Annotated in this window: 54 protein-coding genes and 2 pseudogenes (2 of these 56 running past the window's edge); all 56 read left to right on the forward strand. The window is 38.2% G+C overall.

The window, feature by feature from the left end; genetic code table 11:
• A protein-coding gene (purD, locus tag ACW0TQ_RS09875; protein ID WP_042533031.1) for a phosphoribosylamine--glycine ligase crosses the window boundary here: on the forward strand, positions 1-904 show its 3' portion. The gene continues 341 nt to the left of window position 1, outside the view; the window shows 904 of its 1,245 coding nt (coding positions 342-1,245); its start codon lies beyond the left edge, outside the window; the stop codon is at positions 902-904.
• A 172-nt stretch (positions 905-1,076) separates the two neighbouring features.
• The gene (locus ACW0TQ_RS09880; RefSeq protein ID WP_193063870.1) at positions 1,077-2,168 is read left to right on the forward strand and encodes a glycerol dehydrogenase; all 1,092 of its coding nucleotides are present in this window, start codon (positions 1,077-1,079) and stop codon (positions 2,166-2,168) included.
• Positions 2,169-2,343: 175 nt separating this feature from the next.
• Positions 2,344-3,021 (forward strand): GntR family transcriptional regulator, encoded by a 678-nt coding sequence (locus ACW0TQ_RS09885; RefSeq protein WP_256705992.1) that lies wholly within the window; start codon positions 2,344-2,346, stop codon positions 3,019-3,021.
• Entirely contained in the window at positions 3,018-4,220 is a 1,203-nt protein-coding gene (locus ACW0TQ_RS09890; RefSeq protein WP_332094163.1) for a CaiB/BaiF CoA transferase family protein, read from the forward strand. Before ACW0TQ_RS09885 ends, ACW0TQ_RS09890 begins: the two co-directional genes overlap by 4 nt.
• Positions 4,220-5,131 (forward strand): hydroxymethylglutaryl-CoA lyase, encoded by a 912-nt coding sequence (locus ACW0TQ_RS09895; RefSeq protein WP_332094162.1) that lies wholly within the window; start codon positions 4,220-4,222, stop codon positions 5,129-5,131. The genes ACW0TQ_RS09890 and ACW0TQ_RS09895 overlap by 1 nt, the downstream gene beginning before the upstream one ends.
• On the forward strand, positions 5,128-6,159 hold the full coding sequence (locus ACW0TQ_RS09900) for a TRAP transporter substrate-binding protein (protein WP_193063867.1): 1,032 nt from the start codon (positions 5,128-5,130) through the stop codon (positions 6,157-6,159). Before ACW0TQ_RS09895 ends, ACW0TQ_RS09900 begins: the two co-directional genes overlap by 4 nt.
• Positions 6,160-6,190: 31 nt before the next feature.
• Entirely contained in the window at positions 6,191-6,688 is a 498-nt protein-coding gene (locus ACW0TQ_RS09905) for a TRAP transporter small permease (protein WP_042533041.1), read from the forward strand.
• Positions 6,685-7,959 carry a TRAP transporter large permease gene (locus ACW0TQ_RS09910; protein ID WP_256705993.1) on the forward strand — a complete coding sequence of 425 codons (1,275 nt, stop codon included), beginning with the start codon at positions 6,685-6,687 and terminating at the stop codon, positions 7,957-7,959. Before ACW0TQ_RS09905 ends, ACW0TQ_RS09910 begins: the two co-directional genes overlap by 4 nt.
• 888 nt (positions 7,960-8,847) lie before the next feature.
• A complete protein-coding gene (locus tag ACW0TQ_RS09915; protein ID WP_341172829.1) occupies positions 8,848-10,575 on the forward strand; it encodes an adenine deaminase C-terminal domain-containing protein in 1,728 nt (575 codons plus the stop codon).
• A gap of 138 nt (positions 10,576-10,713) precedes the next feature.
• A complete protein-coding gene (locus ACW0TQ_RS09920) occupies positions 10,714-11,037 on the forward strand; it encodes a YerC/YecD family TrpR-related protein (protein WP_042533048.1) in 324 nt (107 codons plus the stop codon).
• Positions 11,038-11,317: 280 nt separating this feature from the next.
• Positions 11,318-12,010, forward strand: a complete 693-nt coding sequence (gene pcrB / locus ACW0TQ_RS09925; RefSeq protein ID WP_289584866.1) for a heptaprenylglyceryl phosphate synthase — start codon at positions 11,318-11,320, stop codon at positions 12,008-12,010.
• A gap of 32 nt (positions 12,011-12,042) precedes the next feature.
• Positions 12,043-14,289: a DNA helicase PcrA gene (gene pcrA, locus ACW0TQ_RS09930; protein WP_341172830.1), complete on the forward strand. Its 2,247-nt coding sequence runs from the start codon at positions 12,043-12,045 to the stop codon at positions 14,287-14,289.
• A 6-nt stretch (positions 14,290-14,295) separates the two neighbouring features.
• Positions 14,296-16,305: an NAD-dependent DNA ligase LigA gene (ligA, locus tag ACW0TQ_RS09935; protein ID WP_289584847.1), complete on the forward strand. Its 2,010-nt coding sequence runs from the start codon at positions 14,296-14,298 to the stop codon at positions 16,303-16,305.
• Positions 16,306-16,311: 6 nt separating this feature from the next.
• The gene (locus ACW0TQ_RS09940; RefSeq protein ID WP_289584846.1) at positions 16,312-17,430 is read left to right on the forward strand and encodes a CamS family sex pheromone protein; all 1,119 of its coding nucleotides are present in this window, start codon (positions 16,312-16,314) and stop codon (positions 17,428-17,430) included.
• A 348-nt stretch (positions 17,431-17,778) separates the two neighbouring features.
• Complete coding sequence (locus tag ACW0TQ_RS09945; RefSeq protein WP_256705997.1) at positions 17,779-19,047, forward strand: helix-turn-helix domain-containing protein; 1,269 nt, start codon at positions 17,779-17,781, stop codon at positions 19,045-19,047.
• A 388-nt stretch (positions 19,048-19,435) separates the two neighbouring features.
• Positions 19,436-19,726 (forward strand): Asp-tRNA(Asn)/Glu-tRNA(Gln) amidotransferase subunit GatC, encoded by a 291-nt coding sequence (gene gatC, locus ACW0TQ_RS09950; protein WP_042533066.1) that lies wholly within the window; start codon positions 19,436-19,438, stop codon positions 19,724-19,726.
• An 18-nt stretch (positions 19,727-19,744) separates the two neighbouring features.
• Entirely contained in the window at positions 19,745-21,211 is a 1,467-nt protein-coding gene (gene gatA, locus ACW0TQ_RS09955) for an Asp-tRNA(Asn)/Glu-tRNA(Gln) amidotransferase subunit GatA (RefSeq protein WP_042533068.1), read from the forward strand.
• Positions 21,211-22,641, forward strand: coding sequence for an Asp-tRNA(Asn)/Glu-tRNA(Gln) amidotransferase subunit GatB (gene gatB, locus ACW0TQ_RS09960; RefSeq protein ID WP_193063862.1), 1,431 nt, complete (start codon positions 21,211-21,213; stop codon positions 22,639-22,641). The genes gatA and gatB overlap by 1 nt, the downstream gene beginning before the upstream one ends.
• 495 nt (positions 22,642-23,136) lie before the next feature.
• Complete coding sequence (locus tag ACW0TQ_RS09965) at positions 23,137-24,051, forward strand: diacylglycerol kinase (RefSeq protein ID WP_193063861.1); 915 nt, start codon at positions 23,137-23,139, stop codon at positions 24,049-24,051.
• A 146-nt stretch (positions 24,052-24,197) separates the two neighbouring features.
• Entirely contained in the window at positions 24,198-25,580 is a 1,383-nt protein-coding gene (rlmD, locus tag ACW0TQ_RS09970) for a 23S rRNA (uracil(1939)-C(5))-methyltransferase RlmD (RefSeq protein WP_256705998.1), read from the forward strand.
• 343 nt (positions 25,581-25,923) lie between these two features.
• A pseudogene (locus tag ACW0TQ_RS09975) lies at positions 25,924-26,537 on the forward strand (PH domain-containing protein).
• Between the two features lie 220 nt (positions 26,538-26,757).
• On the forward strand, positions 26,758-27,192 hold the full coding sequence (locus tag ACW0TQ_RS09980) for a VOC family protein (protein ID WP_212928292.1): 435 nt from the start codon (positions 26,758-26,760) through the stop codon (positions 27,190-27,192).
• Positions 27,193-27,648: 456 nt separating this feature from the next.
• Positions 27,649-28,686: an IS1096 element passenger TnpR family protein gene (locus tag ACW0TQ_RS09985; protein ID WP_455725619.1), complete on the forward strand. Its 1,038-nt coding sequence runs from the start codon at positions 27,649-27,651 to the stop codon at positions 28,684-28,686.
• A gap of 161 nt (positions 28,687-28,847) precedes the next feature.
• Positions 28,848-29,309 carry a VanZ family protein gene (locus ACW0TQ_RS09990; protein WP_455725620.1) on the forward strand — a complete coding sequence of 154 codons (462 nt, stop codon included), beginning with the start codon at positions 28,848-28,850 and terminating at the stop codon, positions 29,307-29,309.
• 381 nt (positions 29,310-29,690) lie between these two features.
• On the forward strand, positions 29,691-30,017 hold the full coding sequence (locus tag ACW0TQ_RS09995; RefSeq protein WP_368901362.1) for a hypothetical protein: 327 nt from the start codon (positions 29,691-29,693) through the stop codon (positions 30,015-30,017).
• A gap of 181 nt (positions 30,018-30,198) precedes the next feature.
• Entirely contained in the window at positions 30,199-31,101 is a 903-nt protein-coding gene (locus tag ACW0TQ_RS10000; protein WP_368901361.1) for an ROK family protein, read from the forward strand.
• 144 nt (positions 31,102-31,245) lie between these two features.
• Complete coding sequence (locus tag ACW0TQ_RS10005; RefSeq protein ID WP_455725621.1) at positions 31,246-31,569, forward strand: ArsR/SmtB family transcription factor; 324 nt, start codon at positions 31,246-31,248, stop codon at positions 31,567-31,569.
• A gap of 185 nt (positions 31,570-31,754) precedes the next feature.
• Positions 31,755-32,714 carry a cation diffusion facilitator family transporter gene (locus tag ACW0TQ_RS10010; protein ID WP_042533195.1) on the forward strand — a complete coding sequence of 320 codons (960 nt, stop codon included), beginning with the start codon at positions 31,755-31,757 and terminating at the stop codon, positions 32,712-32,714.
• 382 nt (positions 32,715-33,096) lie between these two features.
• Positions 33,097-33,768 (forward strand): ArsR/SmtB family transcription factor, encoded by a 672-nt coding sequence (locus tag ACW0TQ_RS10015; protein WP_042533197.1) that lies wholly within the window; start codon positions 33,097-33,099, stop codon positions 33,766-33,768.
• Between the two features lie 282 nt (positions 33,769-34,050).
• Positions 34,051-35,010: a thioredoxin-disulfide reductase gene (trxB, locus tag ACW0TQ_RS10020; RefSeq protein ID WP_042533199.1), complete on the forward strand. Its 960-nt coding sequence runs from the start codon at positions 34,051-34,053 to the stop codon at positions 35,008-35,010.
• 384 nt (positions 35,011-35,394) lie between these two features.
• Positions 35,395-36,051, forward strand: a complete 657-nt coding sequence (locus tag ACW0TQ_RS10025; protein ID WP_042533201.1) for a hypothetical protein — start codon at positions 35,395-35,397, stop codon at positions 36,049-36,051.
• The gene (locus tag ACW0TQ_RS10030; protein ID WP_042533204.1) at positions 36,048-36,806 is read left to right on the forward strand and encodes a cytochrome c biogenesis CcdA family protein; all 759 of its coding nucleotides are present in this window, start codon (positions 36,048-36,050) and stop codon (positions 36,804-36,806) included. The genes ACW0TQ_RS10025 and ACW0TQ_RS10030 overlap by 4 nt, the downstream gene beginning before the upstream one ends.
• 16 nt (positions 36,807-36,822) lie before the next feature.
• Positions 36,823-37,443, forward strand: coding sequence for a peroxiredoxin family protein (locus tag ACW0TQ_RS10035; protein ID WP_042533206.1), 621 nt, complete (start codon positions 36,823-36,825; stop codon positions 37,441-37,443).
• A 33-nt stretch (positions 37,444-37,476) separates the two neighbouring features.
• Complete coding sequence (locus ACW0TQ_RS10040) at positions 37,477-38,160, forward strand: response regulator transcription factor (protein ID WP_455725622.1); 684 nt, start codon at positions 37,477-37,479, stop codon at positions 38,158-38,160.
• Positions 38,147-39,232, forward strand: a complete 1,086-nt coding sequence (locus ACW0TQ_RS10045) for a sensor histidine kinase (RefSeq protein ID WP_455725623.1) — start codon at positions 38,147-38,149, stop codon at positions 39,230-39,232. The genes ACW0TQ_RS10040 and ACW0TQ_RS10045 overlap by 14 nt, the downstream gene beginning before the upstream one ends.
• Before the next feature lie 384 nt (positions 39,233-39,616).
• A complete protein-coding gene (locus ACW0TQ_RS10050; RefSeq protein ID WP_193063841.1) occupies positions 39,617-40,513 on the forward strand; it encodes a LysR family transcriptional regulator in 897 nt (298 codons plus the stop codon).
• 833 nt (positions 40,514-41,346) lie between these two features.
• A complete protein-coding gene (locus tag ACW0TQ_RS10055; protein WP_042533217.1) occupies positions 41,347-42,546 on the forward strand; it encodes an FAD/NAD(P)-binding oxidoreductase in 1,200 nt (399 codons plus the stop codon).
• Between the two features lie 55 nt (positions 42,547-42,601).
• On the forward strand, positions 42,602-43,162 hold the full coding sequence (locus ACW0TQ_RS10060) for a hypothetical protein (protein ID WP_193063839.1): 561 nt from the start codon (positions 42,602-42,604) through the stop codon (positions 43,160-43,162).
• 140 nt (positions 43,163-43,302) lie between these two features.
• Positions 43,303-43,491 carry a rhodanese-like domain-containing protein gene (locus ACW0TQ_RS10065; RefSeq protein WP_256706007.1) on the forward strand — a complete coding sequence of 63 codons (189 nt, stop codon included), beginning with the start codon at positions 43,303-43,305 and terminating at the stop codon, positions 43,489-43,491.
• A gap of 99 nt (positions 43,492-43,590) precedes the next feature.
• Positions 43,591-44,367: a sulfite exporter TauE/SafE family protein gene (locus ACW0TQ_RS10070; RefSeq protein ID WP_042533220.1), complete on the forward strand. Its 777-nt coding sequence runs from the start codon at positions 43,591-43,593 to the stop codon at positions 44,365-44,367.
• A gap of 52 nt (positions 44,368-44,419) precedes the next feature.
• Positions 44,420-44,677: a glutaredoxin family protein gene (locus ACW0TQ_RS10075; protein WP_042533222.1), complete on the forward strand. Its 258-nt coding sequence runs from the start codon at positions 44,420-44,422 to the stop codon at positions 44,675-44,677.
• Between the two features lie 233 nt (positions 44,678-44,910).
• Complete coding sequence (locus ACW0TQ_RS10080; RefSeq protein ID WP_455725624.1) at positions 44,911-45,978, forward strand: DsrE/DsrF/DrsH-like family protein; 1,068 nt, start codon at positions 44,911-44,913, stop codon at positions 45,976-45,978.
• A gap of 21 nt (positions 45,979-45,999) precedes the next feature.
• Complete coding sequence (gene cstB, locus ACW0TQ_RS10085; RefSeq protein ID WP_455725625.1) at positions 46,000-47,331, forward strand: persulfide dioxygenase-sulfurtransferase CstB; 1,332 nt, start codon at positions 46,000-46,002, stop codon at positions 47,329-47,331.
• A 232-nt stretch (positions 47,332-47,563) separates the two neighbouring features.
• A complete protein-coding gene (locus ACW0TQ_RS10090; RefSeq protein WP_042533228.1) occupies positions 47,564-48,163 on the forward strand; it encodes a class I SAM-dependent methyltransferase in 600 nt (199 codons plus the stop codon).
• A 71-nt stretch (positions 48,164-48,234) separates the two neighbouring features.
• Positions 48,235-48,495, forward strand: coding sequence for a metal-sensitive transcriptional regulator (locus ACW0TQ_RS10095; RefSeq protein ID WP_042536145.1), 261 nt, complete (start codon positions 48,235-48,237; stop codon positions 48,493-48,495).
• Positions 48,496-48,689: 194 nt separating this feature from the next.
• Complete coding sequence (locus ACW0TQ_RS10100) at positions 48,690-49,052, forward strand: rhodanese-like domain-containing protein (protein ID WP_455725626.1); 363 nt, start codon at positions 48,690-48,692, stop codon at positions 49,050-49,052.
• A 92-nt stretch (positions 49,053-49,144) separates the two neighbouring features.
• Positions 49,145-49,456 carry a rhodanese-like domain-containing protein gene (locus ACW0TQ_RS10105; protein ID WP_332094151.1) on the forward strand — a complete coding sequence of 104 codons (312 nt, stop codon included), beginning with the start codon at positions 49,145-49,147 and terminating at the stop codon, positions 49,454-49,456.
• A 17-nt stretch (positions 49,457-49,473) separates the two neighbouring features.
• Positions 49,474-51,168 (forward strand): annotated as a pseudogene (locus ACW0TQ_RS10110) (FAD-dependent oxidoreductase).
• A gap of 561 nt (positions 51,169-51,729) precedes the next feature.
• A complete protein-coding gene (locus ACW0TQ_RS10115) occupies positions 51,730-52,077 on the forward strand; it encodes a metal-sensing transcriptional repressor (protein ID WP_289585318.1) in 348 nt (115 codons plus the stop codon).
• A gap of 74 nt (positions 52,078-52,151) precedes the next feature.
• Complete coding sequence (gene copZ / locus ACW0TQ_RS10120) at positions 52,152-52,358, forward strand: copper chaperone CopZ (RefSeq protein WP_042533234.1); 207 nt, start codon at positions 52,152-52,154, stop codon at positions 52,356-52,358.
• Between the two features lie 87 nt (positions 52,359-52,445).
• Positions 52,446-54,872, forward strand: coding sequence for a heavy metal translocating P-type ATPase (locus ACW0TQ_RS10125; RefSeq protein WP_455725627.1), 2,427 nt, complete (start codon positions 52,446-52,448; stop codon positions 54,870-54,872).
• Between the two features lie 7 nt (positions 54,873-54,879).
• A complete protein-coding gene (locus ACW0TQ_RS10130; RefSeq protein WP_455725652.1) occupies positions 54,880-55,467 on the forward strand; it encodes a YdhK family protein in 588 nt (195 codons plus the stop codon).
• 99 nt (positions 55,468-55,566) lie between these two features.
• Entirely contained in the window at positions 55,567-56,241 is a 675-nt protein-coding gene (locus ACW0TQ_RS10135; RefSeq protein WP_042533240.1) for a hypothetical protein, read from the forward strand.
• Between the two features lie 36 nt (positions 56,242-56,277).
• Positions 56,278-56,556, forward strand: a complete 279-nt coding sequence (locus ACW0TQ_RS10140; RefSeq protein WP_042533242.1) for a glutaredoxin family protein — start codon at positions 56,278-56,280, stop codon at positions 56,554-56,556.
• A gap of 128 nt (positions 56,557-56,684) precedes the next feature.
• Positions 56,685-57,305, forward strand: coding sequence for a nitrite reductase (locus ACW0TQ_RS10145; protein ID WP_042533244.1), 621 nt, complete (start codon positions 56,685-56,687; stop codon positions 57,303-57,305).
• Positions 57,306-57,356: 51 nt separating this feature from the next.
• Positions 57,357-57,671, forward strand: partial view of an MFS transporter gene (locus tag ACW0TQ_RS10150; protein ID WP_455725628.1) — the 5' portion only. The gene runs 1,104 nt beyond the window's last position; only the first 315 of its 1,419 coding nucleotides appear in the window; its start codon is at positions 57,357-57,359; its stop codon lies off the right edge, out of view.

Genomic DNA, 57,671 nt, shown 5'->3' on the forward strand with positions numbered 1-57,671 from the left:
TATCCCTACTGCTTCTTACGGTGTCTTTCAGGATGCTGAAGAGGCGAAAAAGAGAATTGCGGAAACTGGTGCTCCTATTGTAATCAAAGCAGACGGTTTAGCAGCTGGAAAAGGTGTTATTGTGGCGATGACAGAGGAGGAAGCTGTTCAGGCGATCGATGATATGCTTGTGGACAAAGCATTTGATCAGGCCGGCTCTACTGTGGTGATTGAAGAGTATTTAGAGGGCGCTGAATTTTCCTTAATGGCGTTTGTCCATGAAGATAAGGTCTATCCAATGATGGCAGCAAGAGATCACAAAAGGGCGTTTGACCATGATGAAGGTCCCAATACAGGCGGCATGGGAGCTTTTGCTCCGATTCCGGATTTGAGGGCAGAAGATTATCAATTCGCTGTTGAACAGATTTTAGAAAAAACAGCAGCAGGAATGCTGGAAGAAGGCAGACCATTCACAGGGATTCTTTATGCGGGCTTAATGATGACGGAAAAAGGCCCTAAAGTAATTGAGTTCAATACACGTTTTGGCGATCCGGAAACGCAGGTCGTTCTTCCTTTATTAAAGAATGATCTACTCCAGGTTCTGCAGGATGTATTGGCGAAAAAGAACCCGCATTTAGAATGGCATAAGGAAGCCTGTGTCGGTGTCGTGCTTGCATCGGAAGGGTATCCAGGAGCGTATAATAAAGGGAATGAGCTTCCTCAATTTGAAGATACAGAAGACACCTATATTATTCATGCCGGAACAAAAAAGGCAGATGGAAAGCTTGTCAATGACGGAGGAAGAGTGCTCCTGATCGGCGGACGTGCAGACACACTTTCACAGGCTGCAGAAAAAGTGTATCAGCAGCTGGATAAAGCAGAACTGAATGGTAACTTTTTTTACCGGAGCGATATAGCTAAATAGAGGTAGAAAAATGCAAAGGACGGAAATCTCCTTTGCATTTTTATTTGCATTTTAAAAGTTATTGCGAAAAAATATTTCTATTTTCTGAATATGTGATGCAAGGGTACGTTACTGTTTTGGCAATCCAAATGATGGGTATAATAAAGGGAAATATAAGAATTGGAGAGATTTGATGTCTAATGTTATTTTTACTTCACCGAGCAAATATGTTCAAGGAAAAGGAGCTTTAAACGAGCTTGGCAAATATGTTGAAGCAGTTGGGAAGAAACCATTAATTATATCTGATGAAGTGGTTTGGAAGATAACGGAGGAAACGGTTGAGAGCAGCCTGAAAGATGTAAATATCGATTTTCATTTTGTTCCATTTAATGGCGAAGCCTCTATAACAGAAATCAGCCGCATAGCAGAAGAAGGTAATAAAGCGGAGGCCGACTTTATCATTGGTGTCGGAGGAGGAAAAACACTTGATACAGCAAAAGCCGTTGCGGATGAGCTGGAAGTAAGTGTTGTTATTGTTCCTTCGACTGCATCAACAGACGCACCGACAAGTGCATTATCTGTTATTTATAATGACGAGGGTGTTTTTGAATCCTATAAGTTTTATAATAAAAATCCAGAATTAGTGCTGGTAGATACGAAAGTAGTAGCTGGTGCACCAGCCCGTCTGTTTGCTTCTGGAATAGCTGATGCCATGGCAACATGGGTGGAAGCAAGAGCAACGATTAAAAGTAATGGAGAAGCAATGGCAGGAGGAAAGACGAGCATTGCTGCACGTGCTATTGCAGAAGCGTGTGAGAAAACCTTATTCGCTTACGGAAAAGCAGCATATAAAGCAGTAGAAAAAAATCTGGTGACCAAGCAAGTGGAAGCAGTTGTAGAAGCAAACACCCTTTTATCCGGACTTGGATTTGAGAGCGGCGGATTAGCTGCTGCACATGCCATCCATAATGGCTTTACCGTGCTGGATGGAGATATCCATCATCTAACGCATGGTGAAAAAGTTGCTTATGGTACGCTGACACAGCTTGTACTGGAATTGCATCCAGAACAGGAAATCCAAAAATACATCGACTTTTATCAGTCACTAGGCCTGCCGACGTCCTTGGAAGAAATGCATTTGGACGAAGTATCCTATGAAGATTTACAAAAGGTTGGAGCTGCAGCAACGCAAGAAGGAGAAACCATGGGCAACCTTTCTAAAGAAATCACTGCCGATGATGTTGCCCAAGCTATTTTAGCGGTGGATCAATTAAGTAAAAAGTAATCGTATGATCCTAAAAATCGAATGAATTAATAAAAGCTCTGCGTCCAGTTATGGGTGCAGAGCTTTTATTTTTTCTGAATGAAGAAAAATCTGCATTTTTATCTTTGAAATAGTTTGACTTTTTACTTTTATTGTAATAATATGAACGAATGAACTTGCATACTGTATACAAGAGGTGATTGTCATAGTAGAAATCGTAAAGAAAACCTTAAAAAGCCAAGTATACGATTACTTGAGAGAGCAAATTATTGTCGGAAAATTCAAACCTGGAGAAAGATTAATAGAAGAAAAGATAGGAGAAGCATTAAATGTTAGCCGGAGCCCTATTCGTGAATCGATACGGATGCTGGAAAAAGAGGGATTTCTGAATTTATCAAAAACCGGCGGTGTTACGGTTGTAGAGCCTTCTCTTACAGATTTTAGGTATTTGTACGAATGCCGGATAGGGATGGAGTCACTTGCCGCTTATTACGCTGCTATCAGACGGACTGATGAACAGCTGCTCTTGATGAAGCAGGAAGTGGAAAATACCGCCCGTCATAAAGAAAAGCAGGATGATAATGAAAAACATGTCACGGTAGCTTTTCACGATATTATTATTGAAGCCAGTGCAAATCCTTTTCTCATATCCATGCTCGGGACACTGCGCGGGGTGAATAGTTTTTATCGGGAAGTCATTGTGGATAAAGACCCGACACATAGAGAAACAGCATTTGCGGATCATGAGCAAATATGGGAGGCCATTGCCAGGCAGGATGCAGATGCTGCAAAAGAATTAATGAAACAGCATATTGAAAGAGATTTTACACACTTTCTGAATTTGAACAGAGATGAGTTGGAGGGATTAGATTGAGCAAGAAAAAGCCACTTGAAGGAATAAGGGTATTAGAATTAGGAAATATTGTAGCTGCTCCTTTTGCGGGAAAATTATTCTCTGAATTTGGAGCAGAAGTGATTAAGGTAGAAGAACCGAAAAATGGTGATCCGCTTAGAAACTGGAGAGTCATGTACAAGGATACATCCGTTTGGTGGCATGTTCAATCACGGAATAAAAAATCGATTACCGTCAATCTTCGTGAAGCGGAAGGACAGGAGATTATTAAGAATCTGACGAAAACAGCGGATGTTGTTTTAGAAAATTTTAAACCAGGAACGCTGGAACGGTGGGGGTTAGGCTATGAAACGCTGAAGAAAGTGAATCCTTCTATCGTATTAACAAGAATATCCGGTTATGGCCAGACAGGCCCATATCGGGAAAAAGCCGGATTTGGAAGTGTAGCAGAAGCAGTCGGAGGACTGAGGTATTTAACGGGTTACCCGGATTTGCCGCCGGTTCGGGTCGGAATTGCTATTGGAGATATGGTTGCCGGATTATATGCTGTTATCGGCACATTGATGGCGTTACGAGTTCGCGATCGGGATGAGGAAAAAAAGGGGCAGGAAGTAGATGTTGCTCTTTATGAGTCCGTATTCAGCTTATTGGAAGGAATGCTTCCGGAGTTTGATTTAACAGGGGAGATTCGCGAGAGAACAGGAAGTACACTGCCGGGTGTAGCTCCGTCTAATTCCTACCTGTGTGCGAATGGTTCCTACGTCATTATCGGCGGAAATGGAGACCGTATTTTCCAGCGTCTGATGACAGCCATCGGAAGAAAGGACATGGCAGAAGATCCCAAATATGCAACGAACCAAGACCGGGTGAATAACGTGGAATATATTGATAGTGTCATTGAATCATGGACGAAACAATATCCGATTAAAGAGGTGCAGCGGATTTTAGACGAAGCTTCCGTGCCGGTCAGTCCGATTTATAGTATCAAGGATATTATTGAGGACGTACATTACCAATCCAGAGATATGATCCAGGAAATTGTGCTGGATGACGGCCAAAAAATAAAGACCCCGGGCATTGTACCGAAGCTTTCGGAAACGCCGGGAGAAATTGAAGCAAACGGGCCGATGCTAGGTCAGCATAATGAGGAAATCTACAAGGAATTTCTAAACTTCTCCTATGAGGATTTTAAAAGGTTAAAAGAGGGAGGAATCATCTGATGACACAGGTTACTATTATTGATGTAAGCCCGCGTGACGGATTGCAAATAGAACCGAAAAAAGTTTCTACAGAAGAAAAAGCAAAGCTTATCGATAAGCTCACAGAAGCAGGAATTAAAAAAATTGAGGCTGCCTCTTTTGTTCATCCGAAAAAAGTTCCACAGATGGCGGATGCCGAAGCGTTATTAGAGCAGATCCATTCAAATAAGAATATACAGCCTATTGCATTGATTCCGAATCAAAGGGGGTTTATGCGGGCAAGTGAGTTTCCGCATTTGGAACTGAATTGGGCAGCCTCTGCAACAGAAACCTTCAGCGATAAAAATTTAGGAATGACGATTGATAAAAATTTCGAAATGTTTACGGAAGTAGCAAAAGAAGCAAAATCAAAAGGGATGGAAATTTGCTTCTCGATTGCGGTCAGCTTTGGCTGCCCCTATGAAGGGCATGTGGAGGAAGAAAAAGTGCTTGAATTGGCAGAAAAAGCTGTACAGGCCGGAGCGGACAGAATTGGAATTGCAGATACAATTGGCATCGCGACACCAGATGCTGTGAATCGTTTATTCAAAAAAGTATTCGATGTGACAGGAGATACAAATGTTTCTTTCCATATCCATGACACGAGAGGATTGGGGTTAGCGAATGCATATGCTGCGTACACGGCAGGCGTGCGGATATTTGAAACAGCAGTCAGCGGAATCGGCGGCTGTCCGTTCGCTCCAGGATCAGCAGGGAATCTGGCAACGGAAGATTTAGTATATCTGTTTGAACGGATGGGGGTTAAAACAGGAGTAGATATCAATAAGCTGTTCGAAGCGGCTGACTTTGCAGCGAGTCTTTCTTCTAAAACACCGCTGGGGAGAATCCGCCATTTAGATAGAACACGCACGATGAAGGAGATGATGGAATGAAGAAATTACGTTATTTTTCATTCCTGCTGCTTCTTACAGGAGTCATTTTATCGGCCTGCAGCAATGGTGACGAGACCCCGAAAGAAACAGAAGCGAGTGGCGAGGAGTATGAACCGGCTACGATTCGATTAGCTTATAATCTGCCATCAGGTCATCATATTTCAGAGGGAATAGAAGAATTTGCTAAAAAAATAGAAGAGAAATCAAACGGCCAGATAGATATGCAGATTTTTGCGAATGGGCAGCTACTGTCTGATACAGATATGAACCAGTCGCTTTTAACAGGCGGTGTAGAAATGGGAATGAATTCTTCTACAATCTGGTCTTCTACAGTACCTGCGATGGGAATATTTGATGTCCCTTATGTATTTGAAGCATATGAGGAAGCAGGGGAAGCCTTGAATGGTGAATTCGGAGATATACTTCGTTCCGAAATGGAAGACGTCGGTGTGAAAGTATTGATGTTTGGTGATTATGGCTTTGGACAATTTGCGAATAATAAACGTCCGCTGGAATCTCCAGAAGATTTTAGAGGTCTGAAAATCCGCAGTGTAGGAACACTCCCTTCTGAATTAATTCAAGCTTATGGCGCATCTCCGGTGTTTATGGGAGGCGGAGAAGTATACATGGGATTGCAAAGGCAAACCGTAGATGGTGCTACATCTGGAACAACAGCAATGGTGCAGCGCAGTTATGATGAAGTAACAGATTATTTGACGATAAATAATTATACTTATTTTGAATTTATTCTGGGCGTTAATCAAGAATTTTGGGATGATTTGCCTAAAAATACACAAACATTAATTGAAGAAACTGCCAATGAGACCGAAGAATGGATTCGCCAGCAAACGAAGCTGGAAGATGAACGAACACTCCAAGTGCTGAAAGACAGAGGAATGGAAGTATATGAAGTACCTGATGATGAACTCGATATATGGAAAGAAGCTGCAATGCCGGTGTGGGAAATCTTTGAAGAAGAGGCTGGAGAAGCAGGCAGTGAATTATTAGATATAGTAGATGGCGAATAAAAGTTGTTCATCACTTGGAAGGAGTTACAGCATGAATAGATTGTATAAATTTTCTGATTTATTAATTAAATACGCGGGTTATCTAGCTGGGATTTTAATATTCGCGACAACGTTGATGACGTTTTATGAAGTAATATCCAGATCATTCTTTGGTATGCCGACTGCATGGGCCACGGAATTATCTACGTATGCGATTATAGGAAGCTGTTTTTTGGGAACGGCATATGCAGTGAGGACATATGCGCATATTACAGTAGATTTATTGGTAAATCGTGTGAATGACGCTGCTCGCAGGATATTCGCATATATTTGTAACGGGCTTGGATTACTTTTTAGTGCGATATTGACATGGTATGGATTTAAACATGTTTTTATGACATTTGAATTAGGAGTTATTTCCACCTCCTTGCTGCGTATACCGATGTATTTACCTGAATTATTTATTCCGATAGGCGGCGTTCTGCTTATTATCGCATTTATATTGCAGCTGATTGACGGGAATGTACATAAAGGAGGAGACCATCTATGAATCTATTTTTTGCTGGAGGATTAGCTACATTCTTGCTTATCGGTCTCCCGGTTGCATTTTCTTTAGGGATGCTTGCTGTACTCGGAATGTTTCTATTTAACGGGGGAAGCTTTGCTTTTGCACAAATTCCGATTATAGCGTACTCAGCTTTGGATGACTTTACATTGACAGCTTTGCCGATGTATATACTGATGAGTCAAATCCTTGTTGTCAGCGGAGTAGGACGGGATTTGTACGAAATGGCGAGCAGATGGTTCAGACATTTTCCCGGGGGGTTAGGTATAGCGACCGTTTTCTGTTGTGCGATATTTTCTGCTATTTCGGGCTCCAGTGTGGCAACAGCTGTAACAGTTGGCGCCGTAGCGCTTCCGGAAATGGTTCGCCGGGGATATAAAAAGAAATATGTGCTTGGATTATTGGCAGCCGGCGGTACGCTGGGCATTCTTATTCCTCCGAGCGTGCCGATGATTTTATACGGTTCACTCACCGGGGAATCCGTCGGAAAATTATTTATTGCCGGTGTCGTGCCAGGGATTATCTTAACGTTAAGCTTTATGATTTTTTCTTCTATTCAAATGCGGCATATAAAAGAAGAGCCTGCTACATGGGCAGAACGGTGGGAAGCGTCTAAAAAAGCCATCTGGGGGCTATTGCTGCCGATTGTGATTATCGGCGGAATTTACTCAGGAATCTTCACACCGACAGAAGCGGCTGCAGTCGGCGTGGTATTAGCCTTTCTCATTGCCATTGTGGTATATCGGAATCTGACGTTTGCTAATTTGAAAGTGATGATCCTGTCCACAGTTAAAACGAGTGCGATGATTCTATTTATTATCATTGGTGCTAAGCTGCTTGGTTTTATCTTAACTATATTGCAAATTCCGCAGCAGATTACAGCAGCTGCCACCGCGACAGATTTATCACCTTGGGTTATCTTTATTTTGATTAACATTGTATTACTTGTATTGGGAATGTTTTTAGAAACTGTCTCTATTTTGGTTATTACCGTACCAATCCTGTATCCGATTATTACTGCGTTAGGATTTGATCCGATATGGTTTGCTATTATTATGGTAATTAACATGGAATTGGCACTAATTACACCGCCTGTAGGTTTAAATCTGTTTGTTTTAAAAGGGCTGGATAAAAACAATACCATCGCCGAAATTGTAAAAGGCGTGATACCTTATGCCCTGATTATGGTTCTGTTTATCATTCTGTTATGCATCTTCCCGCAAATTGCAACTTACTTTACAGGGGATGTACAGTAAATAAAATGTAAACAGCTTTATGATCAAAAGGAACTTTTCAAGTAACTCGGATTTCTTTGAAACATCCGATCATATCTTAAATAAGATGCAGTGCAGTTTTTGCGAAATTTGTAGAAACTGCACTGTTTTTTGCACGTAAGGAAGTATAAAAAAGTGCTGAGTATAGCCGTTCCAACGGATTTCATGGGGGGGGAGTAATTTTCAATGTTGTCAGGTTAATGCGACCGCTGCGACGGGTTATGGTGGGGTGAGTAATCGCAACCCCCAGAAAAACACTACGCTTCCCCATAGGAGTCTACGTGTTTTTCCTCTGGGACTGCGATTACTCGCCCCATCAAACTCATCTGTCGCTAGAATTTGCGTTATTTCTTTGAAAAAAAGCAAATAAAACATAATTCTTCTTAGATGGGAGCGGATGTTGTCGACTCCTGCGGGAAAAGCAACAGGTAGACCTGAGCAGGAAGTGGTTTTCTTTCTACCCGCAGGGCATAAGTGCGACTATGCTTCTGTCTGCACCTGACGGCTTGCCAATCAGCAATTCTTCTTTAAAGGAGGCTGAACGTTGCCCGCGGAAAGCGACTTCCCGGAGCGGACATCTCTTTGACAAGAACACCAATGTTTTAAGAACAAGCGGTATTCTTGGTTTTTCTAATTGGATTTAGGTGGTAATCGTGATATCAATAAATTTCTGGAATCGGACTCTGTCTTTTTCTAGATTGCATTAGCTCCTTTGTCCATGCTGTAAAAATTGCTGGAGCAAGTATATAAAATATAAAAACGCAGTACCGATCTATACCTATTCATAAGAGAAAAAGTCAACTTTATTATATTAAAGCACTACATTTATGATAGAATAAAAATAAATGACAAATAGTGGAGAGTTGCTTAATGACATTATGGAGAAATCGGGAATTACGACAGCATGTCAATGTAATCGACGGGACGGTTGCACCCAGCACTATCTTGACCAATGCAACCTATTTAAATGTATATACAAATCAATGGCTGGAAGCAAACGTTTGGATTTATGAGAACCGGATTGTTTATGTTGGTGAAAATCTGCCTGAAGAGACAACAGGGACAAATTTTTATGATTGTCAGGGGAAATTTGTAGTGCCAGGCTATATTGAGCCGCATGCTCACCCTTTTCAGGCTGCTAATCCGGAAGAAACGGTGATGTATGCTGCGAAAACGGGAACGACGACCTTTGTAAATGATAATTTAACCTGGTATTTGCTGTTAAATAAAAAGAAAACGTTCTCTATGATAAATGCTTTTTCTAAATTGCCGGTAAATATGTTTTGGTGGAATCGTTTTGACAGCCAGACCATACTAAAGGATGATCATGTGTTTAATACGAGAGATGTATTAGATTGGGCAGAGCATCCGCTGGTTATTCAGGGAGGAGAGCTGACGGACTGGCCGAGCTTGCTGACAGGCGGTGATCGTCTGCTGTACTGGATTCAGGAGATGAAGAAACTGGGCAAGCCGATAGAAGGCCACTTGCCGGGCGCGTCATCCCGCACTCTGACAAAAATGAAGCTTTTCGGCATTTCGAGTGATCATGAATCAATGACGGCGGAGGATGTGTTAAAACGGCTGGAGCTTGGTTATCGTGTCAGTCTTCGTTACTCACCAATCCGTCCAGATTTGCCGGAAATAATCAAAGGCCTTCTGGATAAAGGATTATCGCAATTTGATAATATGAGTTTTACAATGGATGGACCAACACCAGCCTTTATGGAAGATGGCATAATCAATGTTTGTATTGAGAAAGCAATAGAGAATGGACTGCCTGCAGAAACGGCTTATCGCATGGCGAGCTACCATCCTGCCAGACATTTTAATATGGAGGAAGAATTCGGCAGTATTGCGCCGGGAAGAGTTGCTAATATAAATATCCTTTTAGATAAACAAAATCCGCATCCGGAGAGCGTGATAAGCAAAGGGAAATGGATCAAAAAGGACGGCGAAGCAATTCCTTATCCATCCGTCATTAATTGGGAAGAATTTGATATTACATCAGTTGAATTTGACTGGGAGCTGACGGACGAGGATTTACAGTTTTCGAGTCCAATCGGGATGGATATGGTCAATGATGTGATTATCCAGCCATATACGATTGTATCAGATGTCAGTGCTGATCAGATTCCCTCCAGTAAAAGCGAGCAATTTATTGCATTAATTGATAAGCATGGCAAGTGGCGGGTAAATACAATTATTCGCGGATTTGCTCCGAAGCTCGGTGCGCTGGTCAGCAGTTTTTCAGCTACGGGAGATGTTATTCATATTGGTAATTCTAAGAAAGATATCCGTATTGCCGCGAAACGGATGAGAGAGCTGGGCGGAGCAATTGTATTGGTGGACCAGGGAGAGATTTTAGCAGAAATGCCGCTTCCCCTTGGAGGAGTGATGCCGAAGAACGCGATGGAAGAATTGATTCCGATGAACAAGGAAATAAAAAAGGTGTTGAAAGCACACGGATACGCATATGAAGATCCGATTTACAGCCTGTTATTTCTTTCTGCCTTCCACCTGCCTTTCTTCCGTATTACACAGCAGGGATTGCTGGATGTGAAAAAAAGGGAAATTGTAATTCCGGCTACGATGCGTTAGTATAATAAAGTTGTCCTGATGGACGAAAATAAGCTCTTGTTTAGAGAAGGAAGCTTCGTTGGATGAATAAAATACTATTTCCTATTCTTCTTTTCAGAATGGTACAGAGAAGGACAGGAAAAATAAGGGGGAATTGAAGTGCAAATAGATAAGCTACGAGGGGAGCAGCTCGATCAATTGTTTGATGCTATATTATCATTAAAAACGCGTGAGGAGTGTTATCAGTTTTTTGATGATATTGCTACTATGTCAGAAATCCAATCCCTGGCACAACGTTTACGGGTTGCGAAAATGCTGACAGAAGAAAAAACATACAGTGCCATCGAGCAGGAAACAAAAGCTTCCACTGCAACCATCTCCCGAGTGAGACGCTGCATTAACTATGGCAGTGACGGCTATAATTTGGTTTTGAAAAGGCTGCATATCAAAGGAGAAGAAGAAAAAGAAGAATCAGAAGAATAATGCCTAAAAGAGAAATCGAAACTATTGAAGTAAGGCAAATAGTTTCGATTTCTCTTTTTTTATTTTATCGCAGTGTAACTGGCTGGCGTTGTGATTACTCGCCTATCATAAAGCGTTGTGCGTTGAAAAATCCCCACTGAAGGAAGTTTCACTTTATAAACACTATTTTGTAAATAAGTTTTTGCTTAAGATATTGAAAATCTTTACCTTATCCGTTCTATTCATTTGCCGATTTTTGTTATAATAAAGAGATGAATGTAATAATGGAGGATTTGTACTGATTATGAATATAAATGAATGGAAGCATCTGTTTAAATTAGATCCAGCAAAGGAAATATCTGATGAAGATTTAGATAAAATTTGTGAATCAGGGACCGATGCGATTATAGTCGGCGGCACTGATGATGTCACATTAGACGGGGTTTTAGATTTATTATCAAGAATTCGCAGAGCACATATGGTACCGGTGGTTTTGGAAATCTCGAATGAAGAAGCATTGACTCCAGGCTTTGATACTTATTTTGTTCCGATGGTATTGAATTCAAAAGAGAAAAAATATGTGATGGATATACAGCAAAAAGCAATCAAGGAATATATCGACATGATGGAGTACAGTGAGGTATACTTTGAAGGTTATTGCATTTTAAATCCAGAAGCAAAAGCTTTCCGGCATACGAATTGTGAATTGCCCGATATAGAAGATGTAAAGGCATATGCATATATGGCAGAGCATGTTTTTCATCTGCCCATTTTTTATGTGGAATACAGCGGTACCTATGGTGATGCAGAAGTCGTTCGCGAGGTGAAGGCAGAACTTAATGACACCAAGCTTTTCTATGGCGGCGGTATTGAGACAGCGGAGCAGGCCAAAGAGATGAAAGAGTATGCTGATGCAATTATTGTTGGAAACAGTATTTATACGGATATAAAACAAGCACTCAAGACAGTAGCTGCTGTTAAAGAGGATATGTAAAAAGGAGAATAACCAAGGAAGGAAGAGATAAGATGGAGCAAACGCTGGAAGCGATGATAAATACATTAAATCCGGAGCAGCAGAGGGCTGTACGGTATACAGAAGGTCCGCTCTTAATTATGGCAGGAGCTGGAAGCGGGAAAACACGCGTATTGACACATCGAATTGCTTACTTAATGGGAGAGAAGGAAGTAGCTCCCCGAAATATTTTAGCGATTACCTTTACCAATAAAGCGGCAAGAGAAATGAAGGAGCGGGTAGCGAAATTAGTCGGTCCTCAAGGTGAATATATGTGGGTCTCTACATTTCACTCGATGTGTGTCCGGATTTTACGCCGGGACATTGACCGGATTGGATATTCCTCGAACTTTTCCATTTTAGACAGCGCAGATCAATTATCTGTTGTAAAGCAAGTACTTAAAAATCTCAATATTGATCCAAAGAAATTTGATCCCCGGGCGATGCTTGGACAGATTAGTACAGCAAAAAATGAGCTGATTACAGAAGATGAATTTGCGAAGAATGCCGGTAATTTCTATGACCGCCAAGTAGCGCAGATTTATGAAGGCTATCAGAAAATGCTGCGGAAAAATCAGTCCTTAGATTTTGATGACCTGATTATGCAGACGATTCATTTATTTGACCGTGTACCGGAAGTTTTGGAATATTACCAGAGACGGTTCCAATATATTCATGTCGATGAGTATCAGGATACAAACCATGCACAATACTTTCTGGTCAAACAGCTTGCCAAAAGGTATCAAAATCTGTGTGTAGTCGGCGATTCAGACCAGTCTATCTACCGTTGGCGCGGAGCAGATATTACGAATATCCTGTCCTTTGAAAAAGATTACCCGTCAGCGAAAACTGTCATGCTGGAGCAAAATTACCGCTCTACCAAATCGATTTTACTGGCGGCGAATAAAGTAATTGGCAATAACTCTGGACGAAAGCCGAAAAATCTTTGGACGGATAAGGATGACGGAAAAAAGATATCCTATTATAAAGGAGCAACTGAGCAGGAAGAGGCTTTATATATTGCAGATACCATTCAGCAGTTAACTCGGTCAGGCAAATACCAGCCAAGTGACATTGCTATATTGTATCGTACCAATGCACAATCCCGTGCAATTGAGGATACATTTGTCAAATCAGCTATCAGCTATCAAATGGTTGGCGGTACACGCTTCTATGACCGTAAAGAAATCAAGGATATGATTGCTTATTTAAGGTTAATTACGAATCCCGATGATGATATCAGCTTCCAGCGTGTGGTAAATGAACCTAAAAGAGGAATAGGAAAAACATCGATTGAACGCTTGCAAGCATATGCAGCAGAGCATGATATTTCTCTCTTTGAAGCAGTGAAGGAAGTTGATTTCACGGGTGTTTCGAAAAAAGCAGCCAATGCTTTAGCAGGATTCGGTAGCCTTATCAGCTCGCTTACACAGCAGCAGGAGTTTCTGACAGCGACGGATATGGTAGAAACTGTGCTGGAACGGACCGGCTATGAAGAAATGCTGAATAATGAGCGTTCCATTGAAGCGCAGTCTAGACTGGAGAACTTAGAAGAGTTTAAAACTGTTACACAAGAATTTGAAAAAGCAAGTGAAGAAGACAAAACACTCATCGCCTTTTTAACCGATTTAGCATTGATTGCAGATATTGACCGTGTCGATGAAGAGAATCCGGATCACTCTCAAAAAATCACCCTGATGACATTGCATGCAGCAAAAGGACTAGAGTTCCCTGTCGTTTTCTTAATTGGAATGGAAGAGAATGTATTTCCACACAGCCGCTCGATGTTTGACGAGGAAGAGATGGAGGAGGAACGCCGTCTTGCTTATGTCGGTATTACCAGAGCAGAAGAGGAGCTTTATTTGACGCATGCTCAAATGCGTACTTTATATGGACGTACCAATATGAACCCAATCAGCCGATTTATCAATGAGATTCCGGTGGAATTGATGGACGGCATGGAAACAACCAAAAAATCACCATTTGGCGGAGCTGGCAGCATGCGAAAGAGCTTTGGCTCGAGCCAGAAGCAGGAAGCACCACCGAAGAGACGGGCTGAAAAAATGCAGGCACCTAAGTCCAGCGGAGCAGAATCTAAAAGCTGGTCTGTCGGTGATAAAGCTGCTCATAAAAAATGGGGAACGGGTACGGTTGTAAGAGTACAGGGAGAAGGAGAAAAGCTGGAATTAGATGTAGCATTTCCTGCTCCGGTAGGCATCAAACGTCTTCTTGCAAAATTTGCCCCCATAACAAAGGAGTAAAATGGAATGAACAAACAAGAAATCAAAGAACGCATGGATTCCTTAGTAGAAGTCCTTAATCAATATGGTTATTCCTATTATGTATTGGACAACCCGACTGTACCCGATTCGGAGTATGATCAGAAGTTAAGGGAGCTGGAGGATTTAGAAAAAGAGCATCCAGACCTTGCTAGAGAGGATTCTCCTACTCAGCGTATCGGCGGGGAACCGCTGGATGCTTTTCGGAAGGTAACGCATGAAACGCCAATGATGAGCCTTGGCAATGCTTTTAATGAGCAGGATCTAAGAGATTTTGCCAGACGGGCTCAAGAAGGCGTATCTGGTGAGGTTACTTTTGTGTGCGAGTTGAAAATAGATGGTTTAGCAATTTCTCTAAAATATCAGGAGGGCAAATTTGTTCTGGGTTCCACTCGCGGCGATGGAAGAATTGGTGAAGACATTACATCTAACCTGCGCACGATACGAAGTATTCCATTAAGTATCAAAGAAGCTGGAACTTTGGAGGTTCGTGGCGAAGCTTTTATGCCGCATAAGTCCTTTTTAGAGATGAATAAAGAAAGGGAAGAAAAGGGTGAAGAACCGTTTGCCAACCCGAGAAATGCAGCTGCCGGATCATTGAGGCAGCTGGACCCGAAAATTGCAGCTAAACGTAATTTAGATATTTTTCTATACGGCGTCGGTGAATGGGAAAACAGTAATATCACCAGTCATAGTAAAAGCTTAGAGGCCTTGCATCGTCTGGGATTTAAAACAAATAAAGAATGGAAAAGATGTAAGAGCATTGAAGAGGTATTGGAATTCGTTACGTATTGGACCGAACACCGCAAGGATTTAAATTACGAAATTGACGGGATTGTGGTGAAAGTAGACAGCCTGGATCATCAGGATGAACTGGGCTTTACTGCGAAAAGCCCGCGGTGGGCGATTGCTTATAAATTCCCGGCAGAAGAAGTTGTAACTACTTTAAAAGATATTGTATTAAGCATCGGCAGAACAGGCGTAGTGACTCCGACAGCCATTCTTGAACCTGTCCGTATAGCAGGATCAACTGTGCAGCGGGCTTCCTTGCATAACGAGGATTTAATTCGTGAACAGGATATCCGGATTGGGGATCAGGTAGTTATCAAAAAAGCAGGCGATATTATTCCAAAGGTTGTCCGTTCGATTATCGAACAGCGGACCGGGGAAGAAAAAGAATTTCATATGCCTGAGGAATGTCCGGACTGCGGCAATGAACTGGTTCGTCTAGAAGGGGAAGTAGCATTACGCTGCATCAATCCGAACTGTCCGGCACAATTGATGGAGGGATTGATTCACTTTGTCTCCCGGAATGCGATGAATATTGATGGTTTAGGAGAAAAAGTTATCATTCAGCTTTTCCGTGAAGATTTGGTCCATACCATTGCTGATTTATATCGATTGGAAAAAGAGGATTTGTTGAATTTAGAACGGATGGGCGAAAAATCCGTTACTAATCTTTTAAATGCTATTGAGGCTTCTAAAGCCAATTCATTGGAAAGATTATTGTTCGGACTTGGGATTCGTTTTATTGGTTCAAAAGCAGCACAGACTCTGGCGATGGAATTTGAAACCATGGAGCGGCTTCAGCATGCCAACTTGGAGGAAATTGTAGCCATTGAAGAAATTGGCGAGAAAATGGCAGATTCCATTGTCCGATATTTTGAAGAAGAAAAAGTGACGCAGCTATTGAAGGAATTAAAAGAGCTGGGTGTAAATATGACTTACACCGGTCAAAAGAAATCAGAAATAAAAACAGATAGCTTATTCTCTGGAAAAACAGTTGTATTGACTGGTAAAATGGAGCAGTATACGAGAAAAGAAGCGAAAGAGCTGATTGAATCGTTAGGCGGGGCAGTAACAGGCAGTGTAAGTAAAAAAACAGATGTCCTTATTGCTGGAGCGGACGCCGGATCAAAGCTGGAAAAAGCAGAAAAACTGGGGATAGAAGTGTGGAGTGAAACAGAGTTAAAAGAAGCGACCGAGGGAGAGGAGTGATTCGCTTTGAAAAAATGGATGCTATCCATTAGTGTAGTGGCACTGTTTTTAAGCGGATGTGTGCAGCAGCAGCCATCCAGCGAGGAGGAAGTCGTCCAGGAGGATGCCAGCAGCCAGGAAGAGACTTCTATCGTGCCTAGCAATAGACTTTCAGGGGAAAATTACCGAATGATTTTACCATATCAGCCAAGTGAGGCAAGAGGCGTTATTACAAGGCAAATGGCGAACCGTGTAGATATTGATGAAATGGAAGAAGGATTGCGCCGGCTGTCCACGGATTCATATAGTCCGGAAGATTATTATTTTCAAGAAGGGCAATATTTTACAGAAGATCGTGTGAATAATTGGATTGATGATTTAAATCCTGAAGTAAATCTAGGGGCAGATGAAGAGACCTTCAGGGAAAATCCGCGTTATTTATCCCATGTTCTAGAACAAAATTATTTAACACAGACAGAGGATGGAAATGTCAATTTAGAAGGAATCTCTATAGGACTTGCGATGAAATCTGTTTATCAATTCCAGACCGATACTGGCGAGCCTTACCAATATGAAGATATCTCTGAAAGTGCAATGATGGAACAGGCAACAGAAATTGCACAGGATATTGTCAATGATATTCGTGAAAATGATGAAGAACTCAGTGATATTCCAATTATGATCGGTATTTACCGGGAAGAGGAGCAAGCTTCTCCTGTGCCGGGAAATTTTGTAGCTAAAACAAATGTGGATGGAGGGAGCAGCTCAATTGACGGCTGGGAGGATGTAGAAGAAGAAAATATCCTCTTCCCTTCTGATGAAGGTCAGGAAAAATATTATGATGATCAAGAGCTTGTAACAAGCTTTGGAAATGAAATTCGTGATTTCTTTCCAAACTATGTCGGAATGGTAGGGGAAGGCTTCTATATAGATGAGGAGCTTCAGAAATTACGCATCGATGTCCCGATAGAATTTTACGGCAAGGGAGAGGTTATCGGTTTTACCCAGTATGTGTATGGTCTGATTGAGGATATGTTTCCAAACTATTATGATATAGAAGTTAATATTACTTCCAGCCAAAAGACGGAGAGCCTGCTTTACCGTAATGCGGGTGAGGATGAAATTCAAGTTCATATTTATGATTAAAGCATCAGGAAATTCACTGTTACTAGCAGTTTATCAGCTAGCAGCAGTGGATTTTCTTTTTTTAAGAAAATTTTCCGGGAAGGCAAAAGTTATTTAATGATTCTTCTATTGATTTTCCCAAATTGAAGAACGGCAGAGTATGGTACAATGGGTTTATAGAAGATATAATGACAAAGGAATTAAAATAGCTTATCATTGGAAAATGTTTTTAAGCACTTTCGCACTAATTTTCTTTATTTATGAAAAAATTAGATAAGCAGTCAAACAAAATTTCTCTATTAGAGAGACGGTTGCTTCACGAACCGCTATGCCGTGATAAAAGTATAAAAGTGTGGGGTGAAAGATAACATGATAGCGATTGGGACGTATATCAAAATCCAGCGTACAAAGCAGAAAATGACTCTAGGGGAGCTATCGGAGGGAATTGTTTCTTTATCCTATTTATCGAAGATTGAGAATCAAAAAACAGAACCGAATGAGGATATTATCCGAAGGCTGTGTCACCGGCTTTGTATTACAATAGATCAGAGCCAGGAGGAGAAAATCGGCGAACTCTGTAAGAATTGGTATGAGATGCTTGATGAGAATACCAAAGAAAAAGACATGGAAGCTGCCTATCAGGAAATCCAGATGCTGATGGATAAAAATTATTCTAATCATCTCATTATGTTTGAGATTCATAAGATTAATTATTTTTTATTCATTGAAAGAATCGATTTGGCTGCCAATAAAATTACGCAGTTAAAAGAGGTTGTAAACACGTTTAGTGTAGAAGAACAGTATTACTGGTATTTATTTAATGGACGCTACAGCTTTGCGGTGAAGAATTATTATCATTCCATGTATCAATATAAACGGGCAGAAAAAATTACAGAGGATCATCGCCTGGAGGAAAAGGCAGAGGCCGACTTGAAGTATTATATTTCGATGGCACATTCTAAGCTGAGGAACTCCCTTGAAGCAATCGAATATGCAGAAGAGGCTCTGGAAATGTATATGAAGCAATATAGCTTCCTGCACTGTGCACGTGCCCATAATATTTTAGGAATTTGTTATACTCATATTAAGCTTTATGAAAAGGCAATTAAAAATTTCACACTTGGTCTGCAGCTTGCAGAAACCATTCATGATAAAAAAGTCGTTCAAAAGATTCACCAGAATCTTGGTTATCTATATGCTTCAAAGGGTGATTCGACAAAAGCGATTGAATACTATAAAGGGATTTTAAATGATTCAGACGTGTCAGCGAATACCAAAGTGGAGATCACAGCTTCACTCGTACGTGAATATTATCATTCGAATTATTATGATGAGGCAGAAGAGTATATTGATTACGGATTAAGTGTATTCTATGATTTAAAGGATAAACAGCCATACCTTGTGTATAAATACATCTTGCGCAGCTATAATTATCTGCTTGAAGAACAGTTCAATCTGTTTGAACAATTATTGGTCAAAGATTTACTTCCATTATTAAAGAAGCAAAAGGACTACGTGAATTTTATTCTTTATTCCGAGCTGCTGGCAAAACGCTATGAAGGTAATAATAATTACAAGGACGCGGCACAGTATTATAGAGAAGTAAACCAAATGTATAAGCATATTGCTCACATTTGATATAATTTTATGTCTAAAACCAAGTTATTCTATAATGTTAATTATAAATTATAGTATAACTTGGTTTTTTTGTTATGCAGCAATATAAACTTGCCTTGTATAAGCAAGTTTTGCTATTATCATAAGTGGAATCCGTGTTAATAACGGTATTAATAAGAGTGTTATTCATAGTACTATTATTAATACCACCACGAATGTTAATAATGCTACTAATATTAATTTCAATTTATATAGCAATAATTAATATAAAACATCTTATAAAAATGATATAATGTTGTTTTAATGAGTGTATAGGCTGAATGATGTTTATTCTAAATGCACGCTCGAATATAAGTGCTATTTTTATAGCATATTATAAATAAATACGATTATTTTGGAGGTTAAGCAAATGGCAGAGATTTCAAAAGAGCAAGTAAAGCATGTAGCTAATCTCGCACGCTTGGAATTTGATGATGAAGCTGTGGAACAAATGGCGAATGAGCTGAGTGCTATCATTGAATATGCTGAGCAGCTGAATGAATTAGATACAGATAATGTGAAGCCAACCACACACGTATTAGATTTGAAAAATGTGATGCGTAAAGATGAACCTAAAAAGTGGATTACACAAGAGGATGCATTGAAGAATGCTCCTGACCAAAAGGATGGACAAATCCGTGTTCCATCGATTCTAGAATAAAAGGAGGCAAACATATTCATGTCTTTATTTGACTATACGATAAAAGAATTGGAAGCAAAATTACATAATCAAGAGATTACTGTAGAAGACTTAGTGAAAGAATCTTATCAGCAAATTAAAGAAGTGGACGGAGATGTGCATGCATTCCTGACACTTGATGAAGAAAAAGCGCTGGAGAAAGCAAGAGAACTGGACAAACGTGAGAATAAATCCGGTGTATTATTTGGTATCCCGGCTGGTATTAAAGACAATATCGTAACGAAAGGACTTCGTACTACCTGTGCAAGTCAATTTTTAGATAATTTCACGGACCCGTTATACAATGCAACCGTTGTTGACAAGCTGGATGCTGAAAATCCGGTTGCAGTTGGTAAATTAAATATGGATGAATTTGCGATGGGATCTTCCAATGAAAACTCCGGTTATGAGCCGACTCGTAACCCATGGAATACAGATCACGTTCCCGGCGGTTCCAGCGGGGGTTCTGCAGCAGCAGTCGCAGCAGGGGAAGTATTATTCTCACTTGGATCGGATACAGGCGGATCGATTCGTCAGCCGGCAGCATTCTGCGGTGTTGTAGGAATGAAGCCGACTTATGGACGTGTATCCCGTTTTGGCCTTGTGGCATTTGCATCCTCTCTGGACCAAATTGGCCCATTGACCCGTACGGTAGAAGATAATGCACGTGTACTGGAAGTCATTGCAGGACATGACAAAATGGACTCTACCAGTGCAGATGTAGAAGTTCCGGCTTATACAGAAGCATTAACTGGCGATGTAAAAGGTTTAAAAATAGCTGTTCCTAAAGAATACTTAGCAGAAGGTGTTTCCGAAGAAGTGAAAAATGCTGTTTTAGAGGCATTGAAGGTCTATGAATCCCTTGGAGCTACTTGGGAAGAAGTATCCTTGCCACATTCTAAATATGCACTTTCAACTTATTACTTATTATCATCCTCTGAGGCTTCTGCGAACTTAGCCCGTTTTGACGGCGTACGCTATGGTGTCCGTTCAGATAATGCAGAAAATATGTTGGATATGTTTGTGAAATCCCGCAGTGAAGGCTTCGGTGATGAAGTAAAACGCCGTATTATGCTTGGAACCTTTGCCCTCAGCTCTGGTTACTATGATGCCTATTATAAAAAAGCACAAAAAGTACGTACATTAATTAAAAATGACTTTGATAAAATTTTAGAAGAATATGATGTGATTGTTGGACCGACAACACCGACACCGGCATTTAAGGTCGGTGAAAAAACAAGTGATCCATTAACGATGTATGTGAATGATATCTTAACGATTCCTGTCAACTTAGCAGGCGTTCCCGGTATTTCTATTCCTTGCGGTTTCTCCGAGGATGGATTGCCAATCGGCTTGCAGGTTATCGGAAACTATTTTGATGAGAGCACTGTTTATCGTGCTGCACATGCATTTGAACAAGCAACAGAACACCATACAAAACGACCTCAACTAGGAGGTGCCAAGTAATGAATTTCGAAACAATTATTGGACTTGAGGTACACGTAGAATTAAAAACCGCATCAAAAATATTCAGTCCGAGTACAAATGAATTTGGTTCCGCGCCAAATACGAATGTCAATCCGATTGACTTAGGCTATCCGGGCACACTGCCAGTCTTAAATGAAGAAGCAGTCAACTTTGCGATGAAAGCGGCAATGGCACTCAATTGTGAAATTGCAACAGATACGAAATTTGACCGTAAAAACTATTTCTATCCAGATAACCCGAAAGCTTATCAAATCTCGCAATTTGATCAGCCAATCGGCGAGAATGGCTGGATTGAAATTGAAGTAAACGGCAAAAAGAAAAAGATCGGTATCACCCGCCTGCACCTGGAAGAGGATGCAGGAAAATTAACACATGGGGAAGACGGTTATTCCTATGTCGATTACAATCGTCAAGGAACACCATTAGTTGAAATTGTATCTGAGCCGGATATGCGTTCTCCAGAAGAAGCATATGCATACTTGGAGAAGCTGAAAAATATTATTCAGTATACAGGTGTATCGGATGTGAAGATGCAGGAAGGCTCCCTGCGCTGTGATGCCAATATTTCACTTCGTCCAATCGGACAAGAGGAATTTGGTACCAAAGCAGAACTGAAAAACTTAAATTCTTTCTCCTTTGTTCAAAAAGGATTAGAATTTGAAGAAACACGTCAGGAAAAAGTATTATTATCCGGCGGAGAAATCCTGCAGGAAACACGCCGTTACGATGAAAAAACAAAAGAAACGATTCTGATGCGTATCAAAGAAGGTTCGGATGATTATCGTTATTTCCCTGAGCCGGACCTTGTACCATTATATATTGATGAGGCTTGGAAGGAACGCATCCGCAGTGAAATTCCTGAGCTTCCAGATGCCAGAAGAGAGCGTTACGTAAGCGAATTAGGCTTATCAGAATATGATGCGAATGTGTTAACGGCATCTAAGCAGATGTCTGATTTCTTTGAGGAAGCAGCAGGGCACGGAGCAGATATCAAACAAGTATCCAACTGGTTAATGGGAGAAGTCTCTGCCTATATGAATAAGCATTATAAAGAGATTGAAGAGCTGGCAATTACACCAGATGCCCTGGCGAAAATGGTTAAATTGATTGAAGACGGCACGATCTCTTCTAAAATTGCGAAGAAGGTATTTGCAGAGCTGGTTGAAAATGGCGGCGACCCAGAAAAAATTGTCGAAGAACAAGGCCTGGTTCAAATCTCAGACCCAGAGCAATTGAAGCCAATCGTGAATGAAATTCTTGATCAAAACGAACAATCTATCATTGATTTCAAGGATGGAAAGAAAAAAGCAAAAGGATTCCTTGTCGGACAAATTATGAAAGCAACAAAAGGACAGGCGAACCCGCCGCTGGTAAATGAAATTCTTGCTGCGGAGCTGGAGAAACGATAAGCTTTCTTGGTAGAATGGTAATAAAATAAAAGAAGCAACAAGGGAAGGCTGTCGCAGAAATGAAATGTGGCAGCCTCTCCAATGTGAAAAAAGATGAAAAGAAAATGGAAGATCATTGTAGAAAAACAACACATTTTATCGAGACTTGTTATTTTTTGTTCATTTTGCTTTTCAAACACATCAAAAAAGTCTATGATATGGATTAGACGAGTTTATTTAATACGATTATAATTTCAACATAAAGGAACTTCATAGGTTATTCATGTCAGATCATGGATAAATACTGCTTTTTATTATGTATCTATTTTGAGAGAGATTTCAGTGAATATCACCGTTCTGTAATACGTATAGTAAATATTTGCTATGGAATGTTGTGAGGTTCTCTAGGTTTCCTTTCATCTAAGGAGAAGAAAAGCAAAGAATGAAGTTATACTTTATATAATACGTGTCTGTAAAGAAGCAATTGCAAGATGGACCGTATGGGGAGGAAAGAACATGGAGAAGGCCCGAATCATTTATAACCCAACTTCGGGACGTGAAGCAATCAAAAAAGCATTACCCAATATTTTAGAAAAGCTGGAAACTGCCGGCTATGAAACTTCCGCACATGCGACAACATGTGAAGGGGATGCTATCGACGCTGCAAGAACTGCTGTAGAAAGAGGCTATGACTTAATTGTTGCGGCTGGCGGCGATGGTACGATCAATGAGGTCGTACATGGCGTAGCCGAACAGGAATATCGGCCAAAGTTAGGGATATTGCCTGCTGGAACAACAAATGATTTTGCCAGAGCACTTCAAATTCCCAGAGATATTAATAAAGCTGTAGATGTTATCTTAGAAGGCAATTCGCTGAAATTAGATATCGGAAAAGTCAACGAGCATTATTTTATTAATATTGCCGGCGGAGGAAAACTGACAGAATTAACATATGATGTCCCGAGCAAATTAAAAACAATGTTAGGTCAATTAGCATATTATATGAAAGGCATTGAGATGCTTCCTTCTTTAAAGCCGGCGCATGTCAGAATTGAGTACGATGAACATGTACTGGAAGAAGATATCATGCTATTTCTAATCTCTAATACGAATTCCGTCGGCGGTTTTGAAAAGCTTGCTCCCGATGCACGTTTAAATGATGGGTACTTTGATGTTCTTATTCTAAAGAAAACAAATCTTGCAGAATTTATTCAAATTGCATCACTTGCCCTTCGAGGGGAACATTTAAAAAGTAAAAACATCATCTATACACAGGCAAAGCGAATTAAAGTGACGAATGAGGATAAAATGCAGCTGAATATTGATGGGGAATACGGCGGTATGCTGCCGGGAGAATTCATCAATCTTCAGGAACATATTGAGTTTATGGTCCCAGCAGAATTCATCGAGCATCAAGAAGAGCTGGAATAAAGATGAAAGTCTCTAAACATACAGTTGTTTTAGAGGCTTTTTTGATTGCTCCTGTCTCCTTGAGCATAGGAACAGTTGTTGTTTGTTAAAAGCCTGTGATAGAATAAAGTGAGCAAAAGTGATTACGGAAATAGAGGAAGATGACAATGGCAAAAACAACAGGAAATACCCCTGTTCAAAAAAATGAACATTTGACTATTACAATTGAAGATATTACCCATGAAGGAAGCGGCGTAGGAAAAGTGGACGGCTATCCTTTGTTTATTCCAAAGACCTTACCGGAAGAAGAAGCCGTTATTAAAGTGGTTAAAGCAAATAAAAAATATGGATTTGGAAAGCTGTTAGAGCTGAAGAAAACAAGCCCGGAACGTGTGAATCCAACCTGCCATGTATATTGTGGAGGCTGTCAGCTCCAGCATATGAGCTATGCCCTTCAATTACAAATGAAACAGAATCAGGTCCATAATGTGATGAAAAAAGTAGGCCATCTGGAGCATGTCCCCGTGCATCCAATCATTGGGATGGAAGATCCTTCTCATTACCGAAATAAGATACAAATTCCTGTCGATGAAAAAAACGGTGAATTAATTACAGGCTACTATCAGAAAAGAAGCCACCGGATTCTGCAGAATCAGGACACCTGCCATGTGCATAGTCACGCAATGAATGAGGTGCTCCCATTTGTTCGACACTTAATGAATAAATATGGTGTTCAAGCTTATAATGAAGAAACACATCGAGGTGAACTGCGTCATATTATGATACGGGCAGGCCATTTTACAGGAGAAATGATGGTTGTTTTTGTAACGCGTACAGCCAAGCTTCCTGGCAAAGAGCGAATCATCGAAGAACTGACAAAGAAGTTTCCATTTATCCGTTCGATTGTGCAGAATATCAATGACCAGCGCACGAATGTGATTTTAGGGAAGAAGACAAACGTATTGTGGGGAGCAGCTTATATCCACGATACAATAGGCGATTTAACCTTTGCGATTTCGCCAAAGTCCTTTTATCAAGTGAATCCTGTTCAGACGAAGGTGCTTTATGATAAAGCTTTGGAGTATGCAGCTATTGATAAAAATGATGTAGTGATCGATGCATATTGCGGCATAGGAACAATCTCGCTCTTCCTTGCCCAAAAAGCAAAAAAAGTATATGGAATCGAGGTTGTTCCAGAAGCCATTGAAGATGCAAAGAAAAATGCAGCATATAATGGAATAGATAACGCGGAGTTTACCGTTGGACAGGCTGAAAAAGTGATGCCTAAGTGGAAGAAGGAAGGCTTAGATCCAGATGTGATTGTTGTCGATCCTCCGAGAAAGGGTTGTGATCCGGAATTTTTGGATGCGATGATGGAGATGAAGCCGAAGCGGATTGTTTATGTTTCCTGTAATCCTTCGACACTGGCAAGGGATTTGCGTATTTTAGAGGACGGCGGTTATGAGACGAAGGAAGTACAGCCGGTGGATATGTTTCCGAATACGGGGCATGTAGAGGCTGTGACGGTGTTGTCGAGGATGGAAGAGTAAAGGGATGAAAAAGGCAGCGAATGGTATGCTGTCTCAAAATAGAATGATTGAGAAATAAAACTGAACCACCATACATTGATAACGGTTATTTTAATGGAAGTAAATGGAGAACTAGATGAAGACAGAACTATCAACAGAACACTGTAGGATAAGTAAAAGAACGGCACAAATAGTTCTTTTTTTATCCATTTGTGCCATTCATATATTTTTCACCTAATCAATTTCTATTATTTGATGATTAGATTAATATAGCATTATAAGAACAATTTATTACAGAACAAACCTTTCATGCTGGATGATAAAATCCAGCTGAGGCAAGTTCCATCAGAGGAGAGTGTACTGCATGTTTAAAAAGATTGCCAGTGATGCATTAGGATTGAGTGATATTGGTAAAATTATTCAACCGGATAACTTCGATAAAACGGAATCAGATGATTACGTATTGCATGAAGAAGGGGAACAAATTCATTTTCTGATTAAATCGAAATCAGATGAATACTGCTTTACGAATCGTTCCTCATCCACTTAGATGGGGAAAAGGCAACAAGCAGTAAGCGGAATATTTATCGCTATGATTACTACCGCTATCCTATTCAGAACGTCACAGTAGAAACGGCTGGTACGATTGACCTGGACCTTGAAATAAAATTTACGATTGGAGGACAAGCTATTTCCGTAGATATTGAGAAAAAGGAAAGCGAGGCTATTGCTGATTTATATAAATCATTAGTTACCATTTCACATATTCAAGACAGTGATGCACGTGTAAAAGGTTATGCAAAAGATAGTCCTGATTTATCCAAAACCTTATTCACTGACAACCGTTTTCAGGAAGGAACCATAGCGAATGAATTTGAAAAAGCTGCGAAATTTGCTTTTGATTGGCTAAATACGACATACAATGACAATACACTGAAAGATTTTGGTGATATTTTTAAAAAATATCACCAAAATTAATAAGGAAACTTTATAATGAATAGTGGCTCCTGATACACCATGATTAGACCAGATTAAATCACGTTTTAAAATAATCATTATATCTGCTTAAAGCGTGAGCGCTGAAGAAATTTGGTTTTTCTGTGTGCTCCGGTGATTGCTGAAAAGGTACTGACAAAGTAGAATAAAAACAAGCGTATTGTAGAAGATAGGAATTAATTAAAAGTTAGGAGAATGCCAAATGATTAACGGAGTGGAATTTGATTTTGTTGTAAAAGACAGCAAAGCAGCTTTAGCGCAGTACAAGTCTATTTTTGATGTAGAAGTAGTAGAAGAAACAAATTTTAAAGCAGGAAATAATGAAGCAGTATTTACCATTTACGGGACGCGTTTTCACATGCTTGATGAGAATCCTGAATATCAATTATTTGCTCCGAAAGAAGGGGAGACACAATCTTTTTGGTTCAATATTGCAGTTCCGGACATTCAAGAAACATATGAAAAAGCGATGGCTGCGAATGCAACAGAAATACAGCCTGTTACAAGGATGGAAGAAATGGGCATCTCTAATGCAATGTTTGCTGACAGCTATGGGTATGTATGGATGTTACATGAGATTCACCGCGAAGTATCCTTTGAAGAACGCGTGGATATTCTAAGTAAAGACTTTGAATAAATATCTGTGCTATTTTGTAGAGATGCTTACTTAAAAAGTTTCATACATCTGAAATCTTTATGACAGTCAAATATAAATGAAACAAAACGTTTACTAATTCCATTAGGGAAAATAGGAACGTTTTTTCTATATATGAATAACAGAGATTCCAAACCAGTTAATCTATAAACAGGCCTTGTTCGAGGTATGGTGCTCTTTAATATTCTTCACTATATACTTATGACCCTGAAATAAATAACAATCGTAGGAACGTTCCTTTTGTGAATGCTATAATAATAACATGATGTTGATAAAGAAACTAGTTGTTATGGGGAATTTAATGAAAACTCCTACAGGAATAATAATCTTTTTTATTATCATAATGATAGCGTATTTTATCATGGGGATGATAGAAAAGCGTTAATATTAGAGCTCTCTATCTAATTTAATCTATTTAAAAGAAGGAGGGAAAATAATATGGACAAGTCAAATAAAAACTTTACTCCCGTACGTCTGCATCTGGAATTAACAGACGCTTATTTGTCGGATTATGAAAAAAGAATGCTGAATCGGTATGGGGAGACTTTAACTGGTGGATCAATATCCCGAGACATTCTGATTCCATCTGATATGCCGCTGCACAACCTTCATTATGCAATTCAAAAACTATTTGGATGGCAAAATGCGCATCTGCGCAAATTTCAGCTTCCTGATCCTGTATTTCAGAAACTGACCGGAGGCACGGTAAAGGGCTGGTCTGATTTAGTAGGTACGCTATTTCAACCTCCATCTGAAGCAGAAAGTGATCTTTTTTGGGACGAAGATTATAAAAGTGGAAGTATCCATACATGGTTGAGGAAGAAGTATACAGGGCCTTTCATATATAAGGGGACACTGGAGCAGCCGGAAATAGCGAAGCAGGATATGAAGGAAATGTTAGATTATTTTACAATGATTGAAGTGAAAGAATCATTTACGGATTATCTGGAACGGAAAAAGCAAAATCCTGATACAGAAATGAGAACCATCCGGAAAGCGCCATTAGTTGAATTAACTCTTGCTGAAATGCGCTCAGCGTTTACTTTAGAGGGGGATGTGGAAAACTTGCTGGAGCGTCTGGAAGTGGATAAGGTAATCGCTGCGAAAGCGGAAGAAATACAGGACAATAAATTGTTTCCCGTAACAGATGAACTCATTTATCAGTATGATTTTGGAGATGATTGGACGGTGAAAATCACCAAATATGAGGATTGTGCGGATTTATTACATCGAAATTTGATAGATCAAGAGGAGTTGGCGGAAGCAGAAGCAATGGTTTTGGATAAGAATAAACCAGTTTGTATTCATAAACAAGGTATCTCCGTATGTGATGATGTTGGCGGCTTAAGCGGCTTTGCCAATTTTTTAGGAACTATTTATGAAAGCGAAGATAGGCTGGAAAAGTCTGAGATGCGGGCTTGGGCAAAAAGCCTTGGCTGGAGTGCGCAAAAGGTTTCTGTAAAAACATTATTATAGAAAGTTTAAGGGAAATAATTCCTTTCTTAAAGGGGTTACCATTTATTATTTTTCTCATACATAAGAAGCGAGTAGTATCCGTCTGATACGCTTTAGAAAGGTGCCACTTGAATAAGTGCATGTTTCATGCAGATAAAACACATATATAAGGAGCTAGTTACATGTACAAAATCTTCTCCTGGGCGGCAGTGATATTTTGGATGGCGCTTATTTTTTATTTATCCCATCAGCCTGCTGCCATTTCCAATGAACTCAGTTCAGGAATTACCGAAATAATTATAAACACCTTGGAGAATCTTGCTTCTTCATTCCAGTTCCATATAGAAGAGCTGCATCATATCATTAGAAAAAATGCGCACTTTTTTGCTTATTTAATACTGGGCATTCTCGTTTTGAACGGATTAAGAAGAAGCGGTGTATTTGGCAAGCGAGGTATAGGTATTGCCTTGTTGATTTGTATTCTGTATGCCATCACAGATGAGGTGCATCAGTTATTTATCCCCGGGAGATCCGGAGAGGTGAGAGATGTCTTGATTGATAGTGCTGGTGCGAGCACAGGAATTGTCATTTATTTACTAATTTCCAAGCTGGTAAAGCGGCGCAGCAAAAAGCGTATCCGCTGACAAATGGTTTTGCTTTGCAGTTCATTGTTTTTTAATGATAGCTTCCCAATGGTTTTAATGCTTCTGCAGTTTGATATGTATAAAAAATCTAGAAAGCTTTAGAGAAATTCAAAGACAGTCTTTATACTTCAACAACAAAAAGTATAAAGGCTGTTTTTAATTTGAATCACTAGATAAAAAACAAAAATTACAACTATTTTTTCCATATATGCTAATATGAAATAAGAACTAATTTGATTAAAATAAACTAAATTATCATTATCTCTGCAGTTTTTAGACGTTAGTGAAAAGCGTGATAGCTTCTTAGTATCTAATGGAATTTTTCATATGCGTTGGACCTGCTTCATGGCAGAAAAAGATAATTAAAGTGTGAGGGCAGCTATGGGACAGAATACAATAACGTTAGATCCAGACGAAAGAAATGCCACCAATATTCCTGAAATTGAAAAGGAATATGCAAGGCTGGATAAGGACTGGCTCTGGTTTCATTATAAATTATCCATTTGGCTGGTGATTTTTACTTTTATCATTGAATGTCTTCTCAGCATCATCATTGTCCGGACAGATCTGCTAAGCACGTCTGTTCCAATCTATATCTGGAGGTTTATTGCCGTACCAAGCATTCTGAATGGGATATTCCTCGCGATTGGTACGGCAGTGATGTATTCTAAACGCATTTCGCACCAGGGAAAGAATGGCGGTATATAAAGAGGGAGTAGATATCTCGCAGTGGTTTGCCAGGGCGGATTTGGCTCTGTATCAAGCAAAAGAAGCAAGAAATGCAATAAGAATTTATTCGTAATGTATAAGGAACTTGCAGGGGAAGTAATTATATTACAAAATTGTAGAATAGCATCGTTTGATATAAGTTCATATTGGGGGATTTATAATGAAGCAGTATTTAGCATTTGATATAGGCGGTACGGAAATAAAATATGGCATATTAAATGAACAGGGAGATATATTAGAAGTAGAATTATTCTCTTCAAAAAATACAAACGGTAACTTTGTACTGGACAAGATTGTAGAGATTGCCTCTTCTAAATACAACGAAATCAATGGGCTGGCAATCAGCGCTCCAGGCTTTATTGATGCAGAAAGCGGTTACATTGAAAATGGTGGAGCATATAGAGATTTTGATCATTTCAATATGAAATCCTTTCTGGATGAAAAGCTGTCTATTCCTGTTACGATTGAAAATGATGTTAATTGCGTGGCTTATGCAGAAAAATGGCTGGGGAATGCTCGGGAGGATACCGATTTTGTATGTATGACCATTGGCACCGGCATCGGAGGAGCCTTATTTCTTAATAATCAGTTATATAGAGGTGTCTCGCACCGCGCAGGTGAATTTGGATATATGAAAACCAGCCCGGACAAAACACCGAATCTTTTCAGTAATTCCTTAAATCTTAAAGCTACGATGGCAGTTATACGAAAACAATTTTCATCTGTAAAAGAAATTCCGCTAAGCCAAGTAACTGGAGAAACGGTGTTTCAAGCCTTTGATAAGGGCGATGCAGACGCAATAGAAATCATATCCACGTTTTATGATCATATTGCGAATTTAATATATCATATTTTTTATATTATTAATCCAGCAAAAATATTAATAGGAGGAGGAATTTCTAATCGTGATTCGTTTATTAGTGAATTAAAATCACAGTTAAAAGCATATGAATTAAATGAGGATTGGTTAGAAATCAACACCTGTTATTTTAAAAATCACTCAGGGATGGTAGGTGCTACATATCACCACCTGCTGAAAACAGGAAATTTGCTGAATGGGTGATGGGAGCTGCCTTTTTGTATTTAATGCCTTCTAAAAAGAAGGATACAAAAAGGCTTCTCATTGAAAGTTAAATGATTATATGTTAATATGTTCATATAAGCAAATTAATAAATAACAACAGTTAAAAGGGAGGCCAATAAAACAATGGAAGAGCTGAAGTTTGAAAATAGTCCTTCTAAGGAAATCGATGAAGAAACATTATTTATCGTTACACAGACCTTTAAAGCATTAGGAGACCCGACAAGAGTCCGAATTCTTCATCTGCTTTTTCAAAAAGAATGTTCCGTTAATGAAATTGCAGATACGTTGGATATCAGGCAATCGACCGTATCTCATCAATTGCGATTTTTGAAGAATCTTCGGCTTGTGAAATATCGCCGGGCAGGAACCACGCTTTACTATTCTCATGATGATGAGCACGTTATGCTGATATTAAAACAAATGATAGACCATGCTTGTCATAGTTAGTATCAAAACCATTGATGTTATAAAAGTAATCGTTTTAATATTTGTATATGATTACATACTAACCTAATGATGAAAAGATATATCCAAAAAAATAGCGGTGCTTCTTAAATTAGAAGGCAGGAGGAAGATTTCTGCAAGCGAACTATATGCGTATATATGAATATAAACATAAAGGAGGTTTTAGCATGGGACACGATCATCACAGCCATGATCATACACATGGTGCAAACAAAAAGACGCTGCTGATTAGTTTTCTTGTTATCACGGCGTTTATGGTTATAGAAGTTATTGGAGGTTTGCTGACAAACAGCTTAGCTCTTTTAGCCGATGCGGGACATATGCTGAGTGATTCCATCTCTTTATTAATTGCATTAATTGCTTTTAAATTGGGAGAAAGAGCTGCCAATTACGGGAAGACATATGGATACAAGCGCTTTGAAATACTGGCAGCGGTCATCAATGGTGCCACATTACTTATTGTATCCATCTATATTTTTTATGAAGGTTATCAGCGATTGTTTGATCCGCCGGAAGTAGCTTCCACGGGAATGTTAATCATTGCTGTTATTGGTTTACTTGTCAATATTATTGTAGCATTTATCATGCTGCGCGGCGGAGATACAGAAAATAATTTGAATATGCGAGCTGCGTTCCTTCATGTTTTAGGTGATTTATTAGGATCAGTAGGTGCGATTATTGCAGCACTTCTTATCATTTTCTTTCAATGGACTTGGGCAGATACGGTGGCAAGTGTGCTGGTAGCATTGCTTATTTTAGTAAGCGGCTGGCGGGTAACGAAAGCCTCTATCCATGTATTGATGGAAGGGACCCCTGCCAACGTGAATTTAGAAAATGTCGTTCAAAAGATGAGTGATATAGATGGTGTCGAGGGAATTCATGACCTGCATGTATGGAGTGTAACCAGCGGACAGAATGTGCTTTCCTGCCATATTATTGTCGATGGCCAGATGACTGTGGAAGAAAGTCAGCAGCTGCTCCGGAAAATTGAGCATGAATTGGAGCAAGAGAATATCGGTCATGTCACGATTCAAGTAGAAACAGGGGAGCATCCTCATGAAGATACAATTATGTGTCAGGCAGAGTATGTGATGGAAGAGCATCACCATCATGGGCATAGTCATTGATTCAGCAGGCCAGGGCGCAAATCTAAGAGTTTTAAAATAGAGACTTCACAGGAAGAATGGAAGTCTCTATTTTTGTTTGCAGTAATGGATGGACTATGAAATTTTAGAGTATATGTTAAATCAACTTTAATTCATTCTCACTTTGTAAGAATACAACGAAAAACTTTTTTTAATTTTCTTAGAAAAATTGTACTTATTAAAAAAACTCTTATTAACGCGGTAAAGCTGAGGTAACACTTGACTAAAAATCTTTTTCACCATATCAACTATTCAATTAAACAATTGAATAGTTGATATGGTGAAATTTACATTTATACTTGGCTGTATCATTCTATTTTAATCTAATATCAATTTAAATACACTTCATGAAAAGGTGATGAGTATGAGGGAATCTCTATTATCTGCAACAGAATATAAAGATCAATTATATAAACAGTTATCAAGAATTGGGAAAAGCCTTTCTAGTGATAAACGTCTTGAATTATTAAGTTTATTAACACATGGACCAAAAACAGTGGAAAAACTGGCTGAACTTTCCGGGATGGCCATTGCAAATGTGTCCCGTCATCTTCAAGTTCTAAATGATTCTAAATTAGTAAAGTTTACAAAAAAAGGGACTTATGCATACTACTCACTTTCCGATGACTCCGTTGCTGATTTTTTAAATTCTTTATGGAAGATTAGTGAAAATCATCTTTCTGATATTAATCAAATAAAAAGGGATTTTTTAGAGAATATTGATGATGTTAACGTACTTACGTTGGAAGAGTTATATGAAAAATTAGAAAAAGATAATATTACACTTTTAGATTTAAGAACAGAAGAAGAATTTAATTACAGGCATATTGAAGGGGCTATTTCTGTACCAGAGGATCGTTTAGATGTATATCTTCAAAAATTACCAAAGGATAATGAAATTATTGTATACTGCCGGGGGAAATTTTGTGCAGCTTCTGCTATGGCGGCACAAAAGCTAAAGGAAAATGGCTTTACAGCTTTCAGTATGGAAGACAGTGTTTATGAATGGGATAAATATTTAAACGTAAGTCATTAGAAATAATTATTTTACGTTAATTAATAAGATAGAAGCTGCCATCTTGGCAGCTTCTAAAAAATAACATTAATTCAATTTATTGCAGGATTAGTTTTAGTTGTCAGCACAGTGTTATTTTACTAAATAAAGCAATCATGTTGACAGTATATTTTTTTATTTTATATTTAATTATTCAATTGAATATAAAATAAACGAGAGATTTTATTTAGGAAACATTCATAGGAGTGCCTCTCTAGAAAGAGGGGATGAATGAACTTATTTTTTATTTAAGGAGGAAATTAAATGTCTGAAGAAAAAATGTATGATGTTATTATTGCCGGTGCAGGACCTGCTGGAATGACAGCAGCTGTTTATGCGTCTCGTGCAAATTTAGATACCTTAATGTTAGAACGAGGAATTCCTGGCGGTCAAATGGCAAATACAGAGGACGTGGAAAACTATCCCGGATATGAGCATATTTTAGGACCCGATTTATCGAATAAAATGTTTGAGCATGCAAAAAAATTCGGAGCAGAATATGCATACGGGGATATCAAGTCCATTGAGAATCATGGAAGTTATAAGATTATCCATGCTGGAAAAAAAGAATATCGTACAAAATCTTTAATTATTGCGACTGGAGCCCAATACAAAAAAATTGGTGTTCCTGGTGAGGAAGAGCTTGGAGGGCGCGGTGTATCTTACTGTGCAGTATGTGACGGTGCATTCTTTAAGGAGAAGGATATCGTTGTTATAGGTGGAGGAGACTCTGCAATTGAAGAGGGTGTTTATTTAACTCGATTCGCAAATAAAGTCACTATTATCCATCGACGTGATCAGCTTCGCGCCCAAAAAATTCTGCAGCAGCGCGCATTTGATAATGAAAAAATTAATTTCATTTGGGATACTGTTCCAGAAAAATTTAATGAAACAGATGGAAAAGTAAGCAGTATTACTTTAAAAAATATGAAGTCTGATGAAGTCTATGACTTTAATACAAATGGGATATTTATTTATATTGGGATGCTTCCATTAAATGACCCGTTTACAGAATTGGGTATTACAGATGATACAGGGTATATTCTTACCAATGAAAATATGGAGACAGAAATCCCTGGAATCTTTGCTGCTGGTGATATTAGAGCAAAAAATCTTCGGCAAATTGTAACAGCGACCGGGGATGGAAGTATAGCAGCTGAAACAGCAATAAAATATGTGGAAAGCCTTGCTGAAGTGTTAAGTGTCCCAGAAAGACAATTATAAATCATTAAAAATAAAAAATAGGGGTGCTGCATAATCAGTTAATTGATTATGCAGCACCCCTATTTTGATTATAAAAAGAATCACCCAAGATAAATACGTTGGAACGGTTCCCTCTGTAAATTTAGGTTTTGTTTTGAAAGTGGGTATGGATAAATTAACTAACCTAAATTAAAGAGGTATTTTTTATGTTTGAAACCTTTTCACAGAATATTTCACAGTAACTACACGCATTTGAGTTTACTTATTTTATTGCAGACATTTTGCTGAAACTAAAAAAATTAGACCCGTTTTATTATGAAAAGTTATTTTAAATCCTTTCATCAAATTTTCACATTAAACAAGTACGATAGGAAAGGAGAGCGTTTGAAATGGAGGAGTATCTGAATGGTGATAGCAAGTAAATTAATTGCGGCAGGAATCATTGCTGCCAGCTTTTTGGTAGGGTGCCTTTCATTTTATATCATGAGTAACCTGCCTATAAAAATGAAGAAAAAGCATATAGCAGAAATCGTATCCCAACTAATTAATTTTGTTCTCTTTATGTGGGCAGGGAAAATCATACTAAATCTTTCCAGTTTCCTGTCTGATCCATTAACAATACTGGCTTATCCTGCTAATTCAATGGCTTTTTATTTTGCAGTGTTTGCAAGTATTATTATGCTGATTTATAAGGATAAACAAAAGAAATTGGATTTGTGTCCTTTTATGGAATCCTTTGTACATGTATTTTTAGTTGCTTCTTTTTTATACGAATTTCTTGAAATTATTTTAAAAGATAATGTATATGCATTCGGATACTTATTACTGCTCTCTGTTCTAATAATTTTATACTTTTTCCTCAGGGAACGGATTCAAATAAAATTATTGTTGCTTATTATCCTGGGCAGCTGGTCGCTCGGTATAATAACCTTATCTTTCATGCAGCCTTTCGTAACGGTTTTTGGTTATATGATGGACCCATGGTTTATTAGTATCTTTTTTATTATTGTTTTAGCATTATCCAATTTATTCTATAAAACAAAGCGAGGGTTTAAACAATGAGTATGATTGAAGCAGATACAATGCTGCTTACTGGTATGTTTTTAGCAATGGGGGCAGGCGTATTATCTTTTTTATCCCCCTGTGTATTACCGATTTTTCCAGCCTATATGTCATACATAACTGGAATTAGTGTAAAAGAGTTACAGGGAAACAAGAATGTTCAAATTCTTCGTCAACTATTTGCTCATTCTTTGCTTTTTTTATTAGGAGTTTCGCTGGTGTTCATTAGTTTGGGAGCAGGAGCTTCTCTTCTGGGACAATGGGTACAGAATTTGCTGTTTGGAGATTCGGGATTATTTATACAAAGAATAGCAGGTATTTTTATTATCATTATGGGTTTATTTATAGCAGGATGGATAAATATACCTTTTTTAATGAGAGAGCATCGTTTTCATTCAAGAAAAAAACAAGCGGGATATGTCGGCACATTTTTTGTAGGGTTAGGTTTTGCTGCCGGTTGGACACCCTGTATTGGGCCGATTTTTGGGTCTATATTATTTTTAGCTGCAAGCAATCCTGGTCAGGGAATATTCTACACTTTTTTATATGTTATCGGTTTTGCAATTCCATTTCTTGTTCTGACCTTGTTTATAGGAAAAACAAGGTGGATTGTCCGGCATAGTAATATCATTATGAAAATTGGAGCAATAATGATGATTATCATGGGTATTGTTTTGTTCTTTGGATGGATGCCTTTTATTTCAGGTTTTTTACTTGATTTGGTAGAGGATACTTGGTTGTCTAGGTTAGGCTAAGAGGAGGAGCGTTGTAATGAAAAAATGGATTTTCACTATGATTATTGTAGGAATGATTGGGTGGGCACTGTATGATTTTATAGATTCCAGCAGACAATCCACGGATGAATTTGTGCCTGTAGAAGAGAATAGCAGTGTAGAGGAAGACGTGAGAGAGCAATTAGAAGCAGCAGATAATGAAGAGGGGGACTCGGCGGCAGGAGAAAACACGGAAGTCGGTCTGGAGGTTGGAAATATGGCACCAGATTTTGAACTCCAGACGCTGGCAGGTGAAACAGTGAAGTTATCTGATTACCGAGGGAAAAAAGTAATGATTAATTTCTGGGCGACGTGGTGTCCGCCATGCAGAGCGGAAATGCCGGATATGGAAGCCTTTTATCAGGACAAGGATATTGTTATTTTAGCAGTTAATTTAACAGAGACAGAAAATAATCTGCAGCAGGTGCAGGATTTTGTAAATGAATACGAATTAACGTTTCCAATTTTACTGGATGAGAAAATAGAAGTCGCCGAACAATATATGATTCAACCAATACCCACATCATATATGATAAACTCAAATGGAGTAGTGGCATTTAAAGCCTTTGGTTCTTTGAACTATGATTTTATGGTTCAAGAGTTTGAGAAAATGAAGTAATTTTTTATAGAAGATTAGAAAGAAGGAATGGGGATGAAGCAGACAGTATTAGTTGTTGAGGATGACAAAATGATACGTGAACTTATCCGTATTTATCTACAAAAAGCGGATTATGAAGTTTTTACAGCTGCAGACGGAGAAAAGGCAAAAGCGGTTTTTTTAACGGAACATCCTTGTCTTATTATTCTAGATCTTATGCTTCCAAAGTTAAGCGGCGAAGAATTCTGTTTGTGGATTCGTGAACAAGAACGTAATGAGGTTTCTATTATTATGCTTTCAGCCAAATCACGTACAGAAGATAAGATTAATGGGTTAAAGATGGGAGCAGACGATTATTTAGTAAAACCTTTTGACCCGGATGAGCTTCTTGCTCATATAGAAGCAGTTCTTCGCCGTACAGGACAGTTTTGCCAAAAAATTGCTTACAATGGGCTTTGTATTAAGCCTCGAAAAGGGGAAGTATTGTTATTTAATACGCAATTAGAGTTAACCAAGCATGAATTTCATCTTTTGTACTGTTTTATGGAAAATCCTAATATAGTGATTTCCAGGGAAAGTTTAATGGAGCAATTATATCCTTATGCAGATAAATTAGTATCCGACCGAACCATTGATGCCCACATCAAAAAGTTGCGTAAAAAAATTGAAGAGAATCCTGCATCTCCAAAGCGTATTATGACAGTTCGAGGAATGGGGTATAAATTTGTTACAGAATAAATGGGGGAGGAATTTTCTTCCAAGACGTTTTTTATTTCAATTGACATTTATCAATATCATCATAATTGTAGCTTTTGTAATGTTTAGCAGCTGGGCAATTTATAATACAGCTTGTACGCTGGCAGATGGACTAACCTCGATGACTGCTCAAAAGCAGAGTCAATTCCAAGCAACGCTTTTTCAATACTTATGGTTGTTTAGTGTTTCTGCTGTTATTGTAGGCAGTTTGATTCATTTTTATTTAACAAAAAAAATGATCCAGCCTTTAAAAGAGTTAATCCAATCTACAAAAGAGATGAAAAAAGGGCAGTACCCAAGCTCCATTTATGTAAAGGGAGATGGAGAAGTAAGTGAATTAATCCGTCATTTTAATGATTTGGTTCAACAATTAGAAACCAATGAACAGCATAGGACAAATCTTGTATCTGATTTATCTCATGAATTTCGTACACCGTTAACAAACTTAAATGGTTATTTACTTGCTCTACAAAACGGAGTCATGGAAGGAGATAAGAAATTATACCAATCTCTTTATGCAGAATCGTCAAAGTTAACACAGTTAGTTGAACAAATGGAACAGTTAAAGGAATGGGACGATATGCAAGCATATTCTTTTTACGAAAAAGAATCAATAAATATGCAAGAATTCATTGAAAGATCAATTAAAATATTTCAGTGGTCCTTGAAAAAGAAGCATATTGATATAGAGATTGATGCCCATCAAGGTACAGCTGTTATAAATCGTACAAGTATTTCTCAGGTTATCAGCAATTTAATAGATAACGCCATTCGTTATTATGAAGGCGCAGGGCCAATTACCATAAAAGGAGAAAAAAACGCTGATGAATATAAAATTTCTATAACAGGTCCTGGAAGAAAGATTCCAGAAAAAGATAAAGAACGGATTTTTGAACGATTTTATCGTGTAGAAACTTCCAGGTCACGTGAATTTGGGGGATCCGGCTTAGGGCTTGCGATTTCAAAGGAAATTATTGAACGGCACCACGGGAAAATAGGTGTCCATACGGAAGGGCATATACATACTTTTTGGTTTATTATTCCTTTCTCCTGAAATATGTATTAACCTTTAATAGAGAGAATGATAATTGATAAACTAATTGCATTGAATGTTAAAAACCATCCCCTTTATTTATGGTAACTGGAGAAAATCTGAAATAAACGATTGCTGGAAGACACGATAGTTCTTGTTTTAACTTCCTGTTAACCATTTCATATGGTTAGTAATGCTCCAAACCGTTTTGTAGCTTATGTTTATCCAGTAAGAAAATAATAAAAATGGATAAAGAAATTTTATAGAAATTACATAGTGAGATAAATGAATAATTATGTTAAAGAGTATTAACACTAATTATACGCATAGACATAAAGAATTTTAGCAAATATGATTTTAAAATGTCTTTTTTTGAATCTCTCTATGAAAAAGGTGGTTATTACTATGAATATAGATAACTTGGAAATGTTTTGTAAGGTAATTGAACAGGGCAGTATTAGCCAAGTAGCTCGATCAAGCTATGTAACGCAGCCCGCAGTAACGAGTAAAATACGACAAATGGAAAATCATTATGGTGTTGCTTTGTTTGATCGGGATGGCGGTACAATACGTGTTACAAATGCAGGTTCTAAATTATATCCATACGCTAAGGAAATCGTTGAATACTATAAACGTTCTCAAGAAGTAATGGGCAATATATCTAATGATAAAGAGGAAACATTACATGTTGGAGCCAGCTTAACAATCGGAGAATATCTTCTGCCAAAAGTGTTAGGTAAGTTTCAAAAAAAATACAGAAATATTGAATTTAGTTTAGCTATCGGAAATACACCTACCATCATCTCTAAATTAGAAAGTTCGGAAATCGATATCGCTTTAGTAGAAGGGAAGGTTATGCATAAAGATTTTCACATTGAGAAATTTGCCAAAGATGAGCTGATACTGATAATTCCGAAAAACCACCGCTGGAAAAATCAAGAGAGGATAAATATAGAAGATTTAACGGAGGAAAGGCTCCTTTTAAGGGAAAAGGATGCAGGTGCGCGAAAAATTATAGAATCGGTATTTGCAGAAAATAATGTTTTGGAAGAAATACGACATTATTTAGAACTTGGGAGTACCCAGGCAATTATCAGCGGCGTTGAATCTGGTCTTGGTGTTGGAATAATCCCTAAACTTTCTGTGGCGCATGAACTTGAATTAGGGGCTGTTACACATATGCCTATTTCGAATATAACTATTTCTAGAGATTTATGGATTGTAAAAAGAACAACAAGATTTCCCAAAAATAGCATCAATTTATTTACTCAATTTTTAAAAGATCGGAAATCTAACTTTTAATCTATTATTTTTTACATATAGAGAAGGTCTGAAGTTCCTAAAGTCTATTGTGGAGGACAGGCAGTATGTAAATGACTCCTGTTAATACGGGATGAGTTTAAAGTTTGTACAGTTATACTCAAAATAGTATTTTTAAGGGGAGAGACAAAAAATAAGTATTTTTCAAAATCAGGAAAATATCAGGGGAAATCTGTATCCAGCTATGAAGGAAAATAGCAATGGTACAGATTTTTTTTATGAAGTGAAATTAATGAACCCTTATAATTATCAGAATCTGAGCTTTAGTAAGAGATATGTAAGGATAAAGCAGCTACACCAGTAGTTGTGTCTGCATAGATAAACTGATTATTTCCAATATAGATATCTACATGAGCATGTCAATTTAATACGTTTGAGAAAAGAATACGGAATCCTCTATTAATAAATCGTTAATTGTATAAGGCTTGTCAAATTTTCTTTTCGCACTTTTCCGATGTCGAGATAAGTTTAACTCACAATATAATCTATACTGTCTGATGCCTTTTGAAAATACTGTTAGAGCTTGATTTAGAGCTGGCATTGACAATGTAACCTGAAGAGCCAAATGTATTTTTAAACCGGGTTTTATTGTGAAAACGGTTTTTCCTTTAAAGAATAATAAAATATTATGGCCCATAACATTCTTCTATAATTTATAAAGGTTTTTATATAGTAGGATAATAATAACAGCAAATTTATGATTAATCGATTTCTCAGATAAAGCTGATCAAAGTAATGTAACCTGAGAAGCTTTGATTAATTAAGTAGAATTTTTTCAACCTATCTTTAAAACGACTAATTAGGAGGGAGAAAAATTGAGTGAAAGTAAATTTTCAAAAATTGTTATTGTTGGTGCGGGTTCAGCGGGGATTTCCATTGCATCTCGAATCATTCGAAATGCACCTTATTTAAAAGAAAATATAATGATTATTGATCCTTCAGAGGACCATTATTATCAGCCTTTATGGACGTTAGTTGGCGGCGGTCAATCTAAATTAGAAGATTCTCATCGAAAACAGGAAACCCTTATGCCTGACGGCGTTCAATGGATTAAAGAAAATGTGACAGAATTTATCCCAGATACAAATTCAGTTATAACAGATGCACACTCACAGATTAATTATGATTTTCTAGTTGTAGCAGCTGGTATTGAAATAAAGTGGGACAGAGTTAAAGGGCTGAAAGAAGCAATTGGAAAAAATGGTGTCTGCAGTAATTACTCACCCGAGTTCGTGGAAAGCACTTGGGAAAATATTAGAAACTTTTCAGGTGGAAACGCCATATTTACTCAACCGAGCACCCCAATTAAGTGCGGGGGAGCTCCACAAAAAATTATGTACCTGGCAGATGATTATTTCAACAAATCTAGTGTCCGCGCAAAAACAAACATACAATTTATTTCTGGTACAGGTAATATTTTTGCAGTTCCGACCTATGCGAAAACATTAGAACAGGTTATTGATCGAAAAGGTATCGAAACCACTTATATGACAGATTTGATTGAAATAGATGGGGAGAATAAATTAGCGGTCTTTGAAAATATAGAAACAAATAAAAAAATGGAAGTTAATTATGACATGATCCATGTTACGCCGCCAATGGGGGCTCCCAGCTTTATTGCGGCCAGCCCGCTTGCAGATGCAGCCGGTTGGGTGGATGTTGATCCTTACACACTTCAACATAAAACGTTCCAAAATATATTTAGCGCTGGTGATTCATCCGGTCTTCCAACGTCTAAAACAGGAGCAGCTATACGTAAACAAGCCCCTGTAGTTGCTGAAAATATTCTTTCTATTATGAATGGCAGACAGATGAAAGCAAAATATGATGGTTATACATCCTGTCCCTTGGTGACAGGTGTCAACAAATTAGTGATGGCGGAATTTGATTATGATAAAAATCCACAGGAAACTTTTCCAATTGACCAATCAAAAGAAAGAAGCAGTATGTATATTGTGAAGAAAAATCTGCTGCCAATAATGTACTGGAATGGAATGTTGAAAGGAACGATGTAGTGAAATAATACAAGTTTATGAATATTAGTATATTCATGAAAAGGAGGTTTCAAAATTGGACACTACTCAAAAGCAGTCTACGATGGATGATGTAATACAAGAACTGGAGAAAAAGGAACAGGTAGACGCTCTATATTATCTCGTCCAAAAACTCCCTGATTTTGTGTCAAGAGTACAGAAGCTGGATGATAAATTGGATTTTATTGAGAATGTCATCGAAGACAAACAATCATTATCTACTATTAGTAATGAAATAGAAGAAAAAATAGAAAACCTGCATATTAACCAGGAACATTTAACTTCCCTTCTGGAACTGATGCATTTATTGCCTAAATTAGTCCCGTTATTAAAGAAGGCTGATGAAGTTTCTCAGTTCGTTAATGACTTTTTAAACGATACAGCATCTGTTGAATATGCATTAAAAGGAATAAATGATATTATTCCACTGGATAAGGCAGTCAAGGTTATAAAGGAGACAAATGAACAGTACAAACAGAATGATAATACTGCTAATTTTTCCTTATATGGAATGTACCGTTTATTGAAGGATCCAACCATTCAAAAAGGATTCCGATATTTAGAATCATTCCTTGAAGTTGCAGACAAAGAAAAATAATAGATGATGAAGGAGAAGGCATATTTTTCGCTCCTTTTTTGATGAAAATTTAGCACAAAAAATCTTATTTAATTGGCTGTCAACAAACTGGTGAAGCGATAATTTGGGAAGAAGGAAGAATAGCTGGTGCACACCATATTATGTTAGGCACACATGTTGATCAAATTGAAGAATTACCTAAAAAAATTTATTTGATGCAATGTCGTTCTGATGCCCGTTCAGCAGTTGCTGACAGCCTGACACAGGTAAATAATTTTAAAAATGTATTGAACGTAAAAGGCAGATATGTAGCATGGACGAAAGAAAAATTTCCAATAACAAAGGGATGACACACTTTATCGTTTTAAGTAATCGCACAAACATTATGCTTTTACTAGAAGATTATAAGAAATCAGCCTGCTAGTATTGGTAGGAAAACAGGTGATCAAATGGAATTAGGTTTTATTATTGTATTATTTTTTATTGGACTTATTGCATCGTTTGTATCAGGGATGTTAGGTATTGGCGGTTCAATTATTAATTATCCACTTTTATTATATATTCCGGTACTGCTTGGAGTAGGCTCATTATCTTCATCAGAGGTTGCTGGTATTTTAGCTATTCAGGTTTTCTTTTCAACAATTGGCGGCATGTGGGCATATAGAAAGGATGGATATCTAAATAAATCCTTAATATTAACGATGGGAATTTCTGTTTTAGTTGGAAGCTTTATAGGCGGATTTGGTTCTGATTTATTATCAGATAGTAATATTAATTTGGTATATGCCATGCTGGCCACTATTGCCGCAGTAATGATGTTTGTACCGAAGCAGCATGTAGAGGATAAGGAGAACAGTCAAGTGGAATTTAATCATTTGATTGCAGTTATATCAGCATTTATTGTGGGGCTGGGAGCTGGGATTGTAGGTGCCGCTGGAGCATTTCTGCTTGTTCCGATTATGCTTGTAATATTAAAGATACCTACAAGGGTAACAATCGCTTCCTCATTAGCAATTACCTTTTTATCCTCTATCGGTTCAGCTATAGGAAAAATTATTACAGATCAGGTATTATACGGGCCGGCAGCTGTCATGATAATTGCCAGCTTAATTGCTGCTCCAATTGGTGCAAATACCGGGAAAAAAATGAACATCAAAATATTACAGGCAATATTAGCATTGTTAATCTTTGCCACTGCCTTAAAAATCTGGACGGATATTATTTGATTGTTCTTATCTTTTAAATATGCAGACAGCTAATAATTAAGGAGGAATAGGGATGAGTCAAGTTATAACGATATATACATCAACATTTTGTCCAGTATGCAGCATGGTAAAAAGTTTTTTGGATTCTTTTGAAGCTCCTTATAAAGAAGTGAATGTGGATATGAATCCTGTTGCAATGTATCAATTAATTTCAAAAACAAAAAGGTTATCTGTACCACAGACTGTTATAAATGGAAAACGGATTTCTGGATTTAACCCAGAAAAAATAATGCAAGCCTTGTTTTATCAAAAAAAGACGTTATGCAAATAAGGTGAAAAAATAAAGTAGTGAGGTTAAACCTTCTCGTTGAGGAGAGTAATCTCAGAATTTCCTGCACGCTGCTAATCCAGTTTGTCAATTTTTATTATATTTTTGTATGTCTCTCCCCTTGCTTATTTAATATTAGGAAATAATTATAGCTTATAAAATACCCTATATGGTATTTGACAACTCTTTAATCATCAGTTATTATACCCCTATAGGTATATGAAAGAGGGATTATTATGGCAAATTATCAAGCAAAACATATTAATGACTTTTCAAAAGAAGAGTTAGAAAGGTTAGGTGAAAAAGGGCAATTATTAGATGTACGTGAAACCTCGGAGTATGAAGCAGGGCACATTCAATATGCGTACAATTTTCCTTTATCGACAATTGAAAACAAGTATCCTGAAAATGATAAAACATATTATATTCATTGCAAATCTGGCGCCAGGAGTCAAAAGGCAAGTGAATTTTTAGCAGGTAAAGGATTTGAGGTTGTCAATTTAGATGGTGGTTATACAGCTTTTGCTGAGAAGAATAGTTCTTTCGATGAGGAAAAGAAAGAATTAAAAATTCAAGATAATCGTAAGCTTGTAAATTATAGCGGCATGCAATGCCCAGGACCAATTGTCAGTTTAAATGCGGAAGTTCAAAAAATGGATGCAGGGAAGCAAATAGAAGTTAAAGTTACTGACTTTGGTTTTCATAGTGATGTAAGAAGCTGGGCTGCTCAAACGGGTCATTCCATTGTGGAATTAGAGAAAAGCAATAAGCATATTAGAGCAATTATCCAAAAAGAAGAACAAATTAATAAGGATATGGAAATAAAAGAAACTTCGAATGGCACAACAATTGTACTATTCAGTGGTGAATTGGATAAAGCACTTGCGGCATTTATCATTGCTAATGGAGCAAGAGCAGCTGGCAGAGAGGTAACGATTTTCTTCACCTTCTGGGGATTAAGTGCTCTAAAGCTTAATAATAAAGAAAAAGTGAAGAAACGGGGGATGGAAAAATTATTTGATTTATTTTTACCTCGTACTCCTGTCAACATGCCTATATCGAAAATGAACATGCTTGGTTTAGGTAACCGGATGATGCGTTTTATTATGAAGCAGAAAAATGTAGACAGTTTGCCGGCATTAATAGACAAAGCAATTGAGCAGGATATTAAACTGATTGCATGTACGATGAGTATGGATGTCATGGGAGTCAAGAAAGAAGAATTACGCTCAGAAATTGAATTTGCCGGTGTAGGTACGTATATCGGTGAAACGGAAAAAGCGAAACATAATCTATTTATTTAAAAACCAAGGAGTGAAATTATTATGTTTTTTAAACAGTTTTATGATCAGCACTTATCACAAAGTTCTTATTTAGTTGGATGCCAGCGTACAGGGGAAGCGATTGTTATTGATCCAAAAAGAGACATTCGTGAATATATTGAAGTGGCAGAAGCTGAAGGCTTAACAATTACGCATGCTGCAGAAACACATATTCATGCAGACTTTGCTTCAGGTATTCGTGATATTGCAGCAAAATTAAAGACAAGAATTTATGTATCTGGTGAAGGAGATAACACTTTAGGCTATAAAAATATGCCGGATGGTACGATATTCGTTAAGGATAATGATGAAATTCATGTTGGCAACGTTTCTCTAAAGGTTATTCATACACCCGGACATACCCCGGAGAGTGTCAGCTTCTTGCTTATAGATAAAGGAGGCGGATCTTCTGTACCAATGGGATTATTCTCAGGAGACTTTTTATTTGTTGGGGATGTTGGACGCCCAGATTTGCTGGAAAAAGCGGTACAAGTCAGCGGCTCCACAGAAATCGGTGCAAAACAGATGTATCAATCCATTCAGGAGATAACAGCTTTACCTGATTATATTCAAATCTGGCCAGGGCATGGTGCCGGAAGCCCTTGCGGAAAATCACTTGGTGCAGTTCCGATGTCGACATTAGGTTATGAAAAAATAAACAACTGGGCATTTCAAGCACTTGATGAAGCAACATTTATTACAGTATTAACAACAGACCAGCCGGAACCGCCGCATCACTTTGCTCAAATGAAAAAAATTAATCAGTATGGCAGTGACTATTTTAAACCATACATTGTATATCCTGCGGAGGACATAGCATTACAAACGTTTGATATTCGCACGCGAAGCGCCTATCACGGCGGACATCAACATGGTACTGTTAATATTCCGTTTGATAAAAACTTTATCAATCAAATCGGCTGGTATTTAGATTATGATCAGCCCATTAACCTTGCAGGTGATAACCAAACAGTCCAAGATGCTGCGCATGTCTTACAATTAATTGGTTTTGACATTGTAAAGGGATATGTAAAACCAGGAGATGAAGTTATTTCTCAGCATGTGCATAGTAAAGATATCACCGGTGAAGAGAAAAATGTGCTGGATGTCCGTAATGATAGTGAATGGAATCAAGGTCATTTAAAACAAGCTGTGCATATACCACATGGTAAATTGTTAGAAAGAGAAGTACCTTTTGATACGAATGAACCAGTATTCGTTCATTGTCAGTCAGGGGTTAGAAGCTCCATTGCAATTGGGCTGTTAGAGAAAAAAGGCTTTAGAAATATCATTAACGTAAAAGAAGGATATAAAGATATTAAGAAGGATTTATAGTAAGGAATAACAGAGAGATGTGTAATCTCCTTCTTTAAAAAATATTTCCATGGCAAAGAAAAACGTTAAAATTAAAAAAGGAAATACTCTCTAATATTCACCTGGGGAGTATTTCCCGCTTATGTTAAATAAAAAATAAATTCTTATTATAGCGTTTTAATACCCGATAAGTTAAAACATTTGGCGTACCTATAGGAGTAATGGTATCTTTGATGAAGAAAGGAGTAATTAGATGAATCATTGGGATGTGAAATTTAATACAAATGAATATGTGTACGGAAAAGAACCGAATGAATTCTTGAAAGAGATGCATAAAAATCATCCGTTTTCAGGCGAAGTTTTAGCAATTGCCGAGGGGGAAGGACGCAATGCAGTATTTTTAGCTGAAGAAGGCTTGGATGTCACTGCATGGGACTCGTCTAAAGAAGGCATCAAAAAGTTGAAAAATCTCGCCGATGAACGAAATGTGCATGTTAATACTGAAATGGTTGACTTAAATCAAGCTGACTGGACTAAAAATAAATGGGATGAAATAGTTTGTATATATGGTCACTTTGATTCAGAGCTGCGTCATAAGGTATTAGAAAATGTGAAGGAGTCTATTAAACCAGGCGGCTATTATGTCTCTGAGGTTTTTTCTATTTACCAAATACCTTATGAGAGCGGCGGTCCGAAAATAGAGGATATGCTATATGACCCTCAAGAAGTGTTAGAAGTCTTTAAAGATTGGAAAATGATTCATTTCTTTATGGGAGAAGTGGAGCGCAGTGAAGGTAATTTTCATAGTGGAACAGCTCATGTTATTCAAATCATTGCTCAAAAGCCAGTTTAAAAAGTAATACCTGCGAAATCTTGGATAAATATGAGGGATTTATAAAATTAATTAGAAAGAGGCGATGTATGGTGGAATATAATAACCAGATGAAAAATCGGATTAAACGTATAGAAGGGCAGCTTAGAGGCGTTTTGAAAATGATGGAAGAGGGTCAGGACTGCCGGGATGTTGTTTCGCAGCTGTCCGCTTCACGAACTGCCATTGATCGTACAATGGGGGTTATTGTTAGCTCAAACCTTGTTGAGTGCGTTCAAAAGGCAGTAGAAGAAGGAGAAGATACCACCGAGTTTGTTGACCAGGCAGTCAACCTATTAGTGAAGAGCCGCTAGGATAGACAAAGCAATTCAGTCTATCTTAGCAAAAATTTTTAAGTAATAATAATACATGTACGGGTATAGGGTAAACGGATGTGGTGTAAACAAATAAATTACCTTTTACCAATTATGATAAAGCATTCGCAGCTAAGGTGAAGGACTGCGAAGCACCTGAACTACCCCGAATGTATTGGAGGAAGGATAAAAAAATGATATATACAATCATAGCGATTTTTGTGCTGCTTGTTATAATACTCTATCAATTGAAACGAAAGGGAATTAAACAAATAACTACGGAGGAATTAAAGCAAAAGCTTAAAAAGAGTGATATACAGCTGATCGATGTTCGAACAAAGGGGGAATTTCAAGCAAATAAAATAAAAGAAGCGAAAAATATTCCTTTAAACGAACTGAACAGCAGATGGAATGAGCTGGTTTCAGATAGAGAAGTATTTGTAATTTGTCAAAGCGGAATGCGCAGTAGCCGTGCTGCATCATTTCTTAAGCGGAAAGGCTTTCAAGCGGTTGTGAATGTACAAGGTGGAATGAGCTCATGGAAGCATTCACAGTGATTGCGGATTCCGGTTATAAATTATTATCATTTCAAGAGTAAGTTTTTCACGGGTCTTTATCACTATATGTATACCCCGCGGAGGAAGCAGAAATGGAGAAGGATGTTATGAAAAGTATACAAGTAAACGAATTAGCGAAAAAAATAAGACAGTGCCAACATATAAACATAATTGATGTTAGAGAAGAGATTGAGGTAGCAGCGGGGAAAATCCCTGAAGCGAAACACATTCCCTTAGGGGAGTTAGCAGATTCATTAGAAAAGCTGGACAAGAATGAACATTATTACTTGGTTTGCCATTCCGGAGGCAGAAGTTCCACCGCATGTGATTTTTTAACTGAACAGGGTTACGATGTAATAAATATCACTGGCGGCATGATGGCTTGGCAGGGTGAAATAGAATAACGGAAGGTGTGATAGCAATGAGGAAGAAAATATTAATTGTTGGAGGAGTTGCTGGCGGAGCATCCGTTGCTGCCAGAGTAAGAAGATTAGATGAACATGCCGAAATTATTATGCTTGAAAAAGGTCCGCATGTATCTTTCTCGAATTGCTCCTTACCTTATCATTTAAGTGGAATTGTAGAAGATAGTCAAGATCTTGTTTTAATGAATCCAGATATATTTAAAAACCGATATAATATTGAAGCAAGAGTAAATCAAGAGGTTATGAAAATTAATCGTGATAAAAAAACAATTACTATTAAAGATCTGATTGCGGATAGAACTTACGAAGAACCGTATGATTCTTTAGTTCTTTCACCTGGAGCGAAACCAATTCGGCCAAATTTGGATGGCATCGATCATCCCAACGTGTTCACAGTTCGTAATGTGGTTGATATTGAAAATATGAATGACTTCATAAAGCAAGAAGATATAAAAAATATTGCAGTGATTGGCGGGGGATTTATTGGTGTGGAGGTTGCTGAGAATCTAAAGCTGGCAGGCTATCATATATCTTTAGTAGAGTTTGCCAGTCAAGTAATGCCTCCATTTGATTACGATATGGTCCAGATTCTCCATAAAGAAATGGTTGACCAAGGAGTCAATCTTATTTTAGATGACGGCTTAGCAAAAATAGATGCTGGTTTTGTAGAGACCAATTCTGGAAGAAGGATAAAAGCAGAGGCAGTTGTTTTAGCGATTGGTGTCAGACCAGAAACGCGCTTAGCGGAAGAAGCAGGTCTTTAAATCGGTGAAACAGGCGCCATCAAAGTGGATACGAATTACGTTACAAGTGATCCAAATATTTATGCAGTCGGAGATGCCATAGAAGTATACCATCGATTATTACACAAACCGGCCAGGTTAGCACTGGCGGGACCTGCCCAGAAGCAGGCCAGAGCAGCTGCAGATTATATGTATGGAATTCGAAGCAGGAATCAAGGGGTTATTGGCTCTTCCTCTATTCATCTTTTTGATTTAAATGCAGCTTCCACTGGTTTAAATGTCAGAACAGCGGAACAAGCCGGTATATCATCTGATTCTGTCTATGTGATGCCTGGAGATAAAGTAGGTTTGATGCCAAATAGTAATCCAATGCATTTTAAATTAGTATATGAATACCCGCCAGGGCGGATTTTAGGTGCACAAGCGATTGGAAAAGGTAATGTCGATAAACGGATCGATGTCATTGCAACGATAATCACGATGAATGGGACTTTAGATGATTTAAAAGAACTTGAATTAACGTATTCTCCAATGCTGGGAACGGCAAAAGATGTTGTTAATCATGCAGCGCTTGTAGCATTAAATCAATTAGAAGGCCGATATAAAGAAGTAAAGGTTTCCTGTGTACGTGAGTTAGTGGAGAATCATGCTTTTATCATTGATGCCCGTGAAAAAGGAGAGTACAATGCTGGTCATCTAAAACATGCAATAAATATTCCCTTAAGTGAATTTAGAGACAGATTAACAGAAATTCCGAAAGATGAACCTGTATATATACATTGCCGGTCAGGTCAACGAAGCTACAACATGGTAATGGCTCTAAATAACTTAGGTTATGAGAAAGTATATAATATTTCTGGGTCCTATTTAGGCATTAATCTGTATGAATACTTTAATGATTTGTCTATGAATAGAGAGAAGATTGTAACAGCGTATAATTTTAAGTAAAGATAGTTATATTATCATTAGGTATGGAAAGAAAACGCACTTTTTTCTGCTGAAAAAAGTGCGTTTTCCTATTACTATAGATGATTTGGTTTTCATGTAATAACTTGTACAATAAAGCTAAATATATACCATTTTTATCAATTAGATTTTGAGAATAAAAAGAGAATGGATTTAATTTATCACCTATTGAATCAAGAATATTCATAATAAGAATGTTTTCTCATTTTTAATAAAATATTACGTTTCAAAGTAAAATACATGTATTTTACTCAATGAATTAAATTTCCGATGCTAAAGATACTTTTCCTAAAAAGCAGGAAGTTAGATTTGTTATTCGCATAATAATAAGTAAGTAATGCGTTTTTTGGGAGTTGTCATAGCCGCTTTGAAATAATTCACTCTGGCTATTATTAATAAAAAGAATAGAAAATAATATTTTACATATACTACCTGTTGATTAAAATAGATGGACTTTTATTTGTTTGCATACTATATAAGGGTATTTAGAAGCGGATTAGGTTGAATAATCAATAATCCTTGAAACAAGAAAGGAGAATAGATATGGGTAAGACAGCTGAACAAATGGCTCCGATCGAACAGAAGAAAATGTGTTGCGCTGAAGATGGAGAAGATACCAGCACGCATATGACAGATGAGCTTCAGCGAAATTTAATGAATCGCATGAACCGGATTGAAGGGCAGGTCAAAGGTGTTAAACGAATGATTGACCGGAATGTATATTGTGATGATATTTTAACGCAAGTGTCGGCGGTGCAATCTGCATTGCATTCTGTTTCAAGGCTGCTTCTGGAAAGCCATATAAACACATGTGTAATGGATAGGTTAGAGATTAAGGACCCAGAAATTGTTGCAGAGTTTATGACAACTATCTCAAAAATAATGAAGTAAAAATTTTTAACTTGACAATACCTATCTAGGGTATGGTAATATGAAGGTGAATTAAAAATTAGGAGGTAATTTACATGGAAAATAAAACGCTAAATGTTCAAGGAATGTCTTGTGGCCATTGCGTCAACTCAATTGAGGGCAACGTAGGAGAATTGGATGGAGTTGAATCTGTCAAAGTACATTTAGAAGATGGAAAAGTAGACGTAACCTACCATGCTGATAAAGTAAATTTAAAAGAAATTACAGAAGTAATTGAAGAACAAGGCTATGATGTCGCTTAAATAAGAAGGGGATAATCGTGCTTTCAGCAGCACGATTTCCTTTTTGAATTTTTAATACCCCCAAAGGGTATAAGAGAGGTGGAGAAAATGGGAGCACAAAAGGAAGTAAACTTACAAATTCAAGGCATGACCTGTGCAGCATGTGCCAATAGAATTGAAAAAGGGCTCAACAAAATAGAAGGCGTGGAAAATGCAAATGTCAACTTTGCAATTGAAAAAACAAAGGTTGTTTATGATCCTGATAAAACAAATGTGCAGGATTTTGAAGATAAAATTGAAAAATTAGGCTATCATGTTGCGCATGATAAGCAAACATTTGATATATCGGGTATGACCTGTGCAGCGTGCGCCAATAAAATTGAAAAACGATTAAATAAAATGGAAGGTGTTTCTAACGCTTCTGTCAACTTTGCTTTAGAAAACGTAGCAGTAGATTATGACCAAGGCCAAGTTACTGCAGGCGATATGATGGAAGCTGTAAAAAAATTAGGCTACAGCTTAAAAGTGCAATCATCTAAAGAAGAAACAGCAAATAATAAAGGAGAAGAAATTCGACATCAGACAGGGAAATTTATTTTTTCAGCCATTTTAACCCTTCCATTATTATGGACGATGGTGACACACTTTGAGTTTACGTCGTTCATCTATTCACCGGATATGCTGATGAACCCGTGGGTACAGCTGGCATTAGCGGCGCCCGTCCAATTTATTGTCGGTGCACAATTTTATAAATCCGCATATAAAGCATTGAAAAATGGCAGTGCGAATATGGATGTCCTTGTTGCATTAGGAACAACGGTTGCTTTTGTTTATAGTATTTTCCTCGGCTACGAGTGGCAGGTACAAGGGCAGGCGGGTATGCCAGAGCTTTATTTTGAAGCAGCGGCAGTTATTATCACATTAATCCTGCTTGGAAAACTATTTGAAGTTCGTGCCAAAGGAAGAACTGGTCAGGCAATACAAAAGTTGCTTGGGATGCAGGCAAAAACTGCCCGCGTCATCAGAAACGGAGAAGAACAAGAAATTGCAATTGAAGAAGTAATCGTTGGTGATATGGTTATGGTACGTCCTGGTGAAAAAATCCCTGTGGATGGTCAAATCGTAAAAGGGGAATCAGCAGTTGATGAATCGATGATTACTGGGGAAAGTATTCCTGTTGATAAGAAGACAGGAGATGTAGCTATTGGTTCAACCATTAATAAAAATGGCTTGCTGACGATGGAAGCTACCAAGGTTGGTAAGGATACAGCCCTGTCTCAAATTGTAAAGGTAGTTGAGGAAGCACAAGGAAGTAAAGCCGACATTCAGCGTGTTGCTGACAAAGTGTCTGGCGTATTTGTTCCAATCGTTGTGGGAATAGCACTTGTGACGGGACTTGTATGGTATTTCTTTGTTGCACCTGGCGATTTACGCTCTGCTTTAGTCCCTGCGATTACGGTATTGGTCATCGCCTGCCCATGTGCGCTTGGTCTGGCTACTCCGACATCTGTGATGGCCGGTTCAGGCAGAGCAGCAGAGCTGGGAGTTTTGTTTAAAGGCGGAGAGTATTTAGAAAATACACGTAACCTGAACACAATTGTTTTAGATAAAACAGGAACAGTAACCAAAGGAGAACCTGAATTAACAGATGTTCTGCCTGAGCAAGGATTTACAGAAGAAGAAGTGCTCGCTTTCGTCGCTTCTGCTGAAAATAATTCTGAACATCCATTGGCAGAAGCAATTGTAAAAGGTGCAAAAGCAAAAGGCGTTCAGATTCAAGAAACCGATTCTTTTGAAGCGATACCGGGATACGGTATTCAAGCATCTATAGATGGGAAAATGATTTTTGTCGGTACAAGAAAGCTAATGAAGCGAGAGAATATTGATGTCTCTTCTGTAGAAGATAATATGGCAGACCTTGAATCAGATGGAAAAACAGCGATGTTAATTGGTTTGGAAAATCAATTAGCAGGTGTTATCGCGGTGGCTGATACTGTAAAAGAGACTTCTAAAACGGCTATCCAAAGAATGCACGAGCAAGGATTAGAAGTCATTATGCTGACTGGAGATAATCAGCGGACAGCTGATGCAATTGGAAAACAGGTAGGAATAGATCGTGTTATCGCAGAAGTCGTTCCCGAGCAAAAAGCAGATGAGGTTAGAAAACTTCAGCAGGAAGGCAAAAAAGTAGCCATGGTTGGTGACGGTGTCAATGACGCCCCAGCGTTAGCTGTAGCAGATATCGGTATGGCGATTGGTACAGGAACAGATGTAGCGATTGAAGCAGCGGATATTACGCTGATGCGCGGCGATTTAAATAGCGTAGCAGACAGTGTACAAATTAGCGCAAAAACAATGCGTAATATCAAACAGAACCTGTTCTTTGCCTTTTTCTATAACTCAGCTTCCATTCCAGTCGCAGCAATTGGACTGCTCGCTCCATGGGTTGCCGGAGCAGCGATGGCATTCAGTTCAGTATCCGTTGTACTAAATGCTTTACGATTACAACGCTTGAAGTTAAAAGGAGGCCAATAATATGTCCATTAAGAAGTGGGTTTCCTTAGGGATTATCTATGTAGTGGCTGTTTTCGCAGCGTTTGCGATTATTACTGGGCAAAACCCGCTGGCAAGCGGAGAAATGGGACACGATGAACACGCAGATGAGCATGAGCATGAAGGGATGGATCATTCAGCTGAAGAAATGTCCAGTTCTGGAGACATCCCTGCAGGTCTTCAAGAAGCAAAGGAACCGACATTTGAAATCGGCAGTGAGGCAATCATAAGTGCCGATCATATGCCAGGAATGGATGGTGCTGTTGCGGAAGTCTCCGGTGCATTTGATACAACGGTTTACACCGTATCTTATACGACAGAAGATGGAAAGAAGATCGAGAATCATAAGTGGGTCATCCATGAAGAGTTGGAAAATCCAGATGCTGCCCCATTAGATCCTGGTACGGAGGTTGTATTGAATGCCGATCATATGGAAGGAATGGACGGTGCTCATGTGGAAATCGATTCGGCAGATGAAATCACTGTCTATATGGTTGATTTTGAAACCACAGATACTGGAGAAGAAGTTCAATACCATAAATGGGTAACAGAGGAAGAGTTATCACCGGCAAATTAAGAGGTAACCTCTTTTTATAAAGTTCTCCTCATAAAATCTGTCGAGACCAATGAAAACACAGTATATCATCATATGAAAAAATCAAAGGAGGAAGTAAATATGGATCATAGTCATCACCATCACCACCATAATCATTCAGGTGAATCAGAGGTAAAAGTAGATGTAACGTATAAGGACGGAAAAATATCTATCGCCTTAGAGGATAATGCCGGAAAAGCGCCGGAACTGGCTTTAGCACATGAAAAAGAAATGCATTTTATTATGGTATCGAATGATTTAGAGCAGTATTATCATTTGCATCCGGAAAAAGAGCAGGAAGGCCATTATACCATTAACCAGCCTTTAAAGGATGGTACGTACAAAGCCTTTGTTGATATTACACCAAAGGAAAAAGCATATCAGGTAGCTCCAAGTCCTGTGCAAGTAGGAACGGAGGAAACAGGAAAAGCTGCCTTAAACCCTGATGATGATTGGACAAAAGAAGTAGATGGTAAAACCGTTACGTTAGATGACGTCAAAGCAGAGACCGGAAAAGCAGTACCCTTAGATTTTAATATGCATGGAGAAACTCCTGAACCGCATTTAGGTGCTTTAGGGCATGTAGTCATTGTAGATGAAGCAGCAGAACAATATATCCATGTTCATCCAGATTCTGACGACACAACCACATTCCATGCTCATTTTCCAAAGCAGGGAATGTATAAAATTTGGGCAGAATTTGAATTCGGTAATAAGGTACACACTTATTCATTCAATATTGAAGTAAGTAAATAATTAATGTCATCATATTTGGAGGAGGTAATTTTGCAAATGACTGCATATCATTTGGAGATTTATACTAGACCAACTTGCTCAGATTGCCAGGATTTGAAAAACTTTTTGGAAGAACATCAAATCCCGCATAAACAATATGACTTAGCGAAACAGCCCGAAAAAGAGAAGGAATTAAAAAAGATAACAGGAAATAGAATCGTTCCCGGTATTGTTTTTTCTCGATCGTCTATGCTGGGTTTAAGGAAAAAAGCGAAAAGCATGACCGGGTTTGAGCAAAATAAAGAAGAAATCAAAAAGCTGTTAGAAGTCAGCTAAGAGAAAGAAATGGATTCCGTAAAGAGATTTTATTTCTTTATGGAGTCCATTTCTTTTCTGTCATTAAAAATACCTTACCAATGTATTGTATAAAAATGATGAAAAAGTATAAAGAGGGGGGAGTTTATATGGAGAGTGATGGAAAAAAGATTAAAATCGCCGTCAATGGAGGTATCGGATTCGGATCAAAATTAAATGCCAACCAGCTGCTGACCATCTCTAAATATATGGATGAAAATGAAGAGCTGGAATTAACCACTTTTCAACAGCTTTATATCGAAATACCGGAAAGTGATAAAGAAGAAATTATAAAGGAATTTGAAAGTGCCGGATTGGCTTGTTATCCAGTGGGAAATTACGTTAAGAGCTTGAGAACCTGCAATTTCTGTAAAGGGGAAGAAAGAGAAGGGATGCCTGTAGCAAAAGAACTTAATAAACGATTTGCCGGCAAACAGGTTCCTTTCACATTAAAAATGGCTTATACAGGCTGTCCGATTGGCTGTGGAGAACCAATGGTCAGCGATATAGGCGTTATGAAATTCAAGGATCAGTACAATTTATATGTAGGTGGAAAGGGCAAGGGCTTTGATGCAGAAGTGGGGATGCTTCTGAAAGAGGACCTGGAGCCGGAAGAGCTATACGAAATTGTAGAGAGAATTATTGAAAATTATTCACAGCTTGGCAAGAAAAGAGAGCCTTTCTTTAAATTCTGGAGAAGAATCGGGAAAGATCAATTGATAAATATATAAATAGCATCTTTATGATGATTAGGTACATGCACTATTGGAGGTAATACAACGATGTCTACACATACAAATACCATCTCACAACTAGATCCTAAACGGTGGAAAGCACTGTTTCTCTTATGTTTTGCGAACTTCCTTGTAATCATGGATGCGTCTATTATCCAAATTGCTTTACCGTCCATTCAGAAAACACTCGGTTATACGCAAGAAAGCTTACAATGGGTAATGAGTGCATTTCTGCTCATATTTGGAGGCTTCCTGTTATTAGGAGGTAAATTAGCCGATCTATATGGCAATCGCCGTATTTTTAGCTTGGGTGTTCTAATTTTGGCAGTTTCATCTTTATTTGCTGGTTTAGCCTGGAGCGAG

It is taken from the genome of Oceanobacillus sp. M60 (assembly GCF_053839645.1).

Coding starts and splice junctions, on each gene's coding strand:
- cstB (WP_455725625.1), top strand. CDS start 46,000: ATGTTTTTTAAACAGTTTTATGATCAGCACTTATCACAAAGTTCTTAT.
- ACW0TQ_RS10145 (WP_042533244.1), top strand. CDS start 56,685: ATGGAGAGTGATGGAAAAAAGATTAAAATCGCCGTCAATGGAGGTATC.
- ACW0TQ_RS09945 (WP_256705997.1), top strand. CDS start 17,779: ATGATAGCGATTGGGACGTATATCAAAATCCAGCGTACAAAGCAGAAA.
- gatA (WP_042533068.1), top strand. CDS start 19,745: ATGTCTTTATTTGACTATACGATAAAAGAATTGGAAGCAAAATTACAT.
- ACW0TQ_RS10000 (WP_368901361.1), top strand. CDS start 30,199: ATGAAGCAGTATTTAGCATTTGATATAGGCGGTACGGAAATAAAATAT.
- ACW0TQ_RS10040 (WP_455725622.1), top strand. CDS start 37,477: ATGAAGCAGACAGTATTAGTTGTTGAGGATGACAAAATGATACGTGAA.
- ACW0TQ_RS10135 (WP_042533240.1), top strand. CDS start 55,567: ATGGATCATAGTCATCACCATCACCACCATAATCATTCAGGTGAATCA.
- ACW0TQ_RS10105 (WP_332094151.1), top strand. CDS start 49,145: ATGGAGAAGGATGTTATGAAAAGTATACAAGTAAACGAATTAGCGAAA.
- gatC (WP_042533066.1), top strand. CDS start 19,436: ATGGCAGAGATTTCAAAAGAGCAAGTAAAGCATGTAGCTAATCTCGCA.
- ACW0TQ_RS09965 (WP_193063861.1), top strand. CDS start 23,137: ATGGAGAAGGCCCGAATCATTTATAACCCAACTTCGGGACGTGAAGCA.
- ACW0TQ_RS10080 (WP_455725624.1), top strand. CDS start 44,911: ATGGCAAATTATCAAGCAAAACATATTAATGACTTTTCAAAAGAAGAG.
- ACW0TQ_RS10115 (WP_289585318.1), top strand. CDS start 51,730: ATGGGTAAGACAGCTGAACAAATGGCTCCGATCGAACAGAAGAAAATG.
- ACW0TQ_RS10025 (WP_042533201.1), top strand. CDS start 35,395: ATGGTGATAGCAAGTAAATTAATTGCGGCAGGAATCATTGCTGCCAGC.
- gatB (WP_193063862.1), top strand. CDS start 21,211: ATGAATTTCGAAACAATTATTGGACTTGAGGTACACGTAGAATTAAAA.
- ACW0TQ_RS09910 (WP_256705993.1), top strand. CDS start 6,685: ATGAATCTATTTTTTGCTGGAGGATTAGCTACATTCTTGCTTATCGGT.
- ACW0TQ_RS10050 (WP_193063841.1), top strand. CDS start 39,617: ATGAATATAGATAACTTGGAAATGTTTTGTAAGGTAATTGAACAGGGC.
- trxB (WP_042533199.1), top strand. CDS start 34,051: ATGTCTGAAGAAAAAATGTATGATGTTATTATTGCCGGTGCAGGACCT.
- ACW0TQ_RS10065 (WP_256706007.1), top strand. CDS start 43,303: ATGTTAGGCACACATGTTGATCAAATTGAAGAATTACCTAAAAAAATT.
- ACW0TQ_RS09985 (WP_455725619.1), top strand. CDS start 27,649: ATGGACAAGTCAAATAAAAACTTTACTCCCGTACGTCTGCATCTGGAA.
- ACW0TQ_RS10090 (WP_042533228.1), top strand. CDS start 47,564: ATGAATCATTGGGATGTGAAATTTAATACAAATGAATATGTGTACGGA.
- ACW0TQ_RS09895 (WP_332094162.1), top strand. CDS start 4,220: ATGACACAGGTTACTATTATTGATGTAAGCCCGCGTGACGGATTGCAA.
- pcrA (WP_341172830.1), top strand. CDS start 12,043: ATGGAGCAAACGCTGGAAGCGATGATAAATACATTAAATCCGGAGCAG.
- ACW0TQ_RS09900 (WP_193063867.1), top strand. CDS start 5,128: ATGAAGAAATTACGTTATTTTTCATTCCTGCTGCTTCTTACAGGAGTC.
- ACW0TQ_RS10015 (WP_042533197.1), top strand. CDS start 33,097: ATGAGGGAATCTCTATTATCTGCAACAGAATATAAAGATCAATTATAT.
- ACW0TQ_RS09915 (WP_341172829.1), top strand. CDS start 8,848: ATGACATTATGGAGAAATCGGGAATTACGACAGCATGTCAATGTAATC.
- rlmD (WP_256705998.1), top strand. CDS start 24,198: ATGGCAAAAACAACAGGAAATACCCCTGTTCAAAAAAATGAACATTTG.
- ACW0TQ_RS10005 (WP_455725621.1), top strand. CDS start 31,246: ATGGAAGAGCTGAAGTTTGAAAATAGTCCTTCTAAGGAAATCGATGAA.
- ACW0TQ_RS10035 (WP_042533206.1), top strand. CDS start 36,823: ATGAAAAAATGGATTTTCACTATGATTATTGTAGGAATGATTGGGTGG.
- ACW0TQ_RS10070 (WP_042533220.1), top strand. CDS start 43,591: ATGGAATTAGGTTTTATTATTGTATTATTTTTTATTGGACTTATTGCA.
- ACW0TQ_RS10010 (WP_042533195.1), top strand. CDS start 31,755: ATGGGACACGATCATCACAGCCATGATCATACACATGGTGCAAACAAA.
- ligA (WP_289584847.1), top strand. CDS start 14,296: ATGAACAAACAAGAAATCAAAGAACGCATGGATTCCTTAGTAGAAGTC.
- copZ (WP_042533234.1), top strand. CDS start 52,152: ATGGAAAATAAAACGCTAAATGTTCAAGGAATGTCTTGTGGCCATTGC.
- ACW0TQ_RS10075 (WP_042533222.1), top strand. CDS start 44,420: ATGAGTCAAGTTATAACGATATATACATCAACATTTTGTCCAGTATGC.
- ACW0TQ_RS09990 (WP_455725620.1), top strand. CDS start 28,848: ATGTACAAAATCTTCTCCTGGGCGGCAGTGATATTTTGGATGGCGCTT.
- ACW0TQ_RS09995 (WP_368901362.1), top strand. CDS start 29,691: ATGGGACAGAATACAATAACGTTAGATCCAGACGAAAGAAATGCCACC.
- ACW0TQ_RS10125 (WP_455725627.1), top strand. CDS start 52,446: ATGGGAGCACAAAAGGAAGTAAACTTACAAATTCAAGGCATGACCTGT.
- ACW0TQ_RS09905 (WP_042533041.1), top strand. CDS start 6,191: ATGAATAGATTGTATAAATTTTCTGATTTATTAATTAAATACGCGGGT.
- ACW0TQ_RS09880 (WP_193063870.1), top strand. CDS start 1,077: ATGTCTAATGTTATTTTTACTTCACCGAGCAAATATGTTCAAGGAAAA.
- ACW0TQ_RS10100 (WP_455725626.1), top strand. CDS start 48,690: ATGATATATACAATCATAGCGATTTTTGTGCTGCTTGTTATAATACTC.
- ACW0TQ_RS09980 (WP_212928292.1), top strand. CDS start 26,758: ATGATTAACGGAGTGGAATTTGATTTTGTTGTAAAAGACAGCAAAGCA.
- ACW0TQ_RS10030 (WP_042533204.1), top strand. CDS start 36,048: ATGAGTATGATTGAAGCAGATACAATGCTGCTTACTGGTATGTTTTTA.
- ACW0TQ_RS10140 (WP_042533242.1), top strand. CDS start 56,278: ATGACTGCATATCATTTGGAGATTTATACTAGACCAACTTGCTCAGAT.